Source organism: Novosphingobium sp. (genome assembly GCF_036803765.1).
Taxonomy (GTDB): domain Bacteria; phylum Pseudomonadota; class Alphaproteobacteria; order Sphingomonadales; family Sphingomonadaceae; genus Novosphingobium.
This window is the reverse complement of sequence record NZ_DAIRTS010000027.1, coordinates 1-41,328: the sequence shown is the minus strand read 5'-3', so window position 1 is coordinate 41,328 and position 41,328 is coordinate 1. Positions and strand designations below refer to the sequence as shown.

The 41,328-nt window shown below is 66.7% G+C and carries 45 protein-coding genes; 28 read left to right on the top strand and 17 right to left on the bottom strand.

The window, feature by feature from the left end; translation table 11 throughout:
- Window positions 1-204 precede the first annotated feature (204 nt).
- The gene (gene pgeF, locus V7Q48_RS15565) at window positions 205-975 is read right to left on the bottom strand and encodes a peptidoglycan editing factor PgeF (RefSeq protein WP_333839408.1); all 771 of its coding nucleotides are present in this window, start codon (window positions 973-975) and stop codon (window positions 205-207) included.
- A gap of 5 nt (window positions 976-980) precedes the next feature.
- A complete protein-coding gene (gene pepN / locus V7Q48_RS15560) occupies window positions 981-3,581 on the bottom strand; it encodes an aminopeptidase N (protein WP_333839405.1) in 2,601 nt (866 codons plus the stop codon).
- Window positions 3,582-3,674: 93 nt separating this feature from the next.
- Here pepN and V7Q48_RS15555 point away from each other — a divergent pair, with 93 nt between their 5' ends.
- Entirely contained in the window at window positions 3,675-4,538 is an 864-nt protein-coding gene (locus V7Q48_RS15555) for an SDR family NAD(P)-dependent oxidoreductase (protein ID WP_333839402.1), read from the top strand.
- Here the strand turns inward: V7Q48_RS15555 and V7Q48_RS15550 are convergent.
- Window positions 4,448-5,395 carry a DMT family transporter gene (locus V7Q48_RS15550; RefSeq protein WP_333839399.1) on the bottom strand — a complete coding sequence of 316 codons (948 nt, stop codon included), beginning with the start codon at window positions 5,393-5,395 and terminating at the stop codon, window positions 4,448-4,450. The genes V7Q48_RS15555 and V7Q48_RS15550 overlap by 91 nt on opposite strands.
- Before the next feature lie 8 nt (window positions 5,396-5,403).
- Window positions 5,404-6,420 carry a threonine aldolase family protein gene (locus tag V7Q48_RS15545; RefSeq protein ID WP_333839397.1) on the bottom strand — a complete coding sequence of 339 codons (1,017 nt, stop codon included), beginning with the start codon at window positions 6,418-6,420 and terminating at the stop codon, window positions 5,404-5,406.
- 98 nt (window positions 6,421-6,518) lie between these two features.
- On the opposite strand from V7Q48_RS15545, the gene V7Q48_RS15540 reads away from it, so the two are divergent.
- Window positions 6,519-6,815, top strand: a complete 297-nt coding sequence (locus V7Q48_RS15540; protein WP_333839395.1) for a GNAT family N-acetyltransferase — start codon at window positions 6,519-6,521, stop codon at window positions 6,813-6,815.
- A gap of 25 nt (window positions 6,816-6,840) precedes the next feature.
- On the opposite strand, the gene V7Q48_RS15535 is transcribed toward V7Q48_RS15540, so the two are convergent.
- The 3 genes from V7Q48_RS15535 to V7Q48_RS15525 form a co-directional block, all read right to left on the bottom strand.
- Window positions 6,841-7,689, bottom strand: coding sequence for a metallophosphoesterase family protein (locus V7Q48_RS15535; RefSeq protein WP_333839393.1), 849 nt, complete (start codon window positions 7,687-7,689; stop codon window positions 6,841-6,843).
- Window positions 7,690-7,720: 31 nt separating this feature from the next.
- On the bottom strand, window positions 7,721-8,596 hold the full coding sequence (locus V7Q48_RS15530) for a diacylglycerol kinase family protein (protein ID WP_333839391.1): 876 nt from the start codon (window positions 8,594-8,596) through the stop codon (window positions 7,721-7,723).
- An 85-nt stretch (window positions 8,597-8,681) separates the two neighbouring features.
- Entirely contained in the window at window positions 8,682-8,948 is a 267-nt protein-coding gene (locus V7Q48_RS15525) for a hypothetical protein (RefSeq protein WP_333839389.1), read from the bottom strand.
- 415 nt (window positions 8,949-9,363) lie between these two features.
- On the opposite strand from V7Q48_RS15525, the gene V7Q48_RS15520 reads away from it, so the two are divergent.
- The gene (locus V7Q48_RS15520) at window positions 9,364-9,693 is read left to right on the top strand and encodes a UrcA family protein (RefSeq protein ID WP_333839387.1); all 330 of its coding nucleotides are present in this window, start codon (window positions 9,364-9,366) and stop codon (window positions 9,691-9,693) included.
- Between the two features lie 179 nt (window positions 9,694-9,872).
- On the opposite strand, the gene V7Q48_RS15515 is transcribed toward V7Q48_RS15520, so the two are convergent.
- Window positions 9,873-10,358 carry a winged helix-turn-helix transcriptional regulator gene (locus V7Q48_RS15515; RefSeq protein ID WP_333839385.1) on the bottom strand — a complete coding sequence of 162 codons (486 nt, stop codon included), beginning with the start codon at window positions 10,356-10,358 and terminating at the stop codon, window positions 9,873-9,875.
- Between the two features lie 162 nt (window positions 10,359-10,520).
- Between V7Q48_RS15515 and V7Q48_RS15510 the strand changes: the two genes are divergently transcribed.
- The 5 genes from V7Q48_RS15510 to V7Q48_RS15490 all read left to right on the top strand — a co-directional run bounded on the left by V7Q48_RS15510 (window position 10,521) and on the right by V7Q48_RS15490 (window position 15,269).
- On the top strand, window positions 10,521-11,462 hold the full coding sequence (locus tag V7Q48_RS15510) for an SPFH domain-containing protein (RefSeq protein ID WP_333839382.1): 942 nt from the start codon (window positions 10,521-10,523) through the stop codon (window positions 11,460-11,462).
- Window positions 11,459-11,905 carry an NfeD family protein gene (locus tag V7Q48_RS15505; RefSeq protein ID WP_333839379.1) on the top strand — a complete coding sequence of 149 codons (447 nt, stop codon included), beginning with the start codon at window positions 11,459-11,461 and terminating at the stop codon, window positions 11,903-11,905. Before V7Q48_RS15510 ends, V7Q48_RS15505 begins: the two co-directional genes overlap by 4 nt.
- 54 nt (window positions 11,906-11,959) lie before the next feature.
- Complete coding sequence (gene msrB / locus V7Q48_RS15500; protein ID WP_333839377.1) at window positions 11,960-12,358, top strand: peptide-methionine (R)-S-oxide reductase MsrB; 399 nt, start codon at window positions 11,960-11,962, stop codon at window positions 12,356-12,358.
- A 142-nt stretch (window positions 12,359-12,500) separates the two neighbouring features.
- Window positions 12,501-14,708, top strand: a complete 2,208-nt coding sequence (locus V7Q48_RS15495) for a transglycosylase domain-containing protein (RefSeq protein ID WP_333839374.1) — start codon at window positions 12,501-12,503, stop codon at window positions 14,706-14,708.
- Window positions 14,709-15,023: 315 nt separating this feature from the next.
- Window positions 15,024-15,269 carry a hypothetical protein gene (locus tag V7Q48_RS15490; protein ID WP_333839372.1) on the top strand — a complete coding sequence of 82 codons (246 nt, stop codon included), beginning with the start codon at window positions 15,024-15,026 and terminating at the stop codon, window positions 15,267-15,269.
- 71 nt (window positions 15,270-15,340) lie between these two features.
- Here V7Q48_RS15490 and V7Q48_RS15485 read toward each other — a convergent pair whose 3' ends face one another.
- Together V7Q48_RS15485 and V7Q48_RS15480 are read right to left on the bottom strand one after the other, a co-directional pair.
- Entirely contained in the window at window positions 15,341-16,663 is a 1,323-nt protein-coding gene (locus V7Q48_RS15485) for a homoserine dehydrogenase (RefSeq protein WP_333839369.1), read from the bottom strand.
- Window positions 16,664-16,752: 89 nt separating this feature from the next.
- On the bottom strand, window positions 16,753-17,448 hold the full coding sequence (locus V7Q48_RS15480) for a hypothetical protein (RefSeq protein WP_333839367.1): 696 nt from the start codon (window positions 17,446-17,448) through the stop codon (window positions 16,753-16,755).
- Window positions 17,449-17,973: 525 nt separating this feature from the next.
- Here V7Q48_RS15480 and V7Q48_RS15475 point away from each other — a divergent pair.
- From V7Q48_RS15475 to V7Q48_RS15460, 4 genes are all read left to right on the top strand, one after another.
- The gene (locus V7Q48_RS15475; protein ID WP_442947151.1) at window positions 17,974-18,633 is read left to right on the top strand and encodes an energy transducer TonB; all 660 of its coding nucleotides are present in this window, start codon (window positions 17,974-17,976) and stop codon (window positions 18,631-18,633) included.
- An 81-nt stretch (window positions 18,634-18,714) separates the two neighbouring features.
- Window positions 18,715-19,476, top strand: a complete 762-nt coding sequence (locus tag V7Q48_RS15470; protein ID WP_333839362.1) for a MotA/TolQ/ExbB proton channel family protein — start codon at window positions 18,715-18,717, stop codon at window positions 19,474-19,476.
- Between the two features lie 125 nt (window positions 19,477-19,601).
- Window positions 19,602-20,132: an ExbD/TolR family protein gene (locus V7Q48_RS15465; protein ID WP_333839360.1), complete on the top strand. Its 531-nt coding sequence runs from the start codon at window positions 19,602-19,604 to the stop codon at window positions 20,130-20,132.
- Between the two features lie 63 nt (window positions 20,133-20,195).
- Window positions 20,196-20,636 carry an ExbD/TolR family protein gene (locus tag V7Q48_RS15460; protein ID WP_333839357.1) on the top strand — a complete coding sequence of 147 codons (441 nt, stop codon included), beginning with the start codon at window positions 20,196-20,198 and terminating at the stop codon, window positions 20,634-20,636.
- 690 nt (window positions 20,637-21,326) lie between these two features.
- Here V7Q48_RS15460 and V7Q48_RS15455 read toward each other — a convergent pair.
- Complete coding sequence (locus tag V7Q48_RS15455; RefSeq protein WP_333839355.1) at window positions 21,327-22,652, bottom strand: hemolysin family protein; 1,326 nt, start codon at window positions 22,650-22,652, stop codon at window positions 21,327-21,329.
- 201 nt (window positions 22,653-22,853) lie between these two features.
- On the opposite strand from V7Q48_RS15455, the gene V7Q48_RS15450 reads away from it, so the two are divergent.
- Entirely contained in the window at window positions 22,854-23,543 is a 690-nt protein-coding gene (locus V7Q48_RS15450) for an OmpA family protein (RefSeq protein ID WP_333839352.1), read from the top strand.
- Between the two features lie 176 nt (window positions 23,544-23,719).
- Window positions 23,720-24,742 carry an aldo/keto reductase gene (locus V7Q48_RS15445; RefSeq protein ID WP_333839349.1) on the top strand — a complete coding sequence of 341 codons (1,023 nt, stop codon included), beginning with the start codon at window positions 23,720-23,722 and terminating at the stop codon, window positions 24,740-24,742.
- A gap of 41 nt (window positions 24,743-24,783) precedes the next feature.
- Here the strand turns inward: V7Q48_RS15445 and V7Q48_RS15440 are convergent, their stop codons facing one another.
- Entirely contained in the window at window positions 24,784-25,584 is an 801-nt protein-coding gene (locus V7Q48_RS15440) for a 3'(2'),5'-bisphosphate nucleotidase CysQ (RefSeq protein WP_333839346.1), read from the bottom strand.
- 194 nt (window positions 25,585-25,778) lie between these two features.
- Here V7Q48_RS15440 and sucC point away from each other — a divergent pair, with 194 nt between their 5' ends.
- Window positions 25,779-26,978, top strand: coding sequence for an ADP-forming succinate--CoA ligase subunit beta (gene sucC, locus V7Q48_RS15435; RefSeq protein ID WP_333839343.1), 1,200 nt, complete (start codon window positions 25,779-25,781; stop codon window positions 26,976-26,978).
- Window positions 26,979-26,981: 3 nt separating this feature from the next.
- Window positions 26,982-27,866, top strand: coding sequence for a succinate--CoA ligase subunit alpha (gene sucD, locus V7Q48_RS15430; protein ID WP_333839341.1), 885 nt, complete (start codon window positions 26,982-26,984; stop codon window positions 27,864-27,866).
- 335 nt (window positions 27,867-28,201) lie between these two features.
- On the opposite strand, the gene V7Q48_RS15425 is transcribed toward sucD, so the two are convergent.
- The 3 genes from V7Q48_RS15425 to galE all read right to left on the bottom strand — a co-directional run bounded on the left by V7Q48_RS15425 (window position 28,202) and on the right by galE (window position 30,354).
- Window positions 28,202-28,858, bottom strand: a complete 657-nt coding sequence (locus tag V7Q48_RS15425) for an HAD family hydrolase (protein ID WP_333839338.1) — start codon at window positions 28,856-28,858, stop codon at window positions 28,202-28,204.
- A gap of 265 nt (window positions 28,859-29,123) precedes the next feature.
- Complete coding sequence (gene ykgO, locus V7Q48_RS15420; RefSeq protein WP_008069451.1) at window positions 29,124-29,249, bottom strand: type B 50S ribosomal protein L36; 126 nt, start codon at window positions 29,247-29,249, stop codon at window positions 29,124-29,126.
- A gap of 73 nt (window positions 29,250-29,322) precedes the next feature.
- Window positions 29,323-30,354, bottom strand: coding sequence for a UDP-glucose 4-epimerase GalE (gene galE / locus V7Q48_RS15415; protein ID WP_333839316.1), 1,032 nt, complete (start codon window positions 30,352-30,354; stop codon window positions 29,323-29,325).
- Window positions 30,355-30,579: 225 nt separating this feature from the next.
- Here galE and V7Q48_RS15410 point away from each other — a divergent pair, with 225 nt between their 5' ends.
- The 4 genes from V7Q48_RS15410 to V7Q48_RS15395 all read left to right on the top strand — a co-directional run bounded on the left by V7Q48_RS15410 (window position 30,580) and on the right by V7Q48_RS15395 (window position 33,424).
- Window positions 30,580-31,371: a DUF4136 domain-containing protein gene (locus V7Q48_RS15410; RefSeq protein ID WP_333839313.1), complete on the top strand. Its 792-nt coding sequence runs from the start codon at window positions 30,580-30,582 to the stop codon at window positions 31,369-31,371.
- A 104-nt stretch (window positions 31,372-31,475) separates the two neighbouring features.
- The gene (locus tag V7Q48_RS15405; RefSeq protein ID WP_333839310.1) at window positions 31,476-32,078 is read left to right on the top strand and encodes a DUF4136 domain-containing protein; all 603 of its coding nucleotides are present in this window, start codon (window positions 31,476-31,478) and stop codon (window positions 32,076-32,078) included.
- On the top strand, window positions 32,075-33,235 hold the full coding sequence (locus V7Q48_RS15400; RefSeq protein WP_333839308.1) for a M14 family metallopeptidase: 1,161 nt from the start codon (window positions 32,075-32,077) through the stop codon (window positions 33,233-33,235). The genes V7Q48_RS15405 and V7Q48_RS15400 overlap by 4 nt, the downstream gene beginning before the upstream one ends.
- Window positions 33,236-33,301: 66 nt before the next feature.
- Window positions 33,302-33,424, top strand: a complete 123-nt coding sequence (locus tag V7Q48_RS15395; RefSeq protein WP_333839306.1) for a hypothetical protein — start codon at window positions 33,302-33,304, stop codon at window positions 33,422-33,424.
- Window positions 33,425-33,662: 238 nt separating this feature from the next.
- On the opposite strand, the gene V7Q48_RS15390 is transcribed toward V7Q48_RS15395, so the two are convergent.
- Window positions 33,663-34,820, bottom strand: a complete 1,158-nt coding sequence (locus V7Q48_RS15390) for a tyrosine-type recombinase/integrase (protein ID WP_333839303.1) — start codon at window positions 34,818-34,820, stop codon at window positions 33,663-33,665.
- A 24-nt stretch (window positions 34,821-34,844) separates the two neighbouring features.
- Window positions 34,845-35,495: a hypothetical protein gene (locus V7Q48_RS15385; protein WP_333839300.1), complete on the bottom strand. Its 651-nt coding sequence runs from the start codon at window positions 35,493-35,495 to the stop codon at window positions 34,845-34,847.
- Between the two features lie 122 nt (window positions 35,496-35,617).
- Here V7Q48_RS15385 and V7Q48_RS15380 point away from each other — a divergent pair, with 122 nt between their 5' ends.
- The 8 genes from V7Q48_RS15380 (at window position 35,618) to V7Q48_RS15345 (ending at window position 41,313) form a co-directional block, all read left to right on the top strand.
- Window positions 35,618-35,791, top strand: a complete 174-nt coding sequence (locus V7Q48_RS15380) for a helix-turn-helix domain-containing protein (protein WP_333839298.1) — start codon at window positions 35,618-35,620, stop codon at window positions 35,789-35,791.
- Between the two features lie 52 nt (window positions 35,792-35,843).
- Window positions 35,844-36,548, top strand: a complete 705-nt coding sequence (locus V7Q48_RS15375) for a hypothetical protein (RefSeq protein WP_333839295.1) — start codon at window positions 35,844-35,846, stop codon at window positions 36,546-36,548.
- Window positions 36,549-36,651: 103 nt separating this feature from the next.
- A complete protein-coding gene (locus V7Q48_RS15370) occupies window positions 36,652-37,707 on the top strand; it encodes an AAA family ATPase (protein ID WP_333839293.1) in 1,056 nt (351 codons plus the stop codon).
- 238 nt (window positions 37,708-37,945) lie between these two features.
- Window positions 37,946-38,233, top strand: coding sequence for a hypothetical protein (locus tag V7Q48_RS15365; RefSeq protein ID WP_333839290.1), 288 nt, complete (start codon window positions 37,946-37,948; stop codon window positions 38,231-38,233).
- A gap of 116 nt (window positions 38,234-38,349) precedes the next feature.
- A complete protein-coding gene (locus V7Q48_RS15360; protein ID WP_333839288.1) occupies window positions 38,350-38,787 on the top strand; it encodes a terminase small subunit protein in 438 nt (145 codons plus the stop codon).
- Window positions 38,784-39,179, top strand: coding sequence for a hypothetical protein (locus V7Q48_RS15355; RefSeq protein WP_333839286.1), 396 nt, complete (start codon window positions 38,784-38,786; stop codon window positions 39,177-39,179). The genes V7Q48_RS15360 and V7Q48_RS15355 overlap by 4 nt, the downstream gene beginning before the upstream one ends.
- A gap of 72 nt (window positions 39,180-39,251) precedes the next feature.
- Window positions 39,252-39,896, top strand: coding sequence for a hypothetical protein (locus tag V7Q48_RS15350; protein WP_333839285.1), 645 nt, complete (start codon window positions 39,252-39,254; stop codon window positions 39,894-39,896).
- A 295-nt stretch (window positions 39,897-40,191) separates the two neighbouring features.
- Window positions 40,192-41,313 (top strand): M23 family metallopeptidase, encoded by a 1,122-nt coding sequence (locus V7Q48_RS15345; protein WP_333839283.1) that lies wholly within the window; start codon window positions 40,192-40,194, stop codon window positions 41,311-41,313.
- The last annotated feature ends 15 nt before the right edge of the window (window positions 41,314-41,328 follow it).

Here is a 41,328-nt window from a genome sequence, read left to right as displayed (position 1 = left end):
GGTGGGCTGGCGATGACGGCGTGCCCCCCGATCCTCCCTCCGCTTGCGGGGGGAGGTGGCCGCCGCAGGCGGTCGGAGGGGGGGAGGGGAAGCACACTTTCGTTGCCGCGAGAGGTGGAGATGGAACATTCCCTCCCCCAGCCCCTCCCGCAAGCGGGAAGGGAGAGTCTTGATCCAACCCCTCTCGCAAGCGGGTGAGGGATTTTAAGAGGGTTTTTGGCCCAAGCCGATCAGCGAGATCTCGCGGCCGTAGCCCGGTTCGCCGGCGTGCGTCGCGCGGCGGTACGAGAAGAAGCGGTCGGGCTGGCTGTAGGTGTCCTCGTCCAGCAGGCCGACCACGCCGACGCCCGCGTCGTGCAGCCGGGCGGCGACATAGGCGGGCAGGTCGAACCAGGCATGGCCCTCGCGGCCGGCGCGAAAGAAGCGTTCGTTGGCCGGGGCGGCTTCGAGGAAGCGGCGCTCGAAACTGGCGTCGACTTCGTAGCTCTTGCGCCCGATGCAGGGGCCGACGACGGCGGCGATGGCGCCCCGCTCGGCGCCGAGCGCTTCCATCGCCGCGATCGTGCGATCGGTCACGCCGTCGAACGCACCGCGCCAGCCGGCGTGGGCCGCGCCGATCACCCCGGCATGGGGATCATGGAACAGCACCGGCGCGCAATCCGCGGTCAGCACGCCCAGCAGCAGACCCGGCCGGTCGGTCACCAGCGCATCGGCGCGGGGGCGATCGGCCTCGGGCCAGCTTTCCGTGACGGTGACGACGTCGGCCGAATGGACCTGGTAGGCGCAGACCAGCGTGGCGCCGGGCAGCACCGCCTCGGCCGCGCGGCGGCGGTTCTCGGCGGTGGCGGCGGGATCGTCCTCGCTGCCCCAGCCGACGTTGAGCCCCGCGTGCAGCCCGGTCGAGACCCCGCCCCGGCGCCCGAGGAAGCCGTGCGCCGTGCCCGCCAGCGCCGGGTGCGTGAGGACCTCGACCATCGGCGTCAGTCTTCCAGGCTCTTGCTGACCTGTTCGCGCACATCGCGCGACAGCTTGGGGCTGGCGGCGATGCGTTCGAGTTCGCTGCGCATCATCGCCGCGCGGCCCGGTTCGATCCGGCGCCAGCGCCCCAGCGGCGCGACGAAGCGTGCAGCGACATTGGGGTTGATCGGGTCGAGCGCCAGGATCAGGTCGGTGATGAGGCGATAGCCCGCGCCATCGGCGGCATGGAACGCGTTCTGGTTGGCGGCGAAGGCCATGTAGAGCGCGCGCACGCGGTTGGGGTTGGTCAGCGTGAAGTCGGCGTGTTCGGCCAGCGCACGCACATGGTCGAGCGCGTCGGGGTGCAGCGCGCCGGCCTGCAGCGAGAACCACTTGTCTATCACCAGGCGGTTGTCGGCGAAGCGATCGTGGAAGTCGCGCAGCGCGGCGTCGCGCTCGGGGGTGTCGAGGCTGCACAGCACCATGAGCGCGCCCTGGCGGTCGGTCATGTTGTCGGCCGCGTTGTACTGCGCCTGTGCCCGCGCCGCGGTGCCGGCTGGATCGGCGGCGGCGAGATAGACCAGCGCCTGCGTCTTGAGCTTGCGGGCACCGCGCGCGGCGGCATCGAGGCTGAACGGCACGGCGCTGCAGCGGTCGTGGAGCGCGGCCCACTCGGCGGCAAGCGTCGCGCCGAGCCAGGCCTTGAGACCCTCGCGCTCGGCCCGCACCCGCGCCGGATCGACCGGGTTGAGCTGTTCGGCGAGGTAGCTTTCGCCCGGCAGCATGACGAGTTCGCCGCGCATCAGGTCGTCGAGCGCGGCATCGCCAAGGATCGCGGCCATGGCATCGCCGATCGCGGCGCGCCCTTGCGCGCGGCCCGCGTCGTCGAGCTTGTCCTCGACCGCCGCGACCAGATGCTGGACGACCAGCTGCTGCATCGCCTCGTAGCGGGCGAAGGGATCGTCGTCGTGCGCGGCGAGGAACACGAGGTCGGCGCCGCTCTGCGGGGCGACGATCGCGACGGGCGCCGAAAAGCCGCGGTTGATCGACAGCACCGGCGGGCGGGCATGGCCGCTGAAGGTGAAGCTCTGCTCCGTCTCGGTCAGCACCAGCAGCTCCTCGCCGCCGTGCGTGCCGGTTTCCGTATCGAACAGCGCGGTGCGCAGCGGGATCACCATCGGCTGCTTGACCGGCTGGCCCGGGGTGGGGGGCACGGTCTGGCGCAGCGTGAGCGTGACGGTGGCGCTGGCGGCATCGTGATCGAGCATGACGTCGACGCGCGGCGTGCCGGCCTGCTCGTACCAGCGGCGGAATTGCGTGAGGTCGAGACCCGCGCCGTCCTCGATCGCCTTGACGAAGTCCTCGCAGGTCGCGGCTTCGCCGTCGTGGCGGTCGAAGTAGAGGTCGGTGCCGGCGCGGAAGCGCTCGGGACCGGCCAGCACGGTCATCATGCGGATGACCTCGGCGCCCTTGTTATAGACCGTCGCTGTATAGAAGTTGCTGATCTCCTGGTAGGAATCAGGGCGGATCGGATGGGCGAGGGGACCTGAATCCTCGGGGAACTGGGCAGCGCGCAGGATGCGCACGTCCTCGATCCGCTTGACCGGGGCCGAGCCGCGATCGGCAGAGAACTGCTGGTCGCGCAGCACGGTGAAGCCTTCCTTGAGGCTCAGCTGGAACCAGTCGCGGCACGTCACGCGGTTGCCCGACCAGTTGTGGAAATATTCGTGCGCGACCACGCCCTCGACGCCGTCGTAGTCGCCGTCGGTGGCGGTTTCCGGGTCGGCGAGGATGTAGCGCGTGTTGAAGACGTTGAGGCCCTTGTTCTCCATCGCTCCGGCGTTGAAGTCCGACACCGCGACGATGTTGAACAGGTCGAGGTCGTACTCGCGGCCATAGGCTTCCTCGTCCCACGCCATCGAGGCGATGAGCGAGCGCATGGCATGGTCGGTGCGGGTCTCGTCGCCTTCGCGCACCCAGATGGCGAGGTCGACCTCGCGGCCCGAGCGGGTGGTGAAGGTGTCGCGCGTGGCGACGAGGTCGCCGGCGACGAGCGCGAAGAGGTACGAGGGCTTGGGCCAGGGATCGTGCCAGATCGCCCAATGCGCGCCGTCGTCGTCCTCGCCGCTGTCCATCGGGTTGCCGTTGGACAAGAGGATCGGGAAGCGCGCCTTGTCCGCGGTCATCGTCACGGTGTAGCGGCTGAGCACGTCGGGCCGGTCGGGGAAGAAGGTGATGCGGCGGAAGCCTTCCGCCTCGCACTGGGTGCACAGCAGCCCGCCCGAGGCATAGAGCCCCGAAAGCTGGGTATTGGCAGTGGGGTCGATGCGGGTCTCGACCGTGACCTGGTGAGCATCGCCCGGCAGGTCGACGACGAGTTCGCTGCCCTCCATGCGCCAGGCGTCGAACGGCTCGCCATCGAGCAGCACGCTCACCGCGGTCAGCCCGTCACCATCGAGCCGCAGCGGCCCGGTGCCCTGCCGTTCGACGTCGAGCGTGGCGGTCACCACCGTCTCGGTCGGGTCGAGCAGGAAATCGAGCGCGATATCGGGCACCAGCCACACGGGCGGCTGGTAATCGGCGCGATGGATCACGGCGGGCGGAGAGCTGATGGCGTCCTTCATGCCCCTGACTTAGGAAGCGACTGGCCTCGGGGCAATTGAGGATCTGCGAAAGCCGGCATAAGGCGGGCATTCTTTCTGGAAAGCGAGCGGGCGATGGAGCGGAGGAGCGGAACGACGGGCACGCTGTTCGTGTTCGGCATGGGCTACAGCGCCGGGGTGCTGGCCACGATGCTGCGCGGTGAAGGCTGGCGCGTCGAGGGTACGGGCCGGGGCGGCAGCGTCGATTTCGCCGATGCCGATGCGGTGCGCACAGCGCTGGCCCGCGCGACGCATGTCCTGTCCTCGGTGCCGCCGGCGCGCAGCGGGGGCGATCCCGTGCTCGAGGCCTATGGCGCCGACCTGGCAGCCTGGCGTGGAGGCTGGACCGGCTATCTCTCGTCCACCGGGGTCTATGGCGACGCGGGCGGCGCCTGGGTCGACGAGACCGCGCCGATCGGCGGCGGACGGCGCGGTGCACGGGCCGAGGCGGACCTTGCCTGGCAGGCGCTGCGCGGCGATGTGCGGGTGTTTCGCCTGCCCGGCATCTACGGGCCGGGGCGCAGCGTGCTCGACCGGCTGCGCGAGGGCTGCGCACACCGCGTCGACCAGCCGGGGCAGGTGTTCAGCCGCATCCACGTCGACGACATCGCCGGCGGGGTGATCGCCGGCATGGCGGGGCCGGCGGGGGTCTACAACCTCGCCGACGACGAGCCGGCGAGCCAGAACGTGGTGGTCGAGGAGGCGGCGCGGCTGCTCGGCCTAGAGCCCCCGCCCTTCGTGGCGGTCGAGACGCTGTCGCCGATGGCGCGCGCGTTCTATGCCGAGAATCGCCGCGTGGCGGCGGGCAAGGCACAGCGGGTGCTCGGCTGGCGGCCCCGCTATCCCACTTATCGCGAGGGGTTGCGCGCCCTCAGTGCGAGCACGAGGCCGAGCATCGCGATCGCGGCGCCCGATGCGGCCAGCGCCGACCAGCGATAGCCCTCGAACAGCGTGGACAGGGCCATGGCGATGACCGGTACCAGCACGCCGTTGTAGGCGGCGCGGCCCGGCCCCATCGTGCGGACCAGCCCGAAATAGAGCGGGAAGGTGAAGACCGAGCCGACGATGGCGAGATAGAACACCCCGGCGATGTAGGGCGCGCTCCAGTCGATGACCGGTGGGCCGGACAGGACCCGCGCGACGAGCGCATCGGCGAGCGCACCGATCGCCATGGCCCAGGCCAGCACCGTGGTGATCGGCCGGGCGCGCGCGGCCGGCGTCGCCTGCAACACGTTGGCGAACGAGGCGGAGCCGATCGCGCAGAGCGTGAACACGATGCCCAGGCCCGCCATGCGCCCCACCGGTGCCATGCGCACCTCGTGCAGCAGCAGCAGCGCGATGCCGGCCAGCGCCACCAGCGATCCGCCGATGAAGCCGCGGCTGACCGGCAGCTTGAGCACGGCGCGGCCGAGCAGCGCATTGGGCACCATCAGCATCGCGAACAGCACCGCGACGATACCCGAGGTGATGTATTGCTCCGCGCGGTAGACGAACTGGAAGTTCATCGTGAACTGCGCAATGCCGAGGCCGGCGGCGACCAGCCAGCCGGTGCGGTCGAGCCGCAGGCTGTCGCGGCGCGCTATGGCGAGCACGAACATGCCCACCGCCGCCACGACGAACCGCCAGCACGCCGACCAGGCCGGCGGCACCACGCCGAGCTGGGTCTTGATGACCAGCCAGGTCGAGCCCCAGATCAGCGCCACGGCGATGAACGGTACAATCACGCCGGCGCGCAGCAGGCTTTCGGGTGCGGCCTCCCCAGGTATGGTTGCGTCGGGTCTGGTCGCGGTGGACATAGTCGCGGTCAGAGCGCGGTGATCGCGCGCGCCAGCGCGGTGACGTGCGCCGGATCGCTGTTCCACGCCGTCACCAGCCGGGCCGCACCGGCGGCGCCCTCAGGCGCAGGCCAGTCGTAGAAATCGAAGCCGACGCTGCGCAGCGCGGTCTTTTCGGCATCGGACAGCAGCACGAACAGTTCGTTCGCCTCGACCGGGTGCATCAGCCGGCCGGCGCAGGCGCGCGCCAGTTCCTGCGCGGCGCTGTTGGCCATGCGCGCATTCTCGAGCCACAGGTCGCGGTCGAGCAGCGCGAGGATCTGCGCCGCGAGATAGCGGCCCTTGGACTGCAGGTGGCCCGCGCGCTTGCGGCGATAGCGGACCACGTCCGCCAACGCGGGATCGAAGAACACCATGGCCTCGGCGCTCATGCCGCCGTTCTTGACGAAACCGAAGGTCATCGCATCGACGCCTGCATCGACCGTGACCGCGCCCGGCGTGCAGCCGAGGAATGCGACGGCATTGGCGAAGCGGGCGCCGTCCATGTGCAGCCCAAGACCCCGCTGGCGCGCCAGCGCACCGATCGCGGCGACATCGGCCGGGCGATAGGCGCAGCCGTATTCGCTGGCCTGGGTGATCGAGATCGCATGCGGCTGGACCTGGTGGACATCGCGCCGGATCGGGGCGAGCACGGCGCTGATCGTCTCGGGGCTGAGCAGCGCGCCGTCGCCCTCGGCCAGGATCAGCTTGGCGCCATGGAGGTAGAACCCCGGCGCGCCGCCCTCGTCGACCTCGATATGCGCCTCGCGGTGGCAGACCACCGCGCCGTGCGGCGGCACCATGGCGGCGAGCGCGAGGCAATTGGCGGCAGTGCCGGTCGCCGCCCAGAGCGCGACGCAGGGGCGGCCGAACAGCGTGGAAAAGGCTTCGTCGAGCGCGCGGCTCAAGCTGTCTCCGTCATAGCCGAAATCGGGCACGTCGGCCGCGTGCAGCGCAGCCCAGACGCGCGGATGGACGGAGGCGACGTTGTCGGAGAAGAAGTGCATGGAAACGCCATGGCGGCAAGGCCGTTGTCGGGTCAACCACGTTCATGGCCCGCTACGCATGGTGCGCCACGCGGGCGGTGCGAAGAGGAGACGGGACTTTGACCGACACGATCACCATCAGCCACGAGGACCAGGGCAGCCACGGCGTCTATCACGCCAGGGTCGAGGGTGAGAGCGCCGAGGGCGTGCTGACCTGGCGCGAGGCGGCACCCGGCGTTGTGGCTGCGGATCACACCCTCGTGCCAGGCGCGATCGGCGGACGCGGCGTGGCGGCGCGGCTGGTCGATGCGCTGATCGACGATGCCCGCGCGCGCGACTGGAAGATCGTGCCCGCCTGCAGCTATGTCGCGGCGCAATTCCGCCGCCATCCCGAATGGGCCGATCTGCTGGCCTGATTGCCAGCCGCAATGACCCGCCGCGTCAGTGGACCGGCGGGTCGACCGCGGGCACGGCGGCGACTGGGGCCACGGGCTCGCCCGGCTGGCGCGGGGGCAGGGCGTTTTCGGGCACGTCGTCGATCTGCATCGCCGGTGTCGGCACGGCCTCGAGGTTGCGGACCGTCACTGCGATGTGGCCGTTCTCGATCGTCAGGTCGTTGAAGCTGGGCGGCGTGGAGCGCGTGCGCAGCGAGAGCGTGCCCGCGCCGATCATCCGCACCGGGCCGTTGGCCGTGGGATGGATAAGGTCGAAGGCATCGTGGACGTGACCCGACAGGACGCCCGCGACACCGCGCCGCGCGAGTTCGGCCAGCGCCTTGCCGCCGTTGCGGGTCAGGGCATTGCCCTTGGTACCCGCCTCGACCAGCGGATGATGGCAGGCCACCAGCGTGACCGTGCCGGCGGGAAGCGCATCGATCCGCGCCAGGCACTCGGCCAGCGCGCGCTCTCCGACGTGGCCCTTGGACCAGTTGAAGCGCCACTGCGCGCGCGCCGTGGTCTTGAGCGGGACGATGGCGATGCCGTCGATGTCGAGCGGGCGCTCGACCACATGCTCGATCGAGCGGAAGCGCCGGTAGGGATCGAGGAAGCGTTCGATCGGGTTGAAGTAGGGCAGGTCGTGATTGCCCACTTCCACCGTCACCGGCACCTTCAGGGCACTGATCCAGCGGCATGCGGCCGCGAATTCGTGGTGGCGTGCGCGCATCGTCAGGTCACCGGTGAGGGCGACGGCGTCGGGCTTTTCACGCTCGACGCAATCGACCAGCCACGCCAGCGCGCGGGGATCCTCGAGACCGAAGTGGATGTCGCTGATATGGAACAGGCGGGTCATGCCGGCCTCATCCCCGCTACCGCCGTGCCGGTCAAGCCGCGACCTCGGCCGCTGCAGCCTCGTCGGCGACGGTTGCGATGAAGTCGACGGGCACGGTCACGCAGGTGAATTCCTCGCGCTCGTGGCCGTCGTGGCGCTCGCCGTCGATCATCAACACGATCGGCTCCTCGCTGGTGCAGACCACGCGGTCGGCGGTGCCGAGCGGTTCGTGCGGGCCCTGGCGGAAGTCGCGCTTGACCAGCATCGACAAGCCGTGCGCGGCCACATCGCCCAGGTCCTCGGCGTGATAGCCGTCGAAGGTGAGGGTGCCGTCATCGGCGTCGAGCCGCACCGCACGATAGCCCTCGGGCTTGCCGCGTGCCGGTTCGGTCACGGTCACGCCGGCGCCGCTCGCGGTACGGCGCACCGCCTCGCCCAGCGCGGTGGCGATGGTGCCGAGATCCATGTCGCGCACGCCCTCGCGCACGTCCGCCCAGCTGGCGGCCGGGCCGGCCAGCACTTCGACCAGGGCCATTCCGGCCGATGTGGCGACGCCGGTGCGCTGGATGCGCCGCGCGGCACCCGTCTCGCCCAGGCGGCGTGCGATCGTGGGCGCGTCGACATCGCCGTGCAGCGACTTGGCGAGCAGGTTCTGGGTGCCGCCGGGAAAGACGAGGACCGCGCCGGACCAGCCATGCAACTCGGCGACCTGCGCATTGATCGTGCCGTCGCCGGTGAAGATCGCCAGCGTGGCGACGCCTGCCGCCTCGAGCCGGGCGCGCGTGGGCAGGTCCTCGTCGGGCAGGCGGATCACGCGCGCGGGGGCATCGCCCTGCTCGGCGAGGGCGGCGGTAAGCTCGGCGACGGCCGCTTCGGAATTGCTGCCGCTGGCCGGATTGACGACAAGCCAGAGTGGAATGGTGGTCATGGCGAAAGTCCTTCCGCCCGCCAAATGCGCAGCGCCGGTGCCTGTTCCCGGCGCCTTTTGGCCGGGGTCCTTACCTTGGGGCCAGTCAGACCCGCCCGGACAGGATCAGCCAGGCGGAGAAGCCGTTCATCATGCTGTAGAGGCCATAGCCGACCGCGCCCCACCCGAAACCCTGCGCCGTCAGCAGCATGCCTGCCACGAGCATCAGGTACTCGATCACCAGCGAGAAACGCTGGTTCATCGCCTTGAGCACCGGTGGCATCGCCCGGAGCACCGGGTGATTGCACGCCATCACCGCGCGATTGAGCGCGAAGTTGACGATGCCCAGAACGAAGATGACCGCGACCGCCATGATCGCCTCATTAGTGCGCCTTTGTTGCCGGCGCGCAAAGGCCATGCTGCGCAATGATCCGCAATGGCGACGAACCGCTGGCGTTGCGCGATCCGCGCGATGCCGTTCGTGCGTGGGTTGGCCATACCGCAGGCAGGATCGGGCGAGTCGCGCCGACAAACGACCGGCGCCCGTCACTGAACGGGCGGGGATGGTCGTTCGTCGGGGGCAGGCGGACTTGGTCGGTCGGGCGCGATGGCTGGTCGAGCGTGGCGCGCCGGGCCGGGCGGATCGGGGTAGATCAGGGACATAGCCGGGATGGACCCGGAACTGATGCTTAGAACCGCAACATTGTCTCCACCCTGCCGCCGTTGCCCACCATTCCCCCGCCTGGCCATCAGGCCATCCTTCGCCCACCACCGAAAGGAACGCCCCCATGTTTGACGCCCGCAAGATCGCTCTCGCTCTCGCTCCCCTCTGCGCCGCGGCCGCCGTGCCGGCCTTCGCGCAGGCTGCGCCCCAGGATGCCAGCTACACCGTGACCCGCGTCCCGGTCAGCCTCGCCGACCTCGACCTCGGCACGGTCAAGGGCCGCACCGTCGCCGACCAGCGCGTCCGGATGGCCGCGCGCAGCGCCTGCGCCATCGGCACCGAACGCCTGACGCTGGGTGAATCCCGCGATGCCCAGGCCTGTTTCCGCGGCGCGCTGCGCCAGGGCAAGGTCCAGGTCGCGCTGGCCCGTGAACAGGTCCTCGCCAGCCGCTGAGTTCCTGAACGAACCTGAACGGATGCGTTTTCGTGCCGTTCAGATTGACAGGCCCAGACAAGCACTTGCCGCACGCGCAGTCCCCCGTGCGGAAAGCGGGGCAGGGTCGCCGTTTCCACCGGCGATCCTGCCCCGAAGTCTTTTTACCTTGGTAGAAAACGAGACGTCCGGCGCGGCGCTCAGGCCACCTGCGTCTCGGCCGCTTTGCGCGATGCGGCGATTTCGCTCTGGCTGCGCCACACCAGGTCCTGCACCCCCAGCAAGCGCCCGTCGTGCGCACGGATCAGGATCGGCGCGATCGGCTGTCCGTCGCGCTCGTCGCACAGCACCTGGTCGGGGCACAGTGTGCTGCCCCACTTCTCGCCCCACTGGCGCAGCGCCAGCATTGCAGGGAGCAGGTCATAGCCCTTGGCTGTCAGGCGATATTCCACGCGGCGGCGGTCATCCGCACAAGGATCGCGCGCCAGAATGCCGTGATCGACCAGCCGGGCAAGCCGATTGGAGAGGATGTTGCGCGCGATGCCGAGCAGCGTGAGGAAATCCTCGAAGTGGCACACATTGTTGAACGCCGCGCGCAGGATCATGAACGACCAGCGCTCGCCCATGACTTCGAGTGCGACGGGCAGGCCGCACTGCGCAAGATCGCAGGAAGTGTCTTTCATCATGTGCATCGACCCATTGGCAATTCTTGACGGTATCAGCTTTTTCACGAAACTGCTGTATCAAATGTGATGGTCCATAACGGCCGAAAACGGATGGTGGTCCTGCGGCCGGTGATGTCCACGATGATGTCATCGCCCCGTGGGGCCTGACAAAGGGGGTGCCCGATGGGCGGTGTTCTGATTCTGCTGGTCGGTCTCGTGGTGGTCTATGTCGTGACCGGAGTCCGCGTGGTCCGCCAGGGCTATGTCTATACGATCGAACGACTCGGCAAATACACCATCACGGCACAACCGGGGCTGAACCTGATCGTCCCGTTCGTCGATCGCGTCGGCCACAAGGTCAACATGATGGAGCAGGTGCTCGACATCCCGGGCCAGGAAATCATCACGCGCGACAACGCGATGGTCGGCGTCGACGCAATCGTGTTCTTCCAGGTGCTCGACGCGGCCAAGGCGGCCTACGAGGTATCGAACCTCTATCTCGCGGTGAGCCAGCTGACGACGACCAACCTGCGCACCGTCATGGGATCGATGGACCTCGACGAGACGCTGTCGCGCCGCGACGACATCAATGCCCGGCTGCTGACCGTGGTGGACCACGCCACCTCGCCGTGGGGCCTCAAGATTACCCGCGTCGAGATCAAGGACATCCGCCCGCCGGCCGACATCTCCAATGCCATGGCCCGCCAGATGAAGGCCGAGCGCGAGAAGCGCGCGCAGGTGCTCGAGGCCGAGGGGCTGCGCGCCTCGGAGATCCTGCGCGCCGAAGGGCAGAAGCAGGCGCAGATCCTCGAGGCCGAAGGCCGGCGCGAGGCCGCGTTCCGCGATGCCGAGGCCCGCGAGCGCGCCGCCGAGGCCGAGGCCCGCGCCACGCAGGTGGTGAGCGAGGCGATCGCCAGTTCGGGCACGCAGGCGCTCAATTACTTCGTCGCGCAGAAATACGTCGAGGCGGTGCAGCAGTTCGCCACCTCGCCCAACGCCAAGACCATCCTCTTCCCGGTGGAAGCGACGCAGCTGATCGGCACGCTGGGCGGGATCGGCGAGCTGATCCGTGATGGCGTGGCCGGGGGAACCAAGGATGGCGGCAAGCCGGCGGGAAGGGCGTGAGCACGATCCTGTCCTGGCCGCCGCTGTGGCTCTGGGCTGCGGCGGGTCTCGTACTGGCCATCGCCGAGATGCTGGTGCCGGGGTATTTCCTGATCTGGCTCGCTGCGGCGGCGCTGGCGACCGCGCTGCTGACCGGCGCACTGGGACTGGGGCTCGAAGCGGGTGCCGTGACCTTCGCCGTGCTGGCACTGGCGGCGGTCGCGGCCGGGCGCGCGGTCATGGCGCGGCGCGGCGGCGCGGGGGGCGAGCAGTCGCTCAACAATCGCGCGGCGCAGGTCGTCGGGCAGGCCGTCGTGGTCACCCAGGCCATCAGCGAAGGGCAGGGGCGGGTGCGGCTGGGCGACAGCGAGTGGTTGGCGCGGGGCAGCGATGCACCCGTCGGCACGAGCATGCGGGTCACCGCACTCGAGGGTACCGTGCTTGTTGTCGCGCGCGATCACTGACCCCATATCCCCCCGGCAAAGAACTGCCCCCACAGGGGCGGCCGGGAGAATTCCATGACCGACAAGCTGAACCTGACCGATGCCGAATGGCGCGAGCGCCTGACCCCCGAGCAGTACCAGATCCTGCGCCAGGCGGGGACCGAGCGTGCCTTCACCGGCAAGTACGACAAGAACAAGGCGCTGGGCGACTACACCTGCGCGGGCTGCGGGCAGCCGCTGTTCACCTCCGCCACCAAGTTCGATAGCGGCTGCGGCTGGCCGAGCTTCACGCATCCGGTCGACGAGACTGCAGTCGACGAGCACCGCGACACCTCGCACGGCATGGTCCGCACCGAAGTGCGCTGTGCGCGCTGCGACGGACACCTCGGGCACGTGTTCCCCGATGGCCCCGCGCCGACCGGCCTGCGCTATTGCATGAACAGCGCCGCGCTCGACTTCACGCCGGAGGATTGATCGGCTAGGGCTGCGCCAAGGCAGGCGCCCTGACGCGGCCCGGCACCGTCATTAACCCTGCGTTACAAATCGCCGGGGCAAGGGCGCGTGGCCCCAACCCCGGCGCAGTTCAGCGCCCAATTCAGGAAGCCGGTTACCACCGATGGCCAGACGGGATGTGCCCCGCCGCTCGCAGGACGGCGAAAGCTCCGCGCAGCACCGCCGCGAATCGTCCATGCTCGGCCGCTGGGTCCGGCGCATCCTGGTGTGGGGCGCAGGCCTGGCGCTGCTGCTGGCGCTGGTCATCACCGGTGCCGTGCTGGTCACGGCGCGCTCGCTGCCCGACTATGATCGCCTGAAGTCGAGCCAGGCCGGCCAGATGGTGGTCGTCCGCGCCAACGACGGCTCGGAGATCGTCACGCTCGGGCCCAGCTACGGCAAGTGGATCCCCTATAGCCGCATCCCCCAGCCGATGAAGGATGCGCTCGTCTCGGTCGAGGACCGTCGCTTCCGCGAGCACTGGGGCGTCGACCCCGTGGGGATCGTGCGCTCGGTGATGGTGCGCGCGCAGAGCGGACGCTGGCGGCAGGGCGGCTCGACGATCACGCAGCAGCTCGCGCGCAACATCTTCCTCAACAACAGCCGCACCTTCGATCGCAAGATCCGCGAGGCGATCCTGGCGCTGGCGCTCGAGAGCAAGTTCTCCAAGAACCAGATCCTCGAGCTCTACCTTAACAAGGTCTATTTCGGGGGCGGCGCCTATGGCGTCGATTCCGCCGCGCGCAAGTTCTTCGGCCACCCCGGCGACCAGCTCTCGCTGGGCGAGGCGGCGATCATCGCCGGCCTGGTCAAGGCGCCCTCGCACTATTCGCCCACGGCCGACGCGCAGGCCGCGGTCGATCGCGCCAAGGTCGTGCTCGACACCATGGTCGATGCCGGCACGCTGACCCCGGCCGAGGCCGCCGACGTGAACCTCAAGGCAGTGAAGCTCGCCGCCGAGCAAGGCCAGAACTCGGCACGCTACTTCACCGACTGGGTCCTGCCGCAGCTCGACGTGCTGCTGCCCGACAACGACCAGCCGATCGAGATCTGGACCACGCTCGACCCCTCGTCGCAGCGCGCCGCGACCGATGCAATCGCCAGCCAGGTGCCCAAGGGCGCGCAGGGCGCGATGGTCAGCATGGATCGCGACGGCGCCGTGCTGGCGATGGTCGGCGGTACCGATTACGTGACCTCGAACTACAACCGTGCAACCAACGCGATGCGCCAGCCCGGCTCGGCGTGGAAGCTGTTCGTCTATCTCGCCGCGCTCGAACGCGGCTATCGCCCCGAAGACCGCGTGGTCGACGAGCCGGTGACGATCAACGGCTGGAGCCCGCGCAACTCGGGCGGCAGCTACGCCGGCCAGATCGACGTGCGCACCGCCTTCGCCTATTCCAAGAACACCGTCGCGGCACAGCTCGGCAATGAAGTGGGCTTCGGCGCGGTCGCCAACATGGCGCGCCGTTTCGGCATCACCACGCCGATCAACACACTGCCCTCGATGGTGCTGGGCACCAGCGACGTGCGCGTGATCGACATGGTGCGCGCCTTCGCCTCGGTCGAGGCCAAGGGCAAGCTCGTCACGCCTTACGGCATCCGCAAGATCACCACGACCGACGGCGAGGTGCTCTACAGCCATCGCCCCGATCCGCAGCAGCAGCTGGTGCCCGACTACGTCGCGGCCGAGATCACCGATCTCCTGCAGACGGCGGTCAACATCGGCACCGGCCGCGCCGCGCAGATCGGCCGACCGGTGGCGGGCAAGACCGGTACGACCAGCTCGAACAAGGACGGCTGGTTCCTCGGCTTCTCTTCGGGCGTGACCACCGGCGTGTGGATGGGCCGCGACGATGCGCGCCCCGTGCCCGGGCTTCAGGGCGGCACGGCGCCGGCGCGCGCCTTCGCCTCGGCGATGCGGGTGATGACCGCCAAGCGTCCGGTCGAGCAGTTTGATACCCAGCTCAAGCTGCCCGACTGGCAGTTGGAGCCCGACGACGAGGCGCTGCTCAACAACCCCGACGACTATTACTACACCGACGAGAACGGCAACGTCGTCGACGGGCAGCAGGGCGACGGGCTGGGCGGCTATGGCCCCGGGTCGAACGGACAAGGCCCCGGCGGTCGCGGGCCGCAGGGTCGCACCCCCGACGATGCCATCCCGGTGGACCAGGACGGGCTGGGCACCGGCCCCGTCGGGCCGCGCAACGGCCAGAGCCGCAATGCGCCCTCGGCGGCGAGCGACGACCTGCTCGACCGCGCCACGGGCCGCAGCCGTCCGCCGCGGCAGCAGCCGCAGGACCGCCGGGCGCAGGACTGGCAGGGTTATTGACGGATAGATTGCCGCCCTCCTGGTCCTCACCCGTCATTCCCGCGAAGGCGGGAATCTAGTGATGTTCCGGCACCTTATCACGCAAGCTGGGTTCCCGCTTGCGCGGGAATGACGAAGTTGATGGTGTGAGGAGTGGTACCTGGCCCCTGCGCACCGAGTGCGTAACGGGGCAGGTTTGACCGCCGTACGGCCCCTGCCGGGGATGGCGTCTCGGCCGACATTTTAAAATAGGACAGGGGCGCGAACCAATCGCGCCCCTGATCGTTTGGCTCTCTGTGTCTGGTGCCCGATGGGCGCCGCTATGGAGCAGGAACGATGGGACTTTTTCGATTGGCGGCAACGGCCGCCACTGGCTACGCCCTCTACCGCATGTTCCGCCAGAAGCAGGCGGACCCGCAATCCCCGGCCGCCTTTGCCGCGGGCGACGTGCCCGGCGACAACTTCGCCAAGGTGCGTTCGGCCGGCAGTGAATCGATGGCTTCGGACTCGCCCAAGTGGGACAAGCAGGACCACGTGGTCGATGAAAGCTTCCCGGCCAGCGATCCGCCGGCGACCTACTAAGGGTCAGCCAGCTTCAGATTTCTAAACAGGGGCGGGCATCGCGGCACACAGGTCGCGATGCCCGCCTTTCTTCATTCCTCGAGGATCGGCAGGACCACCGGCGGCTCGGTCAGGCACGGGGAATCGCACAGCAGTGCCATGGCACGGCCGATTGCGCTTTCCGGGCCGTCGTGGGTGACCATGTGGACCAGCACGGTATCGGCATCGCCCGCGACAGCGCCGGGCGTGCCCTTCTGGATCAGGCTCTCGATCGAGACCCCGGCATCGCGCATCGCGGCGGTGATCTCGGCGAGGGCGCCGGGCCGGTCGGCCACGTTGAAGCGGATATAGGCGCTGCCGATGCGATTGCCGGTCTCGGCCGGCGGCGCCTCGCCCAGTTCGGCGACGGGGATCGAGAACGGCGCGCCGATGTCGCCGCGCGCGATGTCGATCAGATCGGCGACGACCGCGCTGGCCGTCGGCCCGTCACCGGCGCCGGCGCCCTGGAACAGCAGGCGGCCCACGAAATTGCCTTCGGCCACGACGGCGTTGGTCGCGCCGTCGACATGGGCGAGCGGGTGATCGCGGTGGACCAGGTGAGGCTGCACCCGCTGCACGAGGCGGCGCTGGCCACCGGCGTCGACTTCGGTATCGGCCATGCCAATCAGGCGGATGTAATAGCCCAGCGCATCGGCCTGAGCGATGTCGGCGGCGAGCAGGCGGCGGATGCCGCGCGTGGTCACGGCCTTGAAGTCGATCCGCGTGCCAAACGCGACGCTCGACAGGATCGACAGCTTGTGCGCGGCGTCGATGCCGTCGATGTCGAAGGTCGGGTCGGCCTCGGCGTAGCCCTTGGCCTGCGCCTCGGCGAGCACGTCGGCGAAATCCCGGCCCGTGTCCTCCATCGTCGAGAGGATGTAATTGCAGGTGCCGTTGAGGATCCCGTAGACGCGCTGGATCTCGTTGGCGGCAACGCCTTCCTTCAGTCCCTTGATCACCGGAATGCCGCCGGCGACCGCCGCCTCGAACTTGAGTGCGGCATCGGCTTTCTCGGCCAGCGCGGCCAGTTCGAGGCCGTGGTGCGCGATCATCGCCTTGTTGGCGGTGACCAGGTCCTTGCCCGCGGCCAGGGTGTTGCGCGCCAGCGTCAGCGCCGGGCCGTCGGAGCCACCCACCAGCTCGACGACCACGTCCACGTCATCGCGGCCGGCCATGCCGGTCATGTCGTCTTCCCAGGCATAGCGCGACAGATCGACGCCGCGATCCTTGCTGCGGTCGCGCGCGGCGACGGCGACGATCTCGATGCGCCGCTCGGCCCGGCGGGCGATCAGGTCGGCGTTGGTCTCGATCAGCCGGATGACGCCGCCGCCGACGGTGCCGAGGCCGGCGAGTGCGATGCGCAAGGGTTCGCTCATGAGAATTCCAGTATTGCCTGTCGAAGTTACGGGGCTTTCGCCAGCCCCTAGGCGAATTGAACGATCATTGCCAGACTTGGCATCAAATCTTAGCGACTGTTGCGCGTTCGCGTGCAGCGACCCAGATCGCGCATCACTTGCGCATAGTCCTCGGCGGCGATGCGGCGATCCTCGGGCGTGCCGCTGATCAGGCTGCGCGGCGGCAGGCTCGCCGGCAATCCGCAGGCCAGGCGATACCAGGCCATGGTGTCGGGGCGCGGCGGACGGGCCGACTGGTCGACGATCTCCGAGAAGCTCACGCCCCACACGGTCGGCTCGCCGGGGCGGCGCACGATCGAGATGGCACCCGGCTTGCCGTCGGGCGTGGCGAGGAACACCTGCGTCTCGCCCTCGCCGGCGAGGTTGCCGGGCACGTGCATCGCCTCGCGCACCCCGGTCACGCGCGGCGGGAGCGCGGGATTGACCAGTTCGGTCAGGATCGGGCGAACCCGCGTCTCCAGTTCGGGCGACCAAGGCAGCATGGCATCGGGCGCGACGAGCTTGATCATGTCGGGGCGCCCGGCCACCGGGACGCCGAGCAGAAGCACGATCTGCTTCTTGAGCTTGGGCGCCTTGCCGCGGGCATCGAGCGGGACGTCGGCGAGGAACTGCAGCATCGGCGAAACGTCGGGACCGACCAGCAAAGATTGGGTCTGGGCCGTCAGCAACAGGCGCACGCGGCCGGGGGCGACACCGGCGTTGAGTTCGGGGGCGAGGTTCTCCTGCCGCGTAATGACTGCACGCACGACGACCCGCGCGGGCAAGGAAAGGTCGACAAGATCGGCGTAGGTCAACCCATTGTTGTCAACGGCTCGAATCGTCGAATCCATCGGTTGGGCGTGAACAGGGTTCGAAATGCAGGCGAATGCCAGGGTGGCTGCGACAAAATTTCGCATCGACCGTGCAGTTTTGGGCATATTCGTCCTTCCCAGCGGCGGGGCGCCGCAAATTTCCTAACAATTCCTTGCGAATGCGGGACGCACGGCTGAATCGGGGGTTAACCGATAAAGCAATTGCGTACCCCTCGGTTCGGCGTTAATGCTCCGGGACGTTCGGGCAAAGAAAAAACCAGGCTCGAACTTGTGCCGCTGCCGGTCCCTCTGCGTCCGATGTCGGCGGTCCGGGTTGTTCGGCAGGGTGGAATAAAATCGCTGGATTGTCTCGTCGGCCGGAACGGTGATTCCGGACGTCGGTCCTTTCCGGGCGCGATAGGTGTTGCCATACGGCGATGCGTCGGGTCTGGTCCGGACGTTCAGGAGTAATGGAGCTGAATGGCATACGCTGACCAACAGATGAGCGGTAACAAGATCACCGCGCTCATCATCGTTGCTGTTCTTCATGTCGTCGTGGGGTATGCGCTGGTCACCGGCCTTGCCTACTCGGCGTTCAAGAAGATCAAGGACGTGACCACCGCGGTCAAGATCGAGGAAGAAAAGCCGAAGGAGCCGCCGCCGCCGCCCCCGAAGCAGCCCGATCAGCCGCCCCCGCCGATCGTCGCGCCGCCGCCGCCGATCACGTTCAACGCGCCTGCGCCGCAAGTGCAGACGGTGAACACGCCGCCGCCGGTCGTTGCACCGCCGGCTCCCGTGGTTCTGCCGCCCGCTCCCGCTGCGCCGCCGCCGCCGGCTCCGCCGCCGCCGGTTCCTGGCACGCCCAAGGGCAATCCGGGCAGCTGGGTGACGACGAACGACTATCCGTCGCGGGCCCTGCGCGAAGAGCGCACCGGCACCACCGGTTTCCGTCTGGAATACGACGCGACCGGCAAGCCGACCAACTGCACCATCACGCGCTCGTCGGGCAGTCCTGACCTTGACGATGCGACCTGCCAGAACCTGATGCGCCGTGCGCGCTTCAAGCCCGGCACGCGTGACGGCCAGCCCGTCGGTAGTGTTTACAGCAGTTCGGTGCGCTGGGAGATCCCGAAGGACTGATGTCCTTCGCTTCCCAGGACGCCTTTTCGTCCTCAGCAGCTCTTTTGCACTTGCTATCGAATTCTTGAGAGGAAGACCCGAATGTTTATCCAGACGCTTGCCGCTGCTGCGGCCAACGCCGCGCCGCAGAACAAGTTCGGCTTCGTCGAAGCCCTGCAGGCTGGCGGTTTCATCTCGTACGCCACGGTGACCATCCTCGGCATCATGTCGTTCGGCTCGTTCTTCATCCTGTTCACCAAGTACTTCGAACAGGCGAAGATCCTCGGCCAGTACAAGGCGCTCGCCAACTTCTGGCGCGCCCCGACCCTGCGTGAAGGCGCTGCCAAGCTCGACAAGAACAGCGCATGGCGCCAGCTCGTCGACGACGGCATCGCCGCCGAAGACCAGCACGCCAAGATGACCGACGCCCTCGAAGCGCACGACTGGCTGCACGGCTCGCTCGCTCGTTCGGAAGCTTCGATCAACGCGCGTCTCGCCGGTGGTCTGCCCTTCCTCGCTACCGTCGGTGCAACCGCGCCGTTCATCGGTCTGTTCGGTACCGTGGTCGGCATCTACCGCGCCCTGATCGCCATCGGTCTCGCCGGTTCGGCCTCGATCGACAAGGTCGCCGGTCCGGTCGGTGAAGCTCTGATCATGACCGCGCTGGGTCTGCTCGTCGCCGTTCCCGCCGTGCTTGCCTACAACTGGCTGCAGTCGCGCAACAAGAAGATCGCCGAGCTGCTCCAGGGCTTCTCGACCGACGTTCTTGCCAACATCACCTCGAAGGGCGCCGTGAAGCCCGCCGTCGGTCCGGCTCCGGCCGTCAAGCCGGCTGCCCCGGCTGCTGCCCCGATCAAGAAGTAATCTGCCAGTCGAGGCCGGCGGCACGACCGTCGCCGGCCTTGTCCGCACTCCGCGGGTCGTGGCCAGGGTGGCCCTCAACACCCAACCTGGCCCTCTCGCGGCTTGAAACGGATAGGATGTAACCAATGGCAATGTCTGTAGGCGGCGCTGGCGGAGAAGAACGCCCGATGTCGGACATCAACACCACGCCGCTCGTGGACGTGATGCTGGTGCTGCTGATCATCTTCCTCATCGCGGTTCCGGTTGCGATCCAGACCGTCGAGAAGCTCAAGGTTCCGGTTCTTCCCTCGGAAGAAACCCAGGACAAGGTTGAAAACCTGCTCCTCGCGGTCGTCACGACCGACGATGCCGGCCGCAGCCCTCGCGAACCCGGTTACCAGGGTTCGAGCCGCAACGGCGAATGCCGCGTCTATTTCAACAACGTGACCCCGGTGGACAACACCGAGCTGTACAAGCAGGCTTTCGATCGTCTCGACGCGATCGTGAAGCGTGAAGGCGGCGCGGCCAACATGGACCCGGAAAAGATCCCTGAAGTGCACATCCGCGGCGACGTGAACGTCCCCTGGAAGTGCATCGCCGGTGCGATCTACAACGTGCAGGCCGCGGGCTATCCCAAGGTCGGCTTCATCTCCACCCCGGTCGATCCCAACGGCTAAGCCGGACCGACTGACCGGGGCGCGCCCTGCAAGGGGCGCGCACGGCGAACAGGAGTAACACCCATGGCAATGAGCGGCGGCAAGGACGATGGCGCGCCGATGATGGAAATGAACACGACGCCGTTGATCGACGTCATGCTCGTGCTCCTCATCATGTTCATCATTACCATCCCCGTGGCCACGCACTCGGTCAACGTCAACCTGCCGCAGGCGAGCCCGCCTACGAACAACCCGGTTGTCGACCCTGTGAAGAACAAGCTGGTTCTGACGCAGACCAACCAGATCCTTTGGAATGGCTCGACCATCAACGAAGGCAACCTGGTTTCGCTGCTGCAGTCGACCAAGGCGATGAATCCGGAGCCGGAACTGCAGTTCCAGCCGGAAGCCTACTCCAGCTACGAAACGGCCAACCGCATCCTGAAGATCATCACCGATTCCAAGGTGACGAAGTTCGGGTTCGTCGGTAACGAAAACTTCGCCACCTTCGGGAAGGCGTCGAACTGACACGCTGCTGACGCAGCACAGGGTCCGACACAGGTCGGAAACCCAGATCAAGGGGCGGAGCAATCCGCCCCTTTTTCGTGCCCGGATGAGATGGGTCCCGAGGGCTGCGAAGGGGGCGTGGGCTTGGTCTGAGCCAGGGGAGATTCCATGGCGGCGAGCCGCCCATCGGGACGGGCTGACATTCCGCGTCATCGCGACCGATGCTGCGACGACATCGGCGTCGTCCTGCTGGCGGGGGGAGGGCCTGAGTGCTGTGCCGCGAGGGTAGCGCTCTGGCGCCCTTCGACAAGCTCAGGGCGAACGGAGGTTGGGTGCAATCACGATGCCCGGCGCGTTATCCCAACGCTGGGGTAGGGTAATCGGCTTGCCGGACAACCGTCCCGTCAGGCGCAGGCATCGGATGGGCTACATTGCGCGAGCGATCGGCCTCGCGGATAGTTTCTCTGCAATGCCACGGGGCAGTGAGGGCTGCCGTTGCCTTGCCCCAAGCTGTAGCCCCATGCGGCGGGGAACTGGGAGATCGATACCGGCGCGGTGTGACCTCGAGTGCGTAACCGACTGAATGGCACTGCATACGGAAGGCCGGATGTTTTGGCCCAGATGCTCGGCGCGCGGACGATCAACGGCACACCGACTTCAGGCGCAGGCAGGATTCAATTCGGCGCGGCCCGACCCCTCACCCGTCGGTGATCAGCCGTCGAGTTCACCGGACGCGGGCGCGGACTTCGCGCGCGACACGAGCAGCTTGTCGATCTTGCGGCCGTCCATGTCGACGACCTCGAAGCGCCAACCCTGTTCGGTGAAGTGTTCGCCCTCGACCGGCAGCTTGCGCAGCACGGAGAGCGCGAAGCCCGCGACGGTCGCGAAGTCGCGATCCTCGGGCAGGTCTAGGCCAAGCCGGTCGGCGAGGGCATCGGCCGCCAGTGCGCCGGCGATGAGCAGCGATCCGTCCTCGCGTTCGATGATCATCGGCCCGTCACCGACATCACCGTGACCGACGAAATTGCCGGCGATCGCGGCGAGCAGGTCGGCGGGCGTGACGATGCCCTCGAGATGGCCGTATTCGTCGTGGACCAGGGCAAGCGCGACTTCGGCCTGCTGGATCACCCGCAGCGCGTCCATCGTGTCGAGTTGGTCGGGCACGATCGCGGGTTTGCGCATCAGTGCCGCAAGCCCGGGGGCCGTGCCGCGCAGCCGGGCGGCGAGAACGTCGCGCACCTTGACCACGCCGACGATGCGATCGACCGAGCCATCGGCCACCAGTAGCAACGAATGCGGGCTGTCCTCGATCGCGGCGGCAAGATCCTCGTCGGTGGCGTCGAGTTCGATCCAGTGCAGTTCGATGCGCGGGGTCATGACCTCGCGCACCGGGCGATCGGCGAGGCGCATCACGCTGGTCATCAGCGCGCGCTCCTCCTCCTCGATCACGCCCGAGCGCGTCGCCTCGGCGAAGATCATCTGCAGCTCTTCGGCGGTCACGTCCTGCTCGCCGCCCTTGCCCAGGCCCAGGAGGCGCAGGATGAGCCTGGACGAGCGATCGAGCGCCCAGACGAACGGCGCGGTGATGCGCGACATGATGACCATCGGCCGCGCCGCGATAACCGCGATCGGCTCTGCCGCGCTGAGCGCCAGCTGCTTGGGCACTAGTTCGCCGACCACGAGGCTGAGATAGGTGGTGACCGCAATCACCAGGACGAAGCCGGCCTCGGCGGCGTAGGCCGCGGGCAGGCCGAGCGCGGCAAGCCGCTCGCCCACCGGGCCACCGAGGCTGGACCCGGAATAGGCACCGGCGACGATGCCCACGAGCGTGATGCCGATCTGGACGGTCGACAAAAATTTACCGGGGTCTGCGGCAAGGTCGAGTGCAACACGCGCACCGCCCTTGCCCGCCTCGGCCAGCACCTTCATGCGGGCCGGCCGTGCCGAGACGATCGCCAGTTCCGACATGGAAAACAGGCCGTTGAGGACGACGAGGCCCACGATGACAAGGGCGTCTGGCCAGGGAAATGGGGTCACGCCCGGAGGCCTAGCAGATTTGTGCGCCGCCGCGAAGACCTTCCCGGCCCCCGCCAGGGCGTAGGGCGGCGGGAACTGGTTCGGGAACCATTCAGGTGTCGGCCGTGTATTGCGAGGGCCTATCTTTTCCGATCATGTCGGAGCCGGCGGTTCACCCTCGGCACGCAAGCGATCGAACGAATTGTCTGAAGGGGAAGTCCAATGAAGCTCTCGCGTCTCGCCGTATCCAGCCTTTGCGCGGTCTCGCTCGTCAGCCTTTCGGCGTGCGTCACCGATCCCAACACCGGCCAGCAGAAGATCTCGCGCACGGCGCTGGGTGGCGGCGCGGGTGCGCTGGGCGGCCTGCTGCTGGGCGGCCTGATCGGTGGTGGCACCGGCCGCATCGTCGGCGCGGGCATCGGCGGCATCGCCGGCGCGGCGGTGGGCTACACCATGGACAAGCAGATCCGCCAGCTGCGCGAGCAGACCGCCGGCTCGGGCGTCGACGTGACCCCGACCGACAATGGCCAGGCGATCCTCGTCAACCTGCCCAACGGCGTGACCTTCGACACCGACAGCACGCTGATCAAGCCGGCGTTCCGCGACACGCTCGACCGTGTCGCGCAGTCGCTGCAGCAGTACCCGAACTCGCTGATCGACGTGTACGGCCACACCGACTCGACCGGTTCGGACGCCTACAACATGACCCTGTCGCAGAACCGCGCACAGGCCGTCGCTGACTACCTGTCGTCGCGCGGCGTGAACCCGCAGCGCCTGCGCGCGCAGGGCTACGGCAAGACTCAGCCCGTGGCCTCGAACGCCACCGACCAAGGCCGCGCTGCCAACCGCCGCGTGGAAATCAAGATCGTGCCGGTGACGCAGGACGACGTGGCGCGCGCTCGCGGCATGTAATCCCGCGCTCGCCTGGCGAGCGTTGACATGGAGGGCCTCTTCGCCGGCGCAGGCGGAGAGGCCCTTTTTCATGCTGCGGTTGCGCGCAGGGCCCGCTGCTGGCATCCCGGCGCCGATCCCGCGCCGGCCTCGATGCGAAGGGCCGGTGCGAACCGAGAAGCAGGAGCATTCCCCCAATGTCCGCCACGTCCGCGATCCCCACCGTCACCCGCCGCGCCCTCGCCGGACGCACGATCAATCCCGTCGGGCTGGGTTGCATGTCGCTGAGCTGGGCCTATGGCGGCCGGCCTAGCGACGAGGACGGCATCGCCCTGCTGCACCGCGCCATCGACCTGGGCTATGATCACTTCGACACCGCCCGCCTCTATGGCCAGGGCCATAACGAGACCCAGGTCGGCAAGGCGCTCGTGGGCAAGCGCGACAAGGTGTTGCTGGCCAGCAAGATGGGCATTTTCGCGACGGGCGAGAAGCGCGGCGTCGATTGCCATCCCGACACGATCCGCGCCGAGCTGGAAAAGTCGCTGACGCTGCTGCAGACCGATCACATCGACCTCTACTACATGCACCGCCGTGACTTCACCGTGCCGATCGAGGATTCGGTGGGAGCGATGGCGGACCTCATCGCCGAGGGCAAGATCGGCGCGATCGGCCTGTCGGAGATGTCGGCCGATACGCTGCGCCGCGCCGCCGCCATCCACCCGATCGCGGCCATGCAGACCGAATATTCGCCGTGGACCCGCCAGGCCGAGATCGCGGTGCTCGAGGCTTGCCGCGAGGTCGGCACGACGTTCGTCGCGTTCAGCCCGGTGGCGCGCGGCGCGCTGGCCAACGGCGTGCGTGATCCGCAGGCGCTCGAGGAGGGGGATATCCGCAAGGCCATGCCGCGCTTCATGGGTGAAAACTGGCCGCGCAACCTGACGCTGATCGACGGCTTCAACGCCATCGCGGCCGAACATGGCGTCACGCCCGCACAGCTGTCGCTGGGCTGGGTGCTGGGCAAGGGCGATCACATCGTCGCGATTCCCGGCACGGCCAAGGTCGCGCACCTCGAGGAGAACATCGCGCGCTGGGACTGGACGATTCCGGCGGATGCGATGGCGGCGGTCGATGCGCTGATCAACCAGCGGACCGTGTCCGGCCACCGCTATGCCAGCGGCATGCTGCCGACGATCGATACCGAGGACTTCGCTGCGGCCTGAAGAGGACCGATGGTCGGGGCGGCTTCGAGACGGAAGCCGCCTCAGCCGCGCTTCACGGTCCCGGCGCGCAGGGCTTTGGCGGTGGCGGGCGCGACGAGGGCCCGTGCGGCTTCGTGGATGGCAGGTGCGGAAACCAGCACGCCGAAGGCCCGTGGGTCGGGCTTGTTGAACGCGAGCGGCGCGCCGTGCGAGTCGCTGACGAGCGCGCCGGCTTCCTCGGCGATCAGCGCGGCTGCGGCGATGTCCCACTCATAGCCCCAGCGCCAGGTGGCGAGCAGGTCGGCCTCGCCGCTGGCGACCATTGCCATGCGCAGCGCGATCGAGTTGGGCTTGGCGACCGGCACCAGAGGAACGCCGGCCGGCGGGTGCTGGTCCATCGGCATGCGTGCGCCCTCGAGCGTGGTGCGGTTGCTGGCGACCAGGGCATGGCCGTTGCGCGTCGCGCCTGCACCAGCGCGCGCGATCCAGGTTTCGCCCCGCGCGGGCGCGGCGAGGATGCCCAGGATCGGGCGGCCGGCGCTGGCCAGCGCGATCGACACCGCCCAGCCCGCACGCCCCGCCACGAAATCGCGCGTCCCGTCGACCGGATCGACCAGCCAGCACAGGCCACGGTCTAGGCGCTCGGGATGGTCGACCGTTTCCTCGGACAGCCATCCCGCCTCGGGCAAGAGCGCCCCTAGGGATTCGCGCAGGAACCCGTCGACCGCGATGTCGGCCTCGCAGACCGGGTTGCCCGGGGCCTTCTCCCAGCAGCGCGGTGCATGTCCGGCACCCGGCCACATGCCAAGCGCGATGCGGCCGGCCTCTTCGGCAACGGCCTGGATGGCTTGCGGATCTATCATTCGACAATGCTTCTGGGGATTGCGGCGCCGGGGCGCAAGGGTTTCCCGCTCGCGCACCCCATCCCGGCAGTCCGTTGCGCGCTGCACCAAGAACCGCATGAATTGCGTTGCAACCGCGAACGCGTCTGGTTAGGGCAGCGCGGAAAATCTCGGCGCAAGCCATCCCTCCACTCATACGTAAGCGGGGATCTCGCATGAACGTCCACGAATATCAGGCCAAGGAACTGCTCGCCAAGTACGGCGTCGGCATTCCGGCCGGCATCGCCGCGCTGACCGTCGAAGAGGCCGTTGCCGCTGCCAAGCAGCTCCCCGGGCCGCTCTACGTCGTCAAGGCGCAGATCCACGCAGGCGGCCGCGGCAAGGGCAAGTTCAAGGAACTCGGCCCCGACGCCAAGGGCGGCGTGCGCCTCGCCAAGAGCGTCGAGGAAGTCGAGGCCTTCGCCAAGGAAATGCTCGGCAACACCCTTGTCACCGTGCAGACCGGCGACGCGGGCAAGCAGGTCAACCGCCTCTACGTCACCGACGGCGTCGACATCGCCAAGGAATACTACCTCTCGCTGGTCGTCGACCGTGGCACCGGCCGCGTCGCGCTGATCGTGTCGACCGAGGGTGGCATGGACATCGAGGAAGTCGCCCACGCGACGCCCGAGAAGATCACCACGATCACGATCGATCCGGCGCAGGGCTTCATGCCGCACCACGGCCGCGCCGTCGGCTTCGCGCTGAACCTGTCGGGTGACCTCAACAAGCAGGCCGCCAAGATCGCGCAGCAGCTCTACACCGCGTTCGTCGCGCTGGACTGCGACATGCTCGAGATCAACCCGCTGGTCGAAACGAAGGACGGCAAGCTCCTGGTGCTCGACACCAAGATGAGCTTCGACTCGAACTCGCTCTATCGCCACCCCGACGTCGTCGCCCTGCGCGACGAGACCGAGGAAGACCCGGCCGAAATCGAGGCGAGCAAGTACGACCTCGCCTACATCAAGCTGGACGGCGACATCGGCTGCATGGTCAACGGCGCTGGCCTCGCCATGGCGACGATGGACATCATCAAGCTCAACGGCATGTTCCCGGCCAACTTCCTCGACGTCGGCGGTGGCGCCAACAAGGAGAAGGTGACGGCGGCGTTCAAGCTGATCCTTTCGGACCCGGCGGTGAAGGGCATCCTCGTCAACATCTTCGGCGGCATCATGAAGTGCGACATCATCGCCGAGGGCATCGTCGCCGCGGCGAAGGAAGTGAACCTGCAGGTTCCGCTGGTCGTGCGCCTCGAGGGCACCAACGTCCAGGCGGGCAAGGACATCCTCGCCAACTCCGGTCTCCCCATCGTTCCGGCCAACGACCTTGGTGACGCCGCCAAGAAGATCGTCGCCGAAGTGCAGAAGGTCGCCTGATCCATGAGCATTCTGGTCAACAAGAACACCAAGGTCATCACCCAGGGCATGACCGGTGCCACCGGCACGTTCCACACGGAACAGGCCCTGGCCTATGGCACGCAGATGGTCGGCGGCGTGACGCCGGGCAAGGGCGGCACGACGCACATCGGCCTGCCCAACTTCAACACCGTTGCCGAAGCCAAGCACGCCACCGGTGCGACCGCTTCGTGCATCTACGTTCCGCCGCCGTTCGCCGCCGACTCGATCCTCGAGGCGATCGACGCCGAGATGGAACTGATCGTTGCGATCACCGAGGGTATCCCGGTGCTCGACATGGTCCGCGTCAAGCGCGCCCTGCAGGGCTCGAAGTCGCGCCTCATCGGCCCGAACTGCCCCGGCGTGCTGACGCCCGACGAGTGCAAGATCGGCATCATGCCCGGCTCGATCTTCAAGAAGGGCTCGGTCGGCGTGGTTTCGCGCTCGGGCACGCTCACTTATGAAGCGGTGTTCCAGACCTCGAACATCGGCCTCGGCCAGACCACTGCGGTCGGCATCGGCGGCGACCCGGTCAACGGCACGAACTTCATCGACGTGCTCGAACTGTTCCTGGCCGACGACGAGACCAAGTCGATCATCATGATCGGTGAAATCGGCGGCGACGCCGAAGAGCAGGCCGCGCAGTTCCTGATCGACGAGGCCAAGCGTGGCCGCAAGAAGCCGATGGCCGGCTTCATCGCCGGTCGCTCGGCCCCTCCGGGCCGCCGCATGGGCCACGCCGGCGCGATCGTCTCGGGCGGCAAGGGCGATGCGGAAAGCAAGATCGCCGCGATGGAAGCCGCGGGCATCCGCGTGAGCCCCTCGCCGAGCTTGCTGGGCGAGACCCTGGCCGAAGTGCTCAAGGGCTGATCGACCGCTTCAGGTCAAACGGTTAGAAAGGCCGGGAGGGCAACCTCCCGGCCTTTTCCTTTTTGAGGTTGGGGAATGTTCTAAGCCCCGCCGTCAGCGCGTGCCGCGCTGCCACCTCCCCCATCGGGGATGGGGAGGATCCTTAGGTCCTTCCTGCCGCAGGCGGGGAGGGGGACCGCCGGCACAGCCGGTGGTGGAGGGGTATCGCTCTAGCTCCGCCCCTCCGTCAGCGCGTGCCGCGCTGACACCTCCCCATCCGAGATGGGGAGGATCTTGAGGTCCTGCCTGCCGCAGGCGGGGAGGGGGACCGCCGGCGCAGCCGGGGGTGGAGGGCCTTAGAGCAGCCCGTGAGCCTGGAGGTCCGCTTCCAGCGCCTTTGCGCCCTGCACGAAGTGATGCGCGTGCCAGCCCAGCGCGCGCGCGGTGGCGATGTTGGCGGCGTTGTCGTCGATGAACAGCATGGTCTGGGGCGCCTGGCCGAAGCGGGCGGCGGCGTGGTCGAAGATGGCCGCGTCGGGCTTCACCATGCGCTCGACACCCGAGACCACGATGTCGGCAAAGTGGTCGAGGATCGGGAAGGTCGGGCGGAACAGGGCCCAGGCTTCCTCGCCGAAGTTGGTGATGGCGTATTGGGGCACGCCGCGGCCAGCCAGCTGGCGGACGAGGTCGTGCGTGCCTGCGACGGGGCCAGGAATGCTGTCGAGCCAGTGGCTGGCATAGCGGGCGATCAGCGCGGCATGCTGCGGGAATTCTGCGCTGCGCGTCGCCACCATTTCGGCCCAGGTCACGCCCGCGTCGTGCTGCGCGTGCCAGTCTTCGCTCACCACGTCGCGCACGAAGGCGGCCCGTTCGACCGGATCGGGGATCAGGTCGCGGTAGAGCAGCCCGAGGTCCCATTCGACGAGCACGCGGCCGACGTCCCACACCACGACGGTCGGGGCAGGAGAGGTCGCGCCGGAAATGGCGCCGGAAATGGCGGTGGTGGCGGGCATCGGTTGCTCCTTCAGGGGGCGCCTCGCGACGCACACGGATGCCCTGCCGCAACGATGCGACAGAGCCATGGCAATGCGTCTGCCAGTGCCCAGCGCCTCGACAAGGCCGCCCCGATGGATCGGACGCACAAACGCAACCAGCCCGCTCCCCGGACCGGGACCGCAATAAAGCGGCGAACCGGGCCGGGGAGCGGGCTGGCTTGGCCTCGGGGGCCGTGCTGCGCGGGGATGGCGGAGCTGGGCCCCGCCGACCGCACGCGCTGGATCAGCCCTGGCGCGCCTTGAAGCGACGCTGGGTCTTGTTGATCACGTAGGTCCGGCCACGACGGCGGATCACGCGGTTGTCCCGGTGACGGTCCTTGAGCGACTTCAGGCTGTTGCGAATCTTCATGGCTCTTCCCTTTGCCCGAATCCGACCGGGCACAAAACTGAAGGTGCGCGGTTAGTGGCGCCCCTGCGGAAAGTCAACCGCCAGCGGGCATTTCCCCGGCCGGGGCCGCGTCGCGCAGTTCGGTCAGCCGCCGTTCCCATGCCAGCGCATGGCCGATGATGACATCGAGATCGGCATAGCGCGGGGTCCAGGGCAGCGTGGCCTTGATCCGGCTGTTGTCCGAGATCAGCGAATCGGGATCGCCGGCGCGACGGCCCTGCAGCACGCGCTCGATCGGGCGGTTGGTGACCCGGTCGACCGCGTCGAGCACTTCGAGCACCGAGAAGCCGCGGCCATAGCCGCAATTCATCGTCAGCGATTGCGTCGGCTGCGCCACCAGCGCCTCGAGCGCCAGAACGTGCGCCTCGGCCAGGTCGCTGACGTGGATGTAATCGCGCACACCGGTCCCGTCGGGCGTATCGAAATCGGTGCCGAACACGCCGACCGTGTCGCGCTTGCCCAGCGCCGCCTCGACCGCAACCTTGATGAGGTGCGTGGCGCCGGCCGTCGATTGCCCGGTGCGAGCCTGCGGATCGGCGCCCGCGACGTTGAAGTAGCGCAGCACGCAGTAATTGAGCGGATGGGCGCGCGCGGTGTCGGCCAGCATGATCTCGCTCATGAGCTTGGACATGCCATAGGGGTTGATCGGACGCTGCGGGCACGTCTCGGTCACCGGCGACACTTCGGGGATGCCGTAGGTCGCCGCGGTCGACGAGAAGATGAAGTGCCTGACCCCGCCACTGACCGCCGCGGCGATCAGGCTGCGCGTGCGCGCGGTGTTGTTGTGATAGTACTTGAGCGGGTTCTCGACAGATTCGGGGACGACCACCGATCCGGCGAAATGCATGATCGCACCGATGCCCTGTTCGGCGAAGATGCGCTGCAGCAGGGCCTCGTCGGCGATGTCGCCCTGATAGAACGGCACGCCATCGGGCACGGCAAAGCGAAATCCTGTGACCAGGTTGTCGATCACCACCACCGGCCAGCCGGCATCCTGCAGCGCGAGAACCGCGTGGCTGCCGATGTAGCCGGCGCCGCCGGTGACGAGGACGGGAACCTTGCTCATGCTGCGAATCACCTGTGGCTGACGGTCTTCTTCGCACTAGCAGCATGGAGCTTACGGGAAATCCGCTAATTGCTCCCAAATCGCCGAAACCATCGCGCAGGGCTTGGCTTCCACCCGCGTTAAGCCAATGGTTCAGGCGGTGGCAATTCGCCTGCCGCCATGCCTGCCCACCGGCTCCGACGTATTTTGTCCGGACTGCCGGCCCTTTGTGATCGGATCTGTCGCATGTCTCGTCCCACCGCCCGCTTTTCCGTCCTGCGCACTTTCGGAGTGCTGGCCCTTGCTGCGGCCGGCATCGGCGTGACGGCGGCGCCCGCCATGGCGCAAGGGTGGGGTGGCGGCTTCGGCGGCTATGGCGGGGGTGATTACGGCTGGGATGGCTATGGCAGCCGTGGCATCGGCGGGCCGGGCCGCGCCTCATCGCGCAGCAGCCAGCCCTCCAGCCGGATCGACGTGACCTCGTATCGCAGCGCCGATGCGCTGGCGCTTCTGGGCAAGGGCAAGATCGTCATCGCCGGGGTCGACGCGCCCGCCGAGGATCTCGAGCAGGGTGCCGACACGCCCAGCCCCGACAAGCTGCCGGTCTACGAGGCCGCGGTGGTCGATGCGCTGGTCGGGCACGGCTACGATACGCAGACCGCCACCGATGCGGGGCAGATCGCCGAGGTCGCGGTTAGCCACCAGGTCGTGGTGCCAGAGGAGATCAAGCGCTCGCCCGTCAGCGGCGCCATGAGCACGATGGTCAGCAACCGCGGCTCGGGCGTCGCGCTCGGCCTTGCGGTCGACCTGTCGAAGCCCGCCAAGGCGATCGTGTCGACGCGCATGGACGTGCGCATCCGCGACAAGGCCAGCGGCCGCGTGCTGTGGGAAGGCCACGCCGAGGGCATGGCGCGCGAGGGCGAGGGCGGCCTCGACGATGGCGCCATGGCGACGCGCCTCGCCAAGGCGCTCTTCGCCCGTTTCCCCGAGGGCCAGGTCGTAATGGCCGATGCCGCGACGGGCGCGCCCACACCCTGATCCGGACACAGTCTGATTGGGCAGGCGGCGGCCATGGCGCGGGGAACCGGCAGGGCGCCGGTTTCGTTTTGCTGCAAAAGATATCGACAACAAGGATGCCTGCCATGCGCCGTTCGGCCATCGTCGCCCTGATCGCCACGCCCCTCCTGTCCCTCGCGGTGCCGGGGCTCGCCTCCGCCAACCCGATCGAAGTGACGCGGTTCGCGGCCTCCGACGTTGCGACGCGCGTCGGGCACGGGGCGGCCGCGGTCGTCTCGGTCAGCGGTGGTGACCCGCAGAGCCTGGCCGACCAGCCATGGATCGCGGCGGTGCAACGCGAACTGGCCAGCCTCGGCTATGGTGCCGCAACGCCGGGTGCGGCCGATGTCGTCGCCGAAGTCGACGTGCAGCGCGAGACGGTCGGGCGCAGCGGCAGCCGCGGCCCGGTCAGCGTCGGCGTGGGCGGTGCCACGGGCAGCTATGGCGGCGGCCTTGGGCTGGGTCTGGGCTTCAATTTCGGCGGAGGCCCGCGCCGGCTCGATGCGACGCGGGTGCGCGTGATCCTGCGCGACCGTGTCAGCGGCCAGCCGATCTGGGAAGGCCGCGCCGAAAACAGCGAGAAGAGCGGCAGTCGGGCAGCCTCCGCCGATGTCCTGGCCCCGCGCCTCGCGCGCGCGTTGTTTGCGGGCTTCCCCGGCCAGTCGGGCACGACTATCACGGTGAAATGAACCAGACCCCCGACACCGCCGCTCCGATCCTCGTCAACGCCGCCTTCGATTCGGGCAACATCGAGGTGCTGTCGATCGACGGCACGCGTGCCACGCTGGCCATCCGCCGCGACAACCAGTCCGAATTTGCCCAGTGGTTCCACTTCCGCGTCAGCGGCGTGGCGGGGCGCGAGCTGGATCTCGCGATCACGGGGCTCAACACCTCCGCCTATCCCGACGGCTGGCCGGGCTACTCCGCCTGCGTTTCGGAAGATCGCCAGCTGTGGACCCGCGCCGCTTCGGACTTCGATCGCGGGCGTGACGGCGGCACGCTTCACATCCGCCATCGCCCGGCCGGTGACGTCGTCTGGTTCGCCTATTTCGCGCCCTACTCGATGGACCGCCATCACGACCTCGTCAGCGAGGCTGCGGCCAGCCCCGGGGTCGTGCATCGCACGCTCGGCCTGTCGCTCGACGGCCAGCCGATCGATTGCCTCGACCTGGGCGAAGGCCCGCTGCAGGTGTGGCTCTATGCGCGCCAGCATCCGGGCGAGAGCATGGCCGAATGGTGGATGGAAGGCGCGCTCGAGGCGCTGACCGATCCCGCCGACCCGCACGGCCGCGCGCTGCGCCAGGCGTGCACGTTCCACATCGTGCCCAACTGCAATCCCGACGGCTCGGCGCGCGGCCACCTGCGCACCAATGCGGTCGGCGTCAACCTGAACCGCGAATGGCACGAGCCGACCGCAGAGCGCGCCCCCGAAGTCCTCGCGATCCGCAATGCGATGGACGCGACAGGCGTCGACTTCGCGATGGACGTCCACGGTGACGAGGCGATCCCCGCGGTGTTCCTCGCCGGGTTCGAAGGCATCCCCTCGCTCACCGACGCGCAGCTGGCCGGGTACCAGCGCTATCGCGCGATCCTTGATCGCCGCACCCCCGATTTCCAGGTCCGCCGCGGCTATCCCGAGACGCGCCCGGGGCAGGGCAACCTGTCGATGTCCACCAACCAGGTCGCCGAGCGCTTCGGCGCGGTGGCGATGACGCTGGAAATGCCGTTCAAGGACAACGCCGACCTGCCCGATCCGCTGTTCGGCTGGAGCCCCGAACGCAGCAAGCTGCTGGCGCGCGAATGCCTCGCGGCGCTGCTCGAATGGATCGACACGCGCGAGAGCTGATCGCGGGGCGTTGCCCGAGCCTGCATTTTTACCGACCGTTAAAGGGTGCCGGGCCATGGAGCGACCATGGCCCGCGCTCTCTCCTTCGCCAGCACCTCGCTGAGCCCGCTCAACACCCTTGCGCGCGAAGCGCTGTGGTCTTTGCCCGTGCTGGGCTGCGCGCTGGCGCTGATCCTCGCCGGACACTGAGCTAGGCGCCGGCATCGCTGTCGCGGGCCGCTCGATCCACGCAGTATCGATCCGAAAAGCACGCGGCTTGCGCGCAGCAATGTGCGTGGCGACAGCGCTTTTGCGCGCCGGTCGCCTGGGTAGATCACGATGTCGGAAGGTCCCTTGGATGCCCCGCGAGGATTCGAACCTCGATAGACGGAATCAGAATCCTTTTTGTGACCAGCAAATCCGATAGTTTTGGCGGTCTGTGTTGCATCTATGTTGCATCGGCAAATAGCGCTCGTTCAATTGCGCCGGCGTCTTGGGCATCCTTCTGTGCCTCCTCGAGAAGATGGCCGTAGGTATCGAATGTCATTTGAATTGAGCTGTGCCCCATGAGCGCCTGCACTCGCTTAGGGTTAAGGCCTTGCTCGATCCACAGCGATGCCGCGGCGTGCCTGAAAGCATGCATGCCGTAGCGCACATCCGGCTTGGCGTCTTCGGGCGCATCTTTCGGCAGCGGATCTACAGTGCCTGCGGCGATTTGCACTGGGCCGACAAGACTGATGGTCATGACGCGGTGCGATAGGGGGCGGCCCTTCTCGCTGGGAAATACAAGGTCTAGCTCGTGCTGGGGGCAAGCCTTCTTCCACGTCTTGAGTGCAGTCACCGCGCGTGGGGGGAGCGGTATTGTTCTGTGCCCAGCTTCAGACTTAGGCGGGCCGATCGTCCCTTGGGCGTCTGCGCGTTGGGAAACGGTAAGGCGTGCCCGCTTCAAATCAATGGATGACCAGGTGAGCCCGCGCAGTTCTGAGGCACGCAGGCCGGTGAATATAGCTAGCTCGACGAGCGCACGGGCTTTCGGGTCGGCCTTCTCTGCAGCCAGCAGGATGGCGCGCAGATCGGCCTTGGTCGGAGGTATGGCCTTGGGTTTCTCCCGGCTCATCTTCCGCGGCTTAACCGCCAGGGCGACGTTTTGAGCTACCAGCCCGCGCTCTTGGGCCTCGGTAATTATGGCTTTGAGTGATCGCAGCAGCCGCAACGCCATCGGCCGGGACTGGTGCATCATCCATTCGTCGAGGATCGCGCGCACCTTGGGTGCGGTCAGCTGGCTGAGCTTGGTAGCGCCGCACTTTGGCACGATGTGTAACCGTACATGCTGGTCATAAGCAGCAATCGTTGTTGGTTCTCGTCCATTCGCACGGACCGTATCGAGCCAAATCTTCGCCGCGGCTTCGATGGTGATCGAAGTGCTATCGGGGGTGTGGATGCCACGCTGGACTTCGGCACGAGCGTTCGTGGCCCAAGCCTCGGCCGCCTTTTTTAGAGCGAACTGCTTTGCGCGGCGCTTTCCGGTCTGGTCTCGGTAATCGCACAACCACGCGGTCTTGGTTGAACCATCGGGTGCTGTCCATGTACGCTTACGGATGGACATAGATGCTTGCCTTGCCTCCTAAAGCTACCGTTTCGCGAAACCGTCCATATGATCCATGAACCGCTTAAGGTCAGCCTGGCGGGCCACGACGCTGGCTTCGAGCGATTTGAAAACACTCATGTGATCAAATTCCGGGCGGACATACTTCAGTAATTCCATTGCTCTAATGAGAAATGGTCTCAAATGTATTATGAAGTGGCGATGAATTTCGCCAACAACGGGAGAGTAGTTTATCTCTTCTTTCATTATCGATGGAATTTTGTCGATTGGTAAAACTGAAATGTATTCCTTGTAGTCAAATTTACCCTCGCCTTCCAACGTTAAATCTCTAAGGGCTTCTGGACTAAATATCCATGCAAGATCTGACAAGGGAATATCATCGCTCCAATAACTTGTAGCTTGCTCAGGGGTTATGGCAAATAACAAAGAAGCTTCGCACTCATCCCAATTATCATTTAATATTTGGACGATCCTGGATGGCGTCATTCCCATTTGGGAAAACTCAATGGCAAAGCAGAGCTGAATAAACATTTTAGCGGAATATACTGCACGCTTTCCGGTCCCAGTATTTGCCCCTTGGGGAAATCCCAGGCGTTGGAAATGCTTTAGCCGAGCCCTGAAGGCTACGCGTTTTTCTTCGGAAATGTGATTGAGGGCAACGAGGGTAGCCTCCACGTCGGCATAGGAAAGCTGGACCACCTCAAACCCCCAAGAAGACGAAACATACATCTTCCTTGCACGGAGCCGCAGGAAAGTCTAGGAAGACGAGGATTGATCCTCGTATTGTGAGGTTTTCCATGCTTAACTCAGACCTGTTGAACGGCGCGAAGGCAGCTGCGGCTTACATCGGGCAAACTCCTCGAGCCGTTTATCACATGACTGAAAAGGGGTTGTTGCCTGTGATCCGGAAGGGGCGGCGGTTGTATTTTCGAAAGTCGGAGCTTGAGGCCGCGTTCCGATCGGCTGTCTAGACGGTGCACCAAATGCGGTGTTCGAACGTCACTTTGGGATCGGGAGGTCTCCATGCGAGACGCTAAACGAAAACGCCCAGCCTTTGCCGAGGCCGGGCGCTCACATGATTTTCGACAGTTCCAAGCGGGTACTTATCAGACTGGCGAGAATCGAACAAGCCACACGGCTTTCGCTTCGGCGTCTGACCTGATGCAAGAAGCCTTCGCATCCGTCCGGAACGTGAGGCAAGCGCACCTGGATTATCTTCGAGCGTTAGGTGTGTCGCCCGGCGCGCTGGCCTGCCTGGGCCAGGTACAGCCGCCTTTCGGGGTGCTGGGCGTTCAGGAACTTGAGGGTTCCCTTTTCGAGCCGTCGCCAGTGGGTCGGCCGGCTTTGATCGTGCCGGTTGCGAAGCCGATCACAAGGGATATTCAGGGATTGTCGATCGACGATATAGCGATTGTTGACTTGATCGCTGTTCGATCGGCCGAGCCCACGCGCTGGCTTTGGCGCGATGGCAGCGCCTGGGCGCTGGGCTCCGGCCTTCTTGGCCAGAATGCACCTTTGAGAGTCGTGCCCACTCCGTTTGACTGGTTGAAGGCTGGCGGCCAAGCGCTCTGCATTCTTGATTGGGCGGCGCCTGCGCATTGTTGGGAACTGCTGCGCGGGGAACTCGCGCTCGAACTACCCGATGGCCAACTGCGGAATCGGCTACGCAACGCCCTCGTTCGAAATGCAGCTCTCCCGCCCATGGAGGTCGCGCCGCGTGCCGCTTAGTCTGGCCCAAGTCGATGATCGGCAGCAGATGCGAGGCGGGGCCAAGGGCGCAGAGCCTCGGCCGATCCTGCCGTTTGAGTGGGCTGGAAGCACTTCCCCTGTCTTGGACGGGCTGTGGTTGATTGACGAGTGGTTGCCGAAGCAAGGCATTGCTGCGGTTTATGGCCACCCAGGTACAGGAAAAAGCTTCCTCGCTCTCGATATGGCTGCGCATGTGGCCAGCGGGTCGCCTTGGGCCGGGCGCCACGTCGAACGCGGGTTGGTACTCTATGTCGTGGCGGAAGGCCAAACAGGCTTTCGCAATCGCCTCTTTGCTATGCAACAGGCTGGTCAGATCGCACGCGATGCGCCGTTCGCTTTCATCCCGACGCCGATCGATATGCAGGCACCCGATGGCGACTTGCCATCGCTCTTGGAGACGATCCGCGCGGCGACCGATCAAGCTGGTTTGCCCATTGCAATGCTAGTGATTGATACCCTGTCCAAGACGTTTGGTGCGGGCAAAGAAAACACCGACGATATGGCCGGCTACGTCGCCAACTGCCAACGCGTCGCCTCGGCGTTCGATTGCTTGACCGTGATTGTACACCATCGGCCCAAAGACGGGGAGAGCAGGGATTTACGGGGGCACTCGTCGCTGCGTGGTGGCTTGGAAACCATGATCCTTGTCGAGGCGGGCGATATCAAGACGGCGACCACGCTCAAACAGAAGGACGGCGAGGATAACGTTGCGGTGCGCTTCAAGCTGGAGCGCGTCGTGATCGGCGTCGACAAGCGCGGTAAGGAGATCAGCACTTGCCTAACCCATGTCGTGGATGGCGTCGCAGCGCCGGCGCCTAAACACCCCATGGATGTCAAGCGCGCGGGCCTGTCCGGGCATAAGAAGACCGCGCTTCGGACTATTGAGGATATCATCGAGCGCAGTGGCGTGAACCCACCCAGCGAGATCCCTACAGATAGCATTGATCGCTACCGGACATGGAAGGCCGTCGATGCTGCTGCCGTTAGCGAGCGCCTCAAAAACGAGTTCTACGCGCTCGAGGACGGTGACGAGGAAAAGCGCCGGGACAACTCCCGCCGCAACGCAAATCGCGCCCTGAAAGACCTCAAATCGCTGGGTGTGATCGGCAGCTTTGGGGAATGGATTTGGCTCAATTGACCGGGACAAACCGCCCCATTTTTACCCTCGGCGGGACGAGTGGTTTTGTCCCGGTCCGGGACGAAGGTGGGACGAAAATCGGGACAAATGAAATGGCGCAATTCTGCGAGTTTTTGAGCTTTGGAGCAAAGGTGGGACGAATTTCGGGACAACACCGGGACAACGGGACAAGTGGGACAACACCCTTTAGGGGTTGTCCCTTTGTCCCGCCCGTCCTGCTGACTGCGGGGGACAAGGCGTGAGCTTGCAAATCTCATCGGAACAATATGAGCGCTGGGCTGAAAAGCGTTGCCAGTGGCTGAGACAGTGGAACGAACTTGGGGGCACAGTCAGCGCCCAGTTGAACGAACGCGGCGCGATTTGTGGGGTGGAGATTTTTGCACCCGATCGTGACGCGCTGGACGCCAAACAGCGCTGGGTCCTTTCGTGTCTTGAGCGGCAATTCGACTGGTCCGATGTGGCCTTTGCCTTGGAGCGGTCTGGGCAGCTTGTCGGCCCTGAAGCGCAACAGGGGCGAATGCAGTGACGGAACCGCGCTCCCCTCGACCGGAGCATGACGCGCGCCCGCGCGCGAGGCGTAAGGGCAAGTTACCTTCGACCGGCGCCGCTTCGTTGTCGCAAGGTCCGCTGTCTGCCCAACAGATGGAAATCTGCCAGCGCATCATGGCGGGCCAGAGCGTCCGGAAGATCTGCGCTGATGAGCACATGCCCGCGCAGTCGACGGTATTCGAATGGCTTGCTCGCAATGCCGATTTCCGCGCTGCCTATTCGCTGGCCAAGAGTTTTCAGGCCGAGACGCTGGCAGACGAAATCCTTGAGATCGCGGATGATGCGGCCGGGGACTTCGCGGTCGGTGAGGATGGCCCACAATTCCAAGCGGAGCACGTCCAGCGCGCCCGCCTGCGGGTTGATAGCCGCAAGTGGCTGGCCTCCAAGCTCGCGCCCAAGCGCTATGGCGATGCCCTGTCACTGAGACACGGGAGCGCCGATCCTGGCTCGCGCCAACTCACCCAAGAAGAGATCACTTCTCGCCTCGCTGCGATCTTGTCGGGCGTGGCCAATCGAAAGGGACGACCATGAACCTCGCAAACATACTTCGGACCGGCACGCCTGCAGAATTGCGCGAGATTGGCGAGCTCCTGCTTCAGCTGGCTGACATGCCGCGCGATGCGGGCTGGCAGGCGATGACCGATAGCACGCTGAAGCGCTTTCAGAACCCTGACGATGCGCGCCTTGTCGATCACATCCAGCGCTGGGATGCTACATGCAGGGCGTGGCATGCCAAGCTTTATGCCGACAAGACCAGTCATCGGCATTTGCTTGCCGCTGAACTCGAGCGGCGCGGCGATACCAGGACCGAGGCAGAATACCTGGCCGATGTCGTAGGGGCGCAAGGCGTGCTCCATTCCGACGTCGAGGAGGCATTTCTGGTTCTCGAGGATGGGGTGCGTTTGCGATTCACGGACCACTAAACGTGGCACATCGTCGCCTTGCGACGCGGCCGGCGGCAATGGTGCTGGCGCCGCGTCCCGAGGGAACGACCGATGGCAATCTCGAAAGCGGACTTTGACGCCCGCCGCGCCGAACTTCAGCGCGGCATCGCCCTGGCTCAGGATGAATATGCCTCTGCCAGCCTCAAGGAGCTGACCGGCGCCGGCACTGATGCCGATGTAGATGCTGCCAAGGTGCACCTCGATGCGCTGCGCGGCAAGCTCTCGGACTTGGACGCAGCCCAAAAGGCAGCGGAGGCGGATCTTGCAGCTGAGCTGGCCGGCATCAAGCAACAGAGCTTCGCTAGCGCGGTGGATCGGGTCGAAGCTGCGCTTACCATTCGGCGTGACGCAGTGGAGGTCGTCGAAAAGGCTGCCGCCGACCTGTGCGCCGCGCTCAACGCCTATGCCGACGCAGGTCGCGAGATCGTGCGGATCGCAGGCTCGGCCGCCTCAGGCCGATCTGCTGGCGAACTGAAGAACCGTATCTTCGGCGTGGAGCAAGCGGTCAACCCGAACGCCTGGACGGCGCCGATTCTCGCTGCGTCGATCTTCGCGGAGAACCGCGTTCAGGTGGCATCGGGTGGCCAGCGTCGTGCCGAAGCTTTCGCAGGTGGCGATGCGTTGGCTTTCGAGAATCTGCGAGCCGGCAAGGTACGTGCGGCATTCCAGACCTTGGCTCCGGCGTCGGAGGCCTGATCATGGAAACACACCGCGTTCTCGTTCAGCGCCAATCGCCGGAAGGGCTGATGTGGCTTCCTGGTGATCAGGTCGTTTACTCGGGCCCGGCCCATTGGACGCTCGAACCTTTGGAAGCCAAGGCTAGGGCAAACTGGCTCACGTCGGTCGCGGACCCCGAGCGGGTGCGTGCGGCAAACGCAGGGCGTGCGATCGCTGGTGTTTTCCGTGAGGACGAGGACCCGCTCCCGGCCGGCACGTACACCCTGCGCAATGCGCGGAGCTATCCACCTTCTGGCTGGCAAGGGTAACAACGATGCGCGCCCCGCAATATCAGCAGGCCACCAGCGGCGTTCAGCCGGTGGCCGCGCGCTTCCAGGCACCCGAAATGCGAACGGGCCCGGTGGCCGCGGCGCTTATGGGGGCGGCGGAAACGCTTCAGCAATTCGCGGCCGACAAGGCTAAGCGGGACGAACTGGCCGCCCGAACCGCTAGTGGTGAAGCCGCGCTGGCCTTTCAGGATCAGGCCGGCGCGATCATGGCGGAGGCGACGACCGCGCGCGGTTTGAATGCGCAGGCTGCGCACAAGTCTGCAGACGAGGCCTTGCGGGAGGTGCAGCAGAAGTTGATTGGCGGGGCAACTTCGCCTCTGGCGCGGCAATTGATCAAGCAACAGACCGACGCCTATCTGGTCGGCTATCGCGCCGATCTCGCAAAGCACGAGACGCAGCAAGTTTTCGCCGCGGCAGGTGATACGTTTGGGGCGCAGGCCGACGCGGCCCGCCAGGCAGCGGCACAGCAATGGCAAAACCCTCAGGCGGTTGCTGCTCAAGTTCAGATCGGACGAAATGCAGCTGAGCAGCAGGCGCTGTTGCTGGGCAAATCACCGGAGGCGGTGGCCCAATCGGTAAAGGATTATGAGAGCGCCGTTCACCGCGGCACGGTTGAAATGCTGTTCGCCGGCGGCGAGAACGATGGTGCCCTTGAATATGCCAAGGCTCATCTCGATAGGATGAACCTGGGCGACCAGACCGCCATCATGGGGGCCCTCAAGGAAACAGCGCAAAACCGCCAAGCCTATTCGGATGCGCAAGCCGCAATTGCGGTTGGTGGGCCGGTCCCGGCCGCGTCATCCAGTGCCAAGTTTACACCGCCGGTCCGAAATGGGCATATCACCGATGCGTTTGGGGCGGCTCGGCCCGGCGGCCGCGCTCACAACGGCGTCGACTTCGCTGCGCCGGAGGGCACGTCAGTTACGCCTATCGCGCCCGGCACAGTGGTTGCGACAGGGCAGGACGCGCGATCAGGTCTTTACGTTGTTGTCGATCATGGCGGCGGGCTGGTTTCGACCTATAGCCACCTTGGGCGCCAGGAAGTGAAGGGTGGTGAGAAGGTCGGTGTGGAGCGGCGTGCAAAATTGACCCCCTTAGCGGGGTGATCGGCGTCTAAAATT

What these genes read in the sequence shown, in the direction of transcription:
- msrB (WP_333839377.1), top strand. Translation starts at nt 11,960, where the DNA reads ATGACCGACAAGCTGAACCTGACCGATGCCGAATGGCGCGAGCGCCTG.
- V7Q48_RS15525 (WP_333839389.1), bottom strand. Translation starts at nt 8,948, where the DNA reads ATGGCGGTCGCGGTCATCTTCGTTCTGGGCATCGTCAACTTCGCGCTC.
- V7Q48_RS15465 (WP_333839360.1), top strand. Translation starts at nt 19,602, where the DNA reads ATGGCAATGTCTGTAGGCGGCGCTGGCGGAGAAGAACGCCCGATGTCG.
- pepN (WP_333839405.1), bottom strand. Translation starts at nt 3,581, where the DNA reads ATGAAGGACGCCATCAGCTCTCCGCCCGCCGTGATCCATCGCGCCGAT.
- V7Q48_RS15490 (WP_333839372.1), top strand. Translation starts at nt 15,024, where the DNA reads ATGGGACTTTTTCGATTGGCGGCAACGGCCGCCACTGGCTACGCCCTC.
- V7Q48_RS15355 (WP_333839286.1), top strand. Translation starts at nt 38,784, where the DNA reads ATGAACCTCGCAAACATACTTCGGACCGGCACGCCTGCAGAATTGCGC.
- V7Q48_RS15530 (WP_333839391.1), bottom strand. Translation starts at nt 8,596, where the DNA reads ATGACCACCATTCCACTCTGGCTTGTCGTCAATCCGGCCAGCGGCAGC.
- V7Q48_RS15520 (WP_333839387.1), top strand. Translation starts at nt 9,364, where the DNA reads ATGTTTGACGCCCGCAAGATCGCTCTCGCTCTCGCTCCCCTCTGCGCC.
- V7Q48_RS15475 (WP_442947151.1), top strand. Translation starts at nt 17,974, where the DNA reads ATGGCATACGCTGACCAACAGATGAGCGGTAACAAGATCACCGCGCTC.
- V7Q48_RS15535 (WP_333839393.1), bottom strand. Translation starts at nt 7,689, where the DNA reads ATGACCCGCCTGTTCCATATCAGCGACATCCACTTCGGTCTCGAGGAT.
- sucD (WP_333839341.1), top strand. Translation starts at nt 26,982, where the DNA reads ATGAGCATTCTGGTCAACAAGAACACCAAGGTCATCACCCAGGGCATG.
- V7Q48_RS15460 (WP_333839357.1), top strand. Translation starts at nt 20,196, where the DNA reads ATGGCAATGAGCGGCGGCAAGGACGATGGCGCGCCGATGATGGAAATG.
- V7Q48_RS15390 (WP_333839303.1), bottom strand. Translation starts at nt 34,820, where the DNA reads ATGTCCATCCGTAAGCGTACATGGACAGCACCCGATGGTTCAACCAAG.
- V7Q48_RS15495 (WP_333839374.1), top strand. Translation starts at nt 12,501, where the DNA reads ATGGCCAGACGGGATGTGCCCCGCCGCTCGCAGGACGGCGAAAGCTCC.
- V7Q48_RS15395 (WP_333839306.1), top strand. Translation starts at nt 33,302, where the DNA reads ATGGCCCGCGCTCTCTCCTTCGCCAGCACCTCGCTGAGCCCGCTCAAC.
- V7Q48_RS15450 (WP_333839352.1), top strand. Translation starts at nt 22,854, where the DNA reads ATGAAGCTCTCGCGTCTCGCCGTATCCAGCCTTTGCGCGGTCTCGCTC.
- galE (WP_333839316.1), bottom strand. Translation starts at nt 30,354, where the DNA reads ATGAGCAAGGTTCCCGTCCTCGTCACCGGCGGCGCCGGCTACATCGGC.
- V7Q48_RS15555 (WP_333839402.1), top strand. Translation starts at nt 3,675, where the DNA reads ATGGAGCGGAGGAGCGGAACGACGGGCACGCTGTTCGTGTTCGGCATG.
- sucC (WP_333839343.1), top strand. Translation starts at nt 25,779, where the DNA reads ATGAACGTCCACGAATATCAGGCCAAGGAACTGCTCGCCAAGTACGGC.
- ykgO (WP_008069451.1), bottom strand. Translation starts at nt 29,249, where the DNA reads ATGAAGATTCGCAACAGCCTGAAGTCGCTCAAGGACCGTCACCGGGAC.
- V7Q48_RS15360 (WP_333839288.1), top strand. Translation starts at nt 38,350, where the DNA reads ATGGAAATCTGCCAGCGCATCATGGCGGGCCAGAGCGTCCGGAAGATC.
- V7Q48_RS15470 (WP_333839362.1), top strand. Translation starts at nt 18,715, where the DNA reads ATGTTTATCCAGACGCTTGCCGCTGCTGCGGCCAACGCCGCGCCGCAG.
- V7Q48_RS15375 (WP_333839295.1), top strand. Translation starts at nt 35,844, where the DNA reads ATGCGAGACGCTAAACGAAAACGCCCAGCCTTTGCCGAGGCCGGGCGC.
- V7Q48_RS15380 (WP_333839298.1), top strand. Translation starts at nt 35,618, where the DNA reads ATGCTTAACTCAGACCTGTTGAACGGCGCGAAGGCAGCTGCGGCTTAC.
- V7Q48_RS15445 (WP_333839349.1), top strand. Translation starts at nt 23,720, where the DNA reads ATGTCCGCCACGTCCGCGATCCCCACCGTCACCCGCCGCGCCCTCGCC.
- V7Q48_RS15545 (WP_333839397.1), bottom strand. Translation starts at nt 6,420, where the DNA reads ATGCACTTCTTCTCCGACAACGTCGCCTCCGTCCATCCGCGCGTCTGG.
- V7Q48_RS15350 (WP_333839285.1), top strand. Translation starts at nt 39,252, where the DNA reads ATGGCAATCTCGAAAGCGGACTTTGACGCCCGCCGCGCCGAACTTCAG.
- V7Q48_RS15405 (WP_333839310.1), top strand. Translation starts at nt 31,476, where the DNA reads ATGCGCCGTTCGGCCATCGTCGCCCTGATCGCCACGCCCCTCCTGTCC.
- pgeF (WP_333839408.1), bottom strand. Translation starts at nt 975, where the DNA reads ATGGTCGAGGTCCTCACGCACCCGGCGCTGGCGGGCACGGCGCACGGC.
- V7Q48_RS15345 (WP_333839283.1), top strand. Translation starts at nt 40,192, where the DNA reads ATGCGCGCCCCGCAATATCAGCAGGCCACCAGCGGCGTTCAGCCGGTG.
- V7Q48_RS15440 (WP_333839346.1), bottom strand. Translation starts at nt 25,584, where the DNA reads ATGATAGATCCGCAAGCCATCCAGGCCGTTGCCGAAGAGGCCGGCCGC.
- V7Q48_RS15550 (WP_333839399.1), bottom strand. Translation starts at nt 5,395, where the DNA reads ATGTCCACCGCGACCAGACCCGACGCAACCATACCTGGGGAGGCCGCA.
- V7Q48_RS15410 (WP_333839313.1), top strand. Translation starts at nt 30,580, where the DNA reads ATGTCTCGTCCCACCGCCCGCTTTTCCGTCCTGCGCACTTTCGGAGTG.
- V7Q48_RS15400 (WP_333839308.1), top strand. Translation starts at nt 32,075, where the DNA reads ATGAACCAGACCCCCGACACCGCCGCTCCGATCCTCGTCAACGCCGCC.
- V7Q48_RS15515 (WP_333839385.1), bottom strand. Translation starts at nt 10,358, where the DNA reads ATGATGAAAGACACTTCCTGCGATCTTGCGCAGTGCGGCCTGCCCGTC.
- V7Q48_RS15510 (WP_333839382.1), top strand. Translation starts at nt 10,521, where the DNA reads ATGGGCGGTGTTCTGATTCTGCTGGTCGGTCTCGTGGTGGTCTATGTC.
- V7Q48_RS15485 (WP_333839369.1), bottom strand. Translation starts at nt 16,663, where the DNA reads ATGAGCGAACCCTTGCGCATCGCACTCGCCGGCCTCGGCACCGTCGGC.
- V7Q48_RS15425 (WP_333839338.1), bottom strand. Translation starts at nt 28,858, where the DNA reads ATGCCCGCCACCACCGCCATTTCCGGCGCCATTTCCGGCGCGACCTCT.